Source organism: Wandonia haliotis, assembly GCF_039523435.1.
Taxonomy (GTDB): Bacteria; Bacteroidota; Bacteroidia; order Flavobacteriales_D; family Crocinitomicaceae; genus Wandonia; species Wandonia haliotis.
In genome coordinates, this window is sequence record NZ_BAAAFH010000011.1 from 60,201 (window position 1) to 109,497 (window position 49,297).

49 protein-coding genes and 1 tRNA gene (1 of these 50 running past the window's edge) are annotated in these 49,297 nt (G+C 39.6%); 30 read left to right on the forward strand and 20 right to left on the reverse strand.

Features of this window, described 5'->3' with window-relative positions; translation table 11 throughout:
- Positions 1-2,312, reverse strand: the 5' portion of a protein-coding gene (locus ABDZ97_RS08415; protein WP_343786499.1) for a putative LPS assembly protein LptD. 313 nt of this gene lie to the left of the window's left edge; 2,312 of the gene's 2,625 nt are visible here — the first part of the coding sequence; its start codon is at positions 2,310-2,312; its stop codon lies beyond the left edge, outside the window.
- Positions 2,313-2,348: 36 nt separating this feature from the next.
- On the opposite strand from ABDZ97_RS08415, the gene ABDZ97_RS08420 reads away from it, so the two are divergent.
- The 7 genes from ABDZ97_RS08420 (at position 2,349) to ABDZ97_RS08450 (ending at position 8,353) form a co-directional block, all read left to right on the forward strand.
- Entirely contained in the window at positions 2,349-3,518 is a 1,170-nt protein-coding gene (locus ABDZ97_RS08420) for an N-acetylmuramoyl-L-alanine amidase family protein (protein ID WP_343786501.1), read from the forward strand.
- Between the two features lie 7 nt (positions 3,519-3,525).
- The gene (locus ABDZ97_RS08425) at positions 3,526-4,560 is read left to right on the forward strand and encodes an MlaD family protein (protein ID WP_343786503.1); all 1,035 of its coding nucleotides are present in this window, start codon (positions 3,526-3,528) and stop codon (positions 4,558-4,560) included.
- Between the two features lie 3 nt (positions 4,561-4,563).
- A complete protein-coding gene (locus tag ABDZ97_RS08430; protein WP_343786505.1) occupies positions 4,564-5,904 on the forward strand; it encodes a 4Fe-4S dicluster domain-containing protein in 1,341 nt (446 codons plus the stop codon).
- Positions 5,905-5,916: 12 nt separating this feature from the next.
- Positions 5,917-6,333 (forward strand): LNS2 domain-containing protein, encoded by a 417-nt coding sequence (locus ABDZ97_RS08435; protein WP_343786507.1) that lies wholly within the window; start codon positions 5,917-5,919, stop codon positions 6,331-6,333.
- Position 6,334: 1 nt separating this feature from the next.
- Positions 6,335-7,129 carry a (Fe-S)-binding protein gene (locus ABDZ97_RS08440; protein ID WP_343786509.1) on the forward strand — a complete coding sequence of 265 codons (795 nt, stop codon included), beginning with the start codon at positions 6,335-6,337 and terminating at the stop codon, positions 7,127-7,129.
- Between the two features lie 2 nt (positions 7,130-7,131).
- Positions 7,132-7,608 (forward strand): hypothetical protein, encoded by a 477-nt coding sequence (locus ABDZ97_RS08445; RefSeq protein WP_343786511.1) that lies wholly within the window; start codon positions 7,132-7,134, stop codon positions 7,606-7,608.
- Positions 7,609-7,753: 145 nt separating this feature from the next.
- The gene (locus ABDZ97_RS08450) at positions 7,754-8,353 is read left to right on the forward strand and encodes a hypothetical protein (protein WP_343786513.1); all 600 of its coding nucleotides are present in this window, start codon (positions 7,754-7,756) and stop codon (positions 8,351-8,353) included.
- Positions 8,354-8,402: 49 nt separating this feature from the next.
- Here the strand turns inward: ABDZ97_RS08450 and ABDZ97_RS08455 are convergent, their stop codons facing one another.
- Together ABDZ97_RS08455 and ABDZ97_RS08460 are read right to left on the reverse strand one after the other, a co-directional pair.
- Positions 8,403-9,305 (reverse strand): polymorphic toxin type 23 domain-containing protein, encoded by a 903-nt coding sequence (locus ABDZ97_RS08455; RefSeq protein WP_343786515.1) that lies wholly within the window; start codon positions 9,303-9,305, stop codon positions 8,403-8,405.
- A gap of 30 nt (positions 9,306-9,335) precedes the next feature.
- Positions 9,336-10,709: a right-handed parallel beta-helix repeat-containing protein gene (locus ABDZ97_RS08460; RefSeq protein WP_343786517.1), complete on the reverse strand. Its 1,374-nt coding sequence runs from the start codon at positions 10,707-10,709 to the stop codon at positions 9,336-9,338.
- 239 nt (positions 10,710-10,948) lie between these two features.
- Here ABDZ97_RS08460 and ABDZ97_RS08465 point away from each other — a divergent pair, with 239 nt between their 5' ends.
- On the forward strand, positions 10,949-12,286 hold the full coding sequence (locus tag ABDZ97_RS08465) for an esterase/lipase family protein (protein WP_343786519.1): 1,338 nt from the start codon (positions 10,949-10,951) through the stop codon (positions 12,284-12,286).
- 176 nt (positions 12,287-12,462) lie between these two features.
- On the opposite strand, the gene ABDZ97_RS08470 is transcribed toward ABDZ97_RS08465, so the two are convergent.
- Positions 12,463-14,109 carry a bifunctional metallophosphatase/5'-nucleotidase gene (locus ABDZ97_RS08470; protein WP_343786521.1) on the reverse strand — a complete coding sequence of 549 codons (1,647 nt, stop codon included), beginning with the start codon at positions 14,107-14,109 and terminating at the stop codon, positions 12,463-12,465.
- 194 nt (positions 14,110-14,303) lie between these two features.
- Here ABDZ97_RS08470 and ABDZ97_RS08475 point away from each other — a divergent pair, with 194 nt between their 5' ends.
- On the forward strand, positions 14,304-14,642 hold the full coding sequence (locus ABDZ97_RS08475) for a DUF202 domain-containing protein (RefSeq protein ID WP_343786523.1): 339 nt from the start codon (positions 14,304-14,306) through the stop codon (positions 14,640-14,642).
- A gap of 4 nt (positions 14,643-14,646) precedes the next feature.
- Here the strand turns inward: ABDZ97_RS08475 and aroB are convergent, their stop codons facing one another.
- A complete protein-coding gene (gene aroB / locus ABDZ97_RS08480) occupies positions 14,647-15,720 on the reverse strand; it encodes a 3-dehydroquinate synthase (protein WP_343786525.1) in 1,074 nt (357 codons plus the stop codon).
- Between the two features lie 90 nt (positions 15,721-15,810).
- Between aroB and ABDZ97_RS08485 the strand changes: the two genes are divergently transcribed.
- The 4 genes from ABDZ97_RS08485 (at position 15,811) to ABDZ97_RS08500 (ending at position 18,556) form a co-directional block, all read left to right on the forward strand.
- Positions 15,811-16,983, forward strand: coding sequence for a proline dehydrogenase family protein (locus ABDZ97_RS08485; protein WP_343786527.1), 1,173 nt, complete (start codon positions 15,811-15,813; stop codon positions 16,981-16,983).
- Positions 16,984-17,074: 91 nt separating this feature from the next.
- A complete protein-coding gene (locus tag ABDZ97_RS08490; RefSeq protein ID WP_343786529.1) occupies positions 17,075-17,518 on the forward strand; it encodes a DUF1573 domain-containing protein in 444 nt (147 codons plus the stop codon).
- A gap of 9 nt (positions 17,519-17,527) precedes the next feature.
- Positions 17,528-17,896: a DUF1573 domain-containing protein gene (locus tag ABDZ97_RS08495; RefSeq protein ID WP_343786532.1), complete on the forward strand. Its 369-nt coding sequence runs from the start codon at positions 17,528-17,530 to the stop codon at positions 17,894-17,896.
- Positions 17,897-18,556 carry a transglutaminase-like domain-containing protein gene (locus ABDZ97_RS08500; RefSeq protein ID WP_343786534.1) on the forward strand — a complete coding sequence of 220 codons (660 nt, stop codon included), beginning with the start codon at positions 17,897-17,899 and terminating at the stop codon, positions 18,554-18,556.
- 15 nt (positions 18,557-18,571) lie between these two features.
- On the opposite strand, the gene ABDZ97_RS08505 is transcribed toward ABDZ97_RS08500, so the two are convergent.
- On the reverse strand, positions 18,572-18,772 hold the full coding sequence (locus ABDZ97_RS08505; RefSeq protein WP_343786536.1) for a heavy-metal-associated domain-containing protein: 201 nt from the start codon (positions 18,770-18,772) through the stop codon (positions 18,572-18,574).
- Between the two features lie 18 nt (positions 18,773-18,790).
- Entirely contained in the window at positions 18,791-19,651 is an 861-nt protein-coding gene (locus ABDZ97_RS08510) for a Cbp1 family collagen-binding glycoprotein adhesin (protein WP_343786538.1), read from the reverse strand.
- Between the two features lie 112 nt (positions 19,652-19,763).
- Here ABDZ97_RS08510 and ABDZ97_RS08515 point away from each other — a divergent pair, with 112 nt between their 5' ends.
- Complete coding sequence (locus tag ABDZ97_RS08515; protein ID WP_343786540.1) at positions 19,764-21,548, forward strand: M61 family metallopeptidase; 1,785 nt, start codon at positions 19,764-19,766, stop codon at positions 21,546-21,548.
- A gap of 3 nt (positions 21,549-21,551) precedes the next feature.
- Positions 21,552-22,010, forward strand: a complete 459-nt coding sequence (locus tag ABDZ97_RS08520; protein ID WP_343786542.1) for a DUF1801 domain-containing protein — start codon at positions 21,552-21,554, stop codon at positions 22,008-22,010.
- A gap of 224 nt (positions 22,011-22,234) precedes the next feature.
- On the opposite strand, the gene ABDZ97_RS08525 is transcribed toward ABDZ97_RS08520, so the two are convergent.
- The 4 genes from ABDZ97_RS08525 to mscL form a co-directional block, all read right to left on the reverse strand.
- Positions 22,235-22,732 carry a VOC family protein gene (locus ABDZ97_RS08525; protein WP_343786544.1) on the reverse strand — a complete coding sequence of 166 codons (498 nt, stop codon included), beginning with the start codon at positions 22,730-22,732 and terminating at the stop codon, positions 22,235-22,237.
- A 78-nt stretch (positions 22,733-22,810) separates the two neighbouring features.
- Positions 22,811-23,698 carry a helix-turn-helix domain-containing protein gene (locus ABDZ97_RS08530; protein WP_343786546.1) on the reverse strand — a complete coding sequence of 296 codons (888 nt, stop codon included), beginning with the start codon at positions 23,696-23,698 and terminating at the stop codon, positions 22,811-22,813.
- Positions 23,699-23,955: 257 nt separating this feature from the next.
- The gene (recR, locus tag ABDZ97_RS08535; RefSeq protein WP_343786548.1) at positions 23,956-24,570 is read right to left on the reverse strand and encodes a recombination mediator RecR; all 615 of its coding nucleotides are present in this window, start codon (positions 24,568-24,570) and stop codon (positions 23,956-23,958) included.
- A gap of 101 nt (positions 24,571-24,671) precedes the next feature.
- Positions 24,672-25,088 (reverse strand): large-conductance mechanosensitive channel protein MscL, encoded by a 417-nt coding sequence (gene mscL / locus ABDZ97_RS08540; RefSeq protein WP_343786550.1) that lies wholly within the window; start codon positions 25,086-25,088, stop codon positions 24,672-24,674.
- Between the two features lie 139 nt (positions 25,089-25,227).
- On the opposite strand from mscL, the gene ABDZ97_RS08545 reads away from it, so the two are divergent.
- The 9 genes from ABDZ97_RS08545 to ABDZ97_RS08585 all read left to right on the forward strand — a co-directional run bounded on the left by ABDZ97_RS08545 (position 25,228) and on the right by ABDZ97_RS08585 (position 34,710).
- Positions 25,228-26,142: a DUF1295 domain-containing protein gene (locus ABDZ97_RS08545; protein WP_343786553.1), complete on the forward strand. Its 915-nt coding sequence runs from the start codon at positions 25,228-25,230 to the stop codon at positions 26,140-26,142.
- Positions 26,143-26,151: 9 nt separating this feature from the next.
- Complete coding sequence (locus ABDZ97_RS08550; protein WP_343786555.1) at positions 26,152-26,943, forward strand: SDR family NAD(P)-dependent oxidoreductase; 792 nt, start codon at positions 26,152-26,154, stop codon at positions 26,941-26,943.
- 83 nt (positions 26,944-27,026) lie between these two features.
- The gene (locus tag ABDZ97_RS08555) at positions 27,027-28,799 is read left to right on the forward strand and encodes a DEAD/DEAH box helicase (RefSeq protein WP_343786557.1); all 1,773 of its coding nucleotides are present in this window, start codon (positions 27,027-27,029) and stop codon (positions 28,797-28,799) included.
- Between the two features lie 8 nt (positions 28,800-28,807).
- Positions 28,808-30,607: a translational GTPase TypA gene (typA, locus tag ABDZ97_RS08560; RefSeq protein ID WP_343786559.1), complete on the forward strand. Its 1,800-nt coding sequence runs from the start codon at positions 28,808-28,810 to the stop codon at positions 30,605-30,607.
- 141 nt (positions 30,608-30,748) lie between these two features.
- Positions 30,749-32,161, forward strand: a complete 1,413-nt coding sequence (locus ABDZ97_RS08565) for a tetratricopeptide repeat protein (protein ID WP_343786561.1) — start codon at positions 30,749-30,751, stop codon at positions 32,159-32,161.
- 4 nt (positions 32,162-32,165) lie between these two features.
- Positions 32,166-32,996 (forward strand): phosphosulfolactate synthase, encoded by an 831-nt coding sequence (locus ABDZ97_RS08570; protein ID WP_343786564.1) that lies wholly within the window; start codon positions 32,166-32,168, stop codon positions 32,994-32,996.
- 57 nt (positions 32,997-33,053) lie between these two features.
- Positions 33,054-33,647: a Tll0287-like domain-containing protein gene (locus ABDZ97_RS08575; protein ID WP_343786566.1), complete on the forward strand. Its 594-nt coding sequence runs from the start codon at positions 33,054-33,056 to the stop codon at positions 33,645-33,647.
- A gap of 5 nt (positions 33,648-33,652) precedes the next feature.
- A complete protein-coding gene (locus tag ABDZ97_RS08580) occupies positions 33,653-34,297 on the forward strand; it encodes a protein-L-isoaspartate(D-aspartate) O-methyltransferase (RefSeq protein WP_343786568.1) in 645 nt (214 codons plus the stop codon).
- Positions 34,297-34,710 (forward strand): putative signal transducing protein, encoded by a 414-nt coding sequence (locus ABDZ97_RS08585; RefSeq protein WP_343786570.1) that lies wholly within the window; start codon positions 34,297-34,299, stop codon positions 34,708-34,710. The genes ABDZ97_RS08580 and ABDZ97_RS08585 overlap by 1 nt, the downstream gene beginning before the upstream one ends.
- A gap of 2 nt (positions 34,711-34,712) precedes the next feature.
- Here ABDZ97_RS08585 and ABDZ97_RS08590 read toward each other — a convergent pair whose 3' ends face one another.
- Positions 34,713-36,533: an ABC transporter ATP-binding protein gene (locus ABDZ97_RS08590; protein ID WP_343786572.1), complete on the reverse strand. Its 1,821-nt coding sequence runs from the start codon at positions 36,531-36,533 to the stop codon at positions 34,713-34,715.
- Between the two features lie 145 nt (positions 36,534-36,678).
- Between ABDZ97_RS08590 and rpmH the strand changes: the two genes are divergently transcribed.
- Positions 36,679-36,837: a 50S ribosomal protein L34 gene (rpmH, locus tag ABDZ97_RS08595; protein ID WP_343786574.1), complete on the forward strand. Its 159-nt coding sequence runs from the start codon at positions 36,679-36,681 to the stop codon at positions 36,835-36,837.
- A gap of 153 nt (positions 36,838-36,990) precedes the next feature.
- Here the strand turns inward: rpmH and rsmG are convergent, their stop codons facing one another.
- The 3 genes from rsmG to ABDZ97_RS08610 form a co-directional block, all read right to left on the reverse strand.
- Positions 36,991-37,617, reverse strand: coding sequence for a 16S rRNA (guanine(527)-N(7))-methyltransferase RsmG (gene rsmG / locus ABDZ97_RS08600; RefSeq protein WP_343786576.1), 627 nt, complete (start codon positions 37,615-37,617; stop codon positions 36,991-36,993).
- An 83-nt stretch (positions 37,618-37,700) separates the two neighbouring features.
- Complete coding sequence (locus ABDZ97_RS08605; protein ID WP_343786578.1) at positions 37,701-38,462, reverse strand: TIGR02757 family protein; 762 nt, start codon at positions 38,460-38,462, stop codon at positions 37,701-37,703.
- Positions 38,459-39,121: an ABC transporter ATP-binding protein gene (locus ABDZ97_RS08610; protein ID WP_343786580.1), complete on the reverse strand. Its 663-nt coding sequence runs from the start codon at positions 39,119-39,121 to the stop codon at positions 38,459-38,461. Before ABDZ97_RS08610 ends, ABDZ97_RS08605 begins: the two co-directional genes overlap by 4 nt.
- Positions 39,122-39,241: 120 nt before the next feature.
- Between ABDZ97_RS08610 and rpsF the strand changes: the two genes are divergently transcribed.
- Genes rpsF through rplI form a run of 3 tightly spaced genes read left to right on the forward strand, consistent with a single transcriptional unit; the run spans position 39,242 to position 40,351 of the window.
- Positions 39,242-39,586 carry a 30S ribosomal protein S6 gene (rpsF, locus tag ABDZ97_RS08615; RefSeq protein ID WP_343786582.1) on the forward strand — a complete coding sequence of 115 codons (345 nt, stop codon included), beginning with the start codon at positions 39,242-39,244 and terminating at the stop codon, positions 39,584-39,586.
- A 28-nt stretch (positions 39,587-39,614) separates the two neighbouring features.
- A complete protein-coding gene (gene rpsR, locus ABDZ97_RS08620; protein WP_343786584.1) occupies positions 39,615-39,875 on the forward strand; it encodes a 30S ribosomal protein S18 in 261 nt (86 codons plus the stop codon).
- A gap of 29 nt (positions 39,876-39,904) precedes the next feature.
- Entirely contained in the window at positions 39,905-40,351 is a 447-nt protein-coding gene (rplI, locus tag ABDZ97_RS08625; RefSeq protein ID WP_343786586.1) for a 50S ribosomal protein L9, read from the forward strand.
- Positions 40,352-40,417: 66 nt separating this feature from the next.
- On the opposite strand, the gene ABDZ97_RS08630 is transcribed toward rplI, so the two are convergent.
- Together ABDZ97_RS08630 and fabV are read right to left on the reverse strand one after the other, a co-directional pair.
- On the reverse strand, positions 40,418-41,626 hold the full coding sequence (locus ABDZ97_RS08630) for an MFS transporter (RefSeq protein ID WP_343786588.1): 1,209 nt from the start codon (positions 41,624-41,626) through the stop codon (positions 40,418-40,420).
- A 163-nt stretch (positions 41,627-41,789) separates the two neighbouring features.
- A complete protein-coding gene (fabV, locus tag ABDZ97_RS08635) occupies positions 41,790-42,980 on the reverse strand; it encodes an enoyl-ACP reductase FabV (RefSeq protein ID WP_343786590.1) in 1,191 nt (396 codons plus the stop codon).
- Between the two features lie 225 nt (positions 42,981-43,205).
- Between fabV and ABDZ97_RS08640 the strand changes: the two genes are divergently transcribed.
- Both ABDZ97_RS08640 and ABDZ97_RS08645 read left to right on the forward strand, forming a co-directional pair.
- Positions 43,206-45,077, forward strand: coding sequence for a CocE/NonD family hydrolase (locus ABDZ97_RS08640; protein ID WP_343786592.1), 1,872 nt, complete (start codon positions 43,206-43,208; stop codon positions 45,075-45,077).
- A 69-nt stretch (positions 45,078-45,146) separates the two neighbouring features.
- Entirely contained in the window at positions 45,147-46,628 is a 1,482-nt protein-coding gene (locus tag ABDZ97_RS08645) for a sodium:solute symporter (protein ID WP_343786594.1), read from the forward strand.
- A gap of 8 nt (positions 46,629-46,636) precedes the next feature.
- On the opposite strand, the gene ABDZ97_RS08650 is transcribed toward ABDZ97_RS08645, so the two are convergent.
- From ABDZ97_RS08650 to ABDZ97_RS08660, 3 genes are all read right to left on the reverse strand, one after another.
- A complete protein-coding gene (locus ABDZ97_RS08650) occupies positions 46,637-47,569 on the reverse strand; it encodes a tetratricopeptide repeat protein (protein ID WP_343786596.1) in 933 nt (310 codons plus the stop codon).
- A gap of 144 nt (positions 47,570-47,713) precedes the next feature.
- Positions 47,714-47,796, reverse strand: a tRNA-Leu gene (locus ABDZ97_RS08655).
- A gap of 101 nt (positions 47,797-47,897) precedes the next feature.
- A partial coding sequence (locus tag ABDZ97_RS08660; RefSeq protein ID WP_343786598.1) for a tail fiber domain-containing protein occupies positions 47,898-49,297 on the reverse strand: 1,400 nt, incomplete at its 5' end.

Consider the following 49,297-nt stretch of genomic DNA (forward strand, 5'->3'; position numbering starts at 1 on the left):
GTAAGATTGATCTGCCAGGGAATCCGGTAATCAATTACCTGATGCGGGAACATTGCATATTGATTAAAGTCCTGATTCCAGTTCTCTTTGAGTAGCTTTTCGTTTTCGTTTTTAATCTTCTGCCCCTCACGACTGGTAAGTGTAAATGTTGTATTAATATTCCAATTGATAAACCTTCCGAGTTTATTGCGCTCCGAGATAGCAAATTCTTTTCTGGAGATTCCCGTTGAGTCGTCCCAGTCATACAAACTGAATATTCCTCCGGCGACAATGCTTATTTGTTGGATAGGTTTGATTCGTAATTGCAGGTTCAGGTCAGAAAGCTGCATGCTATCTTTTAACAGGTCATAAGAACCGGTGACAGATAATCCTTCAATTAAACCAAGACTTTTGGTTCCGGTAGAATCCCGTTTACTCGGGAATTTCATGTCCAGTACGCTGTTTAACCCGAAAGTAATTAATCCCTGATCGCGGTTAGAGCCCTCTTTGTAAAGTGAGTTTTCATAAGGCGAATAGGTGACTGCATTTCCGTTTGGACCTACAAAAGCGGATCTGTGATTCGTTAAGCTGGGTACATAACGGAACCCAATAGTAGGGCGGGTTACATTTCTAAAACGAACATTCTTCAAACCAACAATTCGGTACAAACTATAGATGGAATTGGTCATATTCAACTGAACACTCAAATTTTGCCCCATGAAAAAACCGGAAAGAGAATCTATTTCAGTCTGGTTCGTTCCCGGATTGTAACGTCGTTCTGTTGCCTGAAAGTTCCAGAAATTTGTGTAGTTAACCGTAGGAGTGAAGTTCAGTGTACCGTTAAACGCTTTCAGGGTGGTTGTTAGATTCATCTGATGATTTACTCCATTCAGAAACCTGCTTCCGATCAGGTTGGCATATTGAGAAGTAAAAAGAGAATCATTAATATTTGCCTGATTTTTTACTTCGGCATTATAGGTGAAACCAATTTTTTCAAACCATTTTTCGCTTCCGACAGCTTTTTTACTTCGAAAGATCTTAAAAGGGAAAATCCGACTCATCGTAAAGTTAAGAGTAGGAGCATCTATGAAAATATTTCCGGTTTGTGAGTTTTGATTGGCACCTACTTTTAAACCTAGATTATACGGTTTTCCGGGAAACAAACGATTAACCGTAATACTTGATTGAAGCGCGTTGTTAAATACGTTTTCACTAAGTGGATCAAGTGTGTTCTGCGTATTGTTATCGGATACGAAATTTACACTGGCTCCAAAGCGCCAGTAGGGGTTCGCTTTTGTGTCCTGCGTATGGGTCCAGTTCAGTGTAAACTTATTGAGTTTATTTTCGCTTGGAAAAGGTTGTTTTAACTGTAAAAAGTCAATGCGGGCACTACCCTGTGATTTGTAACGAATATTATAGTTGGTCTGGTTGGCAAGCCCCCACGATCCTCTTGAAAAAATAGTACCGAAAAAAATAGTTTCAAAATTTTGACCGATTGGAGTGTAAAAACCAAGATCCTGAAGACCAAATCCATTCTGTGATACCGGGATGATTTGTGGAAAAACCAATCCTCGTTTTTTTCCTGATGAGGTAGGGAAAAAACCAAAAGGAAGAGCCAGTGGAGTAGGAACTCCATTAATCCACAGGTTGGCGGGACCGGTTACGATTCTTTTTTCAGGAACCAGTACGGCACGCGACAACTGAAAATGAAAATGCGGATAATCAAGATCGCAAGTGCTGAAACGTCCTTTCTCAAAATGAATTTCTTCATTCTCTTGTCGCTTGGCGCGCTCCATATACAGAAAACTTTCATCCTGTTGAATGCGTGTTTCTTCAATAAAGGCCTTTTTTGTGTCGAAATTGAAGCGCATTTTGGCGGCTTTCACCTCTTGTCCCGAATCGACAAACAAAGGTTCTCCCACCCGATTACTATCAGCATCAAGTGTATAAGTTGCTGTTACCTCATTCTTTTCAAGGTCAACAACCATGTAGTCCGCTGTTAAAACCGTTGTTCCGAATGTGATTTTTGCTTCTGTAAATAAGTGTACTTTTTTCTCCCTGAGATCCGAGTAAATACTGTCTTTGGCAGAGTAGAATATAGGTTCATCCATCGAATCATCTACCCTGTAAATTCTTGGTTTTACAGTTAGTGAATCAATCCCGGAGGTAGACAATGAATCTCCCGGGTTGACCATTGTACTGTCACTTTGCCCCAACGTGTAACCATTGAAAAATAGCAATGTTATAATTATCAACAGGTAAACGAGGATAATTTGCGCTATGGAACAGTTTTTGGTCAATACTATCTTGTAATTTTGTCTTATGACAAGCATTTTAACGATTGCAAAACTAAAAAATTACCTTGCTTGATGAGTAAAAGAGTTCTTAACATATCAATTTTATTTTTTGCGGCACTTCTTTTTTGTCCTGTCCTGTTGGGACAATCTTCTTTTGGAGATGATTCTGAGCGGGGAATACGAACGGTTGTGATTGATGCAGGACACGGAGGAAAAGATCCTGGAGCGATTGGGAAAATCATGAAAGAAAAAGATCTCGTTCTGAGTGTTTCCCTGAAATTAGGGGAGATGATCAAGAAGAATTTTCCCGATGTAAAAGTGATTTATACGCGCGACAAAGACGTTTTTGTGGAATTGTACCAACGTGCAAAAATCGCGAATACAAATAATGCGGATCTTTTTATCTCGATTCATGCAAATGCTGTAGAATCAACAGCGCCCTACGGAACGGAAACATTTGTTCTTGGTTTACATAAAACAGAAGCACAAAGAAAAGTTGCGGAACGGGAGAATGCGACAATTTATCTGGAATCAGATGGTGGAGATAAATACAAAGATTTTGATATGTCACCGGACGCCATTATAGCTCGTCAGCTAATGCTTGGAGTATATTTGAATCAAAGTATCAATTTCGCTTCTATGATTCAGGGAGAGTTTAAGTCACTGGGACGAAATGACAGGGGAGTAAAACAAGCGGGGCTTCTTGTGTTGTACAATACGACCATGCCGGCCGTTTTGGTTGAGTTAGGCTTTCTCTCAAATGTAAATGAAGAGAAATACATGAACACGAAAGCAGGACAGGAGAAATTGACGAAATCTGTTTTCAATGCTTTTGTAAAATACAAAAGTCATATTGATGGTGTTGAGTATATGATTTCACATACGGGGGATGAAGAGGATTCGGAGGCAGTAACAATTCCCAAGCAGGAGAATAAACAAGAGCCTGTAATCGTTAAAGAAGATTCATATTCAAATGACGATGTGGTATTTCGGGTTCAGATTGAAACATCTCGTTCAAAACTGGCAAAAGATAGTCCTAGATTTAAAGGACATCATGTATTTGAATATTTTCAGGACGGATTGTATAAATACACAGTCGGTGCTTTCGCAAATGATTTTGATTCAGCGAATAATCTGAAAAAAGAAATGAGAAAGAAGGGATACGAATTTGCTTTTGTCGTAGCTTTTCAGGGGAATGAGCGTATTAATTTAGAAAAAGCTATTAAATTAGCAACAAAATAGTAGAGGTTTGAAAATATCAAAGGAGTTTAAAACCGGTCTTATTGTAATTTTGGCAATCGCTATTCTGATAGCCGGAGTCAACTTTTTAAAAGGGGATAATTTTTTCGGGGGGAGTCCTGAGTATTATGCTGTTTTTGAAGAATCCGGTTATTTGGAGCCCTCCAGCGCGGTAACGCTAAACGGAGTAGCTGTCGGAACAGTTAAAGCAATTTATAATGACCCGGAAGATCTTAGGAGAGTAATTATCCGCTTTTCGATTACCAAGGAAGGACTGGAGCTGCCCAAAGGATCAATCGCAGAGATTACTTCTACAAGCTTATTATCGAAAGGATTGATTCTGAAACTGGATTATGAAGCCCAGGATGGTTTTCATACGGTGGGAGATACTTTGATTGGTAGTGTGGCTCCTGAATTAACGGATGCCGTAACAGCAGAAGTTTTACCCATTAAGGAAAAACTTGAACGTCTGATGTCTTCTGTTGAGAATATGGTTGTTTCGGTCAATGCCTTTTGGGATACGACAGCCGCTCAGTCTCTGGATGGTAGTCTTCTGGAAGTTAAAATTGCCATTGCACGATTCGGAAATCTGGCGAAAAACCTCGATGAAATGGTGATTCGTGAGAGCTCGCGTCTAACAGATATTTTTCAGAATGTGGAAAGTATTTCAGCGAACCTGAAAGCGAGTAATGAGAAAATCAGTAATATTATAGGAAATGTATCCAACCTGACAGATACACTGGTTACAGCTGATTTTGCCGGAGTGATTAAAAAAGCTACCACAACGCTTGAAACCATGAATACAGCGTTGAAAAATGCGGCCGAAGGAAACGGAACATTAGGTAAATTATTATACGACGAACAGCTTTACAACGAGTTGGTTAACACCAATAAATCGCTTCAGGAATTGGTTGAAGATATTGAGCTCCATCCTGAAAAGTATATTCACTTCTCCGTATTTGGTAAGAGTGAAAAAGGTGTTAAATTAACGAAATCTGACGAAGAGAAACTTCGTGAATTACTGAAAGAACAAAACAATAAATAAGACATGACGATAGTTTTATTTGCAGTACTACTTCTTGTAGGAGGAGGCTTTTTTGCGGTGAATGTGTTGAAGATCAGAAGTAATATTCTGTTGGGTAGAGATGTCGACCGTACGGATAAGTCTTCCGAAAGATGGAAAACCATGCTTTTGGTTGCTTTCGGACAGAAAAAGATGTTTCAGCGACCTCTTCCGGCGTTGTTACACCTCGCAGTGTATTCGGCATTTGTTATTACACAAATTGAACTGATAGAAATTGTAGCTGACGGATTAACGGGGAATCATCGTCTATTCATGTCCTCTTTGGGCGGGTTTTATACGTTTATAATTTCATTCATTGAAATTTTGTCTGTTTTGGCTTTTGTAGCCACGTTTGCGTTTTTAGCAAGACGAAATTTACTGAAGGTTCCGCGTTTTGTGAAAAGTGAAATGAACGGGTGGCCAAAGTTAGATGCGAACTTGATTCTTATTTTCGAAATCATTCTGGTAACGTTCATTTTTATGATGAATGGAGCGGATGAAGTGCTATACAACAGAGGGTTGACACACGCAAATGGAGTAGAGGGAGTTTCCGGAAGTTTTGGGTTTGCGGTTTCACAATTTGTTGGTCCTGCTTTCTTCGGAGGAATGTCAGAAGGAGCTTTACACGTTATTGAACGCATCGGATGGTGGGGACACATTGCAATGGTATTTGTTTTCCTGAACTATCTGCCTTTCTCAAAGCATTTCCATATTTTGTTGGCATTTCCGAATACATATTTTTCCAATCTGGAGAAAAAAGGAAAGTTTACCAATATGGAAGCAGTTACAAAGGAAGTAAAGCTAATGTTGGATCCGAACGCCGATCCTTTTGCTGCTCCTGCTCCTGAAGAAGGAGAAGTTCCTCAACGTTTTGGTGCCAGAGATGTTACTGATCTGACCTGGAAAAACTTGTTGGATGCCTATACCTGTACTGAATGTGGAAGGTGTACAGCTGCGTGTCCGGCTAATCAGACAGGCAAAAAACTTTCTCCCCGTAAAATTGTCATGGATACCCGAGACCGTTTGGAGGAAGTAGGAAATAACATCAGGAAACACGGAAAAGAGTACGACGACGGAAAAAGCCTTATTCACGATTATATTACCGAAGAAGAGATTTGGGCATGTACATCCTGTAATGCGTGTGTTCAGGAATGTCCGGTAAACATTGATCCGTTGAATATAATTATGGAATTACGTCGTTATTCGGTGATGGAAGAGTCAAAAATGCCTGCTGAATTAACGGGAATGTTGACTAATATTGAAAATAACGGAGCTCCCTGGCAGTTTAGTCCGTCTGATCGTCTGAACTGGAAGGACGAAGCATAAAAAGGATCGTGTATGAAGCTGGAGGAAAAAGTCGAAAACGGAGTACATGTCAGTCCGGTATTACCGGAAAGCGTAAAGAATTACCTGATAGATATTGACGGTACCATTTGCGATGACATACCGAATGAAGAGCCGGAAAGAATGGCTACAGCAAATGTATATCCTGATGCACTTCAAACGTTAAATAAATGGTTTGCGGAAGGTCATTACATTACCTTTTTTACATCCCGGACGGAAGAACACAGAGAAGTTACAGAAGAATGGCTGAAACGTCATGGATTTAAATACCACGGACTTTTGATGGGGAAACCTCGCGGTGGAAATTACCACTGGGTAGATAATCACATTGTCCGTGCAACCCGATTCGAAGGTAAGTTTACGGATCTGGTGGAAAAGAAAGTTACGATACAGGTTTTTGAAAACGAATGATATGAGTGAAAGTTTAGTAGTGCCTACTATGGCAGAAATGATGGCAAAGGGAGAAGCTCCTGAAATCCTTTTTTGGGTAGGGTGTTCAGGAAGTTTCGATGACCGTGCGAAAAAAATCACTCGGGCAGTTGTGAAGATACTTAATCACTGTAAAGTGAATTTTGCTGTTCTAGGTACGGAGGAAAATTGTACCGGAGATCCGGCGAAAAGAGCAGGGAATGAGTTTTTATTCCAGATGCAGGCCTTCATGAATATTGAAGTACTCAATGCGTACGAAGTTAAACGCATTGTAACGGCATGTCCTCACTGTTTTAACACATTAAAAAATGAATATCCTGAGTTAGGTGGAAACTACGAAGTAGTGCACCATACACAATTGATTCAACAATTGATTAACGAAGGAAAACTAACCTTGAAAGACGGAGGAACCTTCCGCGGAAAACGAATTACGTTTCATGACCCATGTTACCTTGGACGTGCAAATGACGTTTATGAGGCACCTCGCGAACTGATCGAAAAATTGGATGCTGAGTTGGTCGAAATGAAACGTTGTCGTACGAAAGGATTATGCTGTGGAGCAGGTGGTGCACAAATGTTCAAAGAGGCTGAAAAGGGGAATAAGGAAGTGAATATTGAACGTACAGAAGATGCATTGGAAGTGCAACCTAATGTCATTGCAACCGGATGTCCTTTCTGTAATACAATGATGACAGACGGTGTGAAGAATTTTAACAAAGAGCAGGAAATTCAGGTTCTGGATGTTGCTGAGTTGATTGCTCAGGCCGGAGAATTATAAGTATGCAGCAATTAGAAGTTCATTTTACCAGAGATTTGTCACCTGAGAGTAGAGTCTGGGTGTACCAGTCCGACAGACGATTAGAAGAAAACGAGCAGGAACAATTGTCTCAGGAAATAGATGCGTTTGTCCAAAATTGGGCAGCGCACGGTAATGGTTTATTTGCTGATTTTACGTTTGTTTCCCCCTATAATTTAATTGTTGCGGTTGATGACTCCAAAGTTCCGCCAAGTGGTTGTTCCATTGATGCCTTTGTTCGATTTTTAACGGGTTTAGGCGCAAAACATTCCATTGATTTCTTTGTGAGAATGAAAGTTGTGGCTTTTGATGGTAATGACTGGAGTCAATTAAGCTTTGAAGATGTCTCTGAAAAGGCAGCAAATATACGTATTATAGACCCGACAATTGATCGATTGAATCAACTGGTTAAGAGCGGGCTGACAGAGCCTCAGCATTCCGGACTGAAAACACTTTTCTAAGATTTTTACAATCCAATTTTTTTGATGCTACGAGGGAGTATTTCTTGTTAGTAGCAAGTGAAATACCTGTTTTTTATCTGTGAAAAACGGAGAAGAATTCAAATAAAGTGCTAAATTCACTGACTATAAACAAGTTGTATTTATAATGAAAAAGAATATTTTAACCACTTTACTATTGGGATGTATGATTTCTCTGGTGACCCGGGCACAAGAAGAACAGGCAATGCATCCGGTTCTCGATCAACCTGCCGCGGTTGGTATTTTTACCACGTTTGAACAGTTGAAGACCAATAGTCCGGACTCGGAGTATAAGCTGAATATTGATCCGGCTTTTAACATGGAAAGAGCTAACTTAATGGAGAGGGCAAAAGGAGTGCCTGTAATCACTTCATCCGGAGAAGAAACAGGAATTCGTCCGACAAAAATGTTCGCATATTGTGATGGAGAGGATGTATATATCGCATACGGAACTGCATTCTATAAAATTGAAGACCCCGGGGTTTATTCAGTTTTTACGTATGTTTCCGGTGCATCTAACGGAAGCTACGGATCAGCATCAACGAGTTCGCAAGACTATATTCTTGATATGAATTCAGGAAAAATTTACCGTTTGAATAACGGAATTATGAAAAAGTTGATTTTGAGTAATTATCCTGATTTATTGGAGAAATTCAATAGCGATAAAATGAAGTCTACGATGATTCGTTGGTACGTAACAGAAGCAAATAAAAAATCCAAAAAGTAATAGTCTTATAGATTAATCATCCGAAAGAGCTTCCTTTGAGAAGCTCTTTTTAGTTTCCTCCGAGAGTAAATAGGCCTACAAATCGGGCTTTTCTTGGTTTTGTTCCCTCGACAAATAAATAAGGACTGCCATCTTCCTGAAGCATTGGATAATGCGGGTTGTGTTTGCGGGTATTCTTTTTCGAGAAGGTAAAATCATGTACGAGTTTGTTCTGGAAGAAATGACGTATTTGTTCGGTATCAATCCCGATTTCTGCTCCTAATTGCTGCGAAAAGGGGAGTAGTCTGGAGTAACTGATACTTGTAATACCGCTACTGTACTTTCCATATAGCGTTTGACTGAGATCCTTATAGCCGTATTTCGAAGGATAGTTAGCGTCAGTATGACGTATTCCTCCTCTTGTTTCTCCTGTCCATAGACGAATATGAGCACCAATACTATTTAACGAATCCATATAAAAAGCATGAAGCCCCGCACTCCGGAAACGATCTCTTCCCTGACCTCCGAACAGGTCATTTTCAAATTGAAGCGCAACACGTTGAAACTGTAAACCGAATCTACCCGAAAGTTGCGCTGTTTTTCGATTATCCCAATACCAGAGGAAACTATAGCCAAAAGCTACAGAGCGTTGTGATTGGTGAAACAGAGGATTTACAAACGTTCTGATTTCACCGTTTCTTTTCCCGGCAAGACCAATAAGACTAATATGAGTTCTGTTCTCTATGAAATTTCCTTTGGGACCGATTCCGGTCAGATAAAATGAACTTTGTGTCCCAATGTTAACCTGAGAAAAGGACGTTAACCAGAATCCGTTTAAATTGATCCCTATGCGATTAATCGGAGTACCTACACTAAGTACCAGTTGAGCCTGTATCCCGAATACATGGCGCTGAGCAATAGTTACCGACGATAGCAGGCATAGGAAAAATAGTATACGTAAACGTTTGGTCATATTGTATTCCAAACAAAAAATATTCCGAAGTTAATTCACTTCATACGCTCCTATATCCGGTCCTGTTCGTGGAGTACCTTCTATATCACTTCCTGTCGCGTATGTAGAAGAACCATTATTATTTAACGGTGAGGGAAGATTGAATTTGAAATCGTTTTCTTCAATGGAGACAAAATTCGGATTCTGATTCCACAAACAGTTCAGGAACTGTGGATCGGTATAAACATCACTATTCTTTATCAGGCAATGGTCAAAGGTATAACTCATTTGAGGATGATCTTCCAGATCAATACTTAGCTCATTGGTTTGACCTCCATAGATTACACAGTTGGCAAAGAGAGCTTCTTCAATGGCTCTTACGTAAATCGTATTTCCGTTTTTAAAATAATTCTGAAGAACAAATAAAGGAGTGGTTCTTCCGGGAGCATTATAATTAGCAAATGTACAATTGACAAAGTTGTATCCTCCTCCTGCAAAGAGATAGGCCGAAGCTATTCCTGCATTATTGATTACACAATTTTCCATCTTTAACCGTGCTCCGGCTACCGGATAAACACCAAAATAACTCTTATTGAAGATCTTTGTGTTTTTGACTTCAACTGTATAGTTAGGGGCAGAGGTGGCAGTAGAGTCAATCTGTACACCCACTTGTCCGTTTTTAATAATAGCATAGTCGATATCCGAAGGTCTTGCCTCTACAAAACGAAGTCCGTACCATTGTCCGGGTACTTCATCATAAAAACTTTCAAGACGGTCTCCCTGAAATACGACTTCGTTTCCGGGGGCTCCCTGAACAGATAAACTTCCTTTATAGACAAGAAAAGTGGCATTTTTATGGAAATGTATTTTTGTTCCGGGAAGTAATGTAAGGGATTTTGCCGAGTCCACAGCGGTATATCCGTATACAAGGTGGGGTTTGTCAGTGGGCCATACACCTTCGGTTATATCCCGGTTATGGATATATACGTCCTGTCCCCAAACAGCGAGGTATAAGTACTTGATTTTATTTCCGCGGGTAAATCGAATCGAATCCAGATACACCATCGGATAATTTCCTCCGTTTACATCCAACGTTACATCAACAAATCCGAAAAGACTGTCTTTCCCGTACATTTCAATATCCTCATGCACTACACCGGGAGCTCCGTCAAAATTCAGGCGAAAAGCAGAATTATCTCCTCCCATCAGCCGGATTTCATCAAACTTTATTGATCCGTTATTCCCATTATACACCTTAAAATGCTTTGTTGCAGATCCGATAGTAGTGAAAACCGTGTCAAAAAGTAGGGTATCTGTTGAAAAGGAAAAGTCACCATTTACAAAAATAGAGTCCTTTTTACAGGAGGTAACCAATACTCCGGATAAGACCATAAAGAAAACCAGAAATCCGAAAAATCTATTCATATTCCAAAGCTATGTAATTTTTGTCGAATACATTACTAACGTAAAGTTTCTGTGAATATGATTTTTCAATGAAAAAAAACAGTATTCTCGAATATACAGACATGTAAAAACTTTCGTTGAAGTTTCTAAAATATGAATATATCTATAACACACTAACGTGAAAATGTGATATAAAAGATAATTGTTTATATTTACTCAGCTTACTTTTAATAACTGAAAACCAATAAAATCTGATTACTATGTCTGCAAAAGTATTTTTTATCCATGGGTGGTCTGTCAGAACTACTCAAACCTATCAGGCGCTACATTTGAAATTAGCTGAACAGGGATTTGAACTGAAAAATATTTATCTGGGGCGATACGTTTCTCTTGAGAATGAAGTGGAAATCCGTGATATTTCAAAGGCGATGCACAGAGCGCTATCTGAGGAGTTAGGAGGGGACTGGTCTCAGCCGTTCCACATGATAACGCATAGTACAGGAGCGTTGGTGGTGAAACACTGGATCTTGAATTATTACAGAGGAACTTTAGCCCAACATCAACCATTAAAAAATGTAGTATTTCTGGCAGCACCTCATTTTGGCTCGCGGTTAGCGCATCACGGGAGAACCATGTTGGCAGAAATTATGGAGTTAGGGGAGACGGGTAAGAAGATTCTGGGAGCATTGGAGTTGGGTAGTACTTTTTCATGGGAAGTAAACGAAGGCTTTTTCGATCCGGAGAATTGGGAAGATAAAGGAATCCGTTTGTATAACCTGATCGGAGACCGGGTAAAACAGGATCGGTTTAAATCAAAAATATTTCCGGCCGCATATGAACCGGGTTCGGATATGGTGGTTCGTGTTGCTTCAGGAAATCTGAACTTCAGGAGGTATGTGTTCGATAGTAGAGATTTGAGTTTTGCCAAACTGAACGAAATAAAGGGAATTCCGTTTGGTGCTCTGTATCGTTATACACACTCCAATGAAGATTTTGGTATCATGAATAGTATCAAAAGGAGAACAACACTGAATGACCATCAGGCTTTACAGTATATTGTGAAATGTCTGAAAGTTGATAATGATGCGGCATATACAGCGGTCTACAATGAACTGATTGAGGCAACCCGGGAAACAAGAACCAAACGACAGGGATTTGCTCAACTTGATTTCCGTTTCAGAGATGATGATGGAAAACCGGTTACGGATTATCTGGTTGAAATAGGAGCTATAGTTAACGGAGTAGAAAAACCTTCAAAAACAGTCGCACAATTACACAAAAACAAGTTGAATCCAAACCATCTGACAATATTTATAAACCTGAAAGAACTTGAGCCCGAATTGAAGTATTTCATCAATATAAAAGCAGTTTCTGAGTCAGACCTATATGCTTATCAACCCAATCCGTTGACAATTGAGATGGTTTCCAATACCATTACAGAATTGATTGCTGAAGATCATACAACACAAATAGATGTGATATTGGCGCGCGTTCCATCGGAAAATTTGTTTGTATTTCACAAAGGAAATGATCCTGATTTACATGTTACCTGGGACCGCTCCGGAAAAGTGAAAAAGACGAAAGGAAAAATAGCGTAAATGAAAAGTGACTAAAAAAACAAAGGAGAGTCAACGGGCGTCAACTCTCCAATGAAAACTTATATTTTACAACTAAACCTGTCTCAAATTTACAATAAAAATTAAAATCACAAAAAAAAATCGGTTTTTTTTTAGTGGTCATAAAATTCAGGTGCTTAGTTGTTTACTATTCTGTCTTAGTGGAATTCATAATCTGTTCCGGGAACCGTAGAGAAAGAGTTCGGACCTAAATCTTCGGCATAAGCCCGCTTGTCCAGTTTTGGGGAAACGGGAGAATGTTTTTGAAGGTATTCTTCGATTACCTCATGAATTGTATATTCTTTGTATTCGATGTCTTTTAGATTCGGCATACGACATAAATTGTCTTCTGCATCACCCGGACGTTCGCAGGCAGATACCGTATAATAGTTGTCATCTTCGAGTGGTTTTCCGTTAACAGTAATACGTTGGATGCGCTCTCCTTTCGGATTCGTACTGATAAAGTTTACTTCCATCCCGGAGAAGCGAACCAGCCATCCGCCAAAACGCTCTGTAGGGTTTTGAGCGAATGCATTATGCATTTCTTTTTCCAGCCATTCCCGTATTTGTTTACCGGTTGCTTTACCAGTCTTTACCCGTTCATTAACCGGGAGTAAATTCCATAAATTTAATCGTGTGATGGGAGCAGGTTTACCATCTTTGGGAACAATCGGATTACCAAACCGGAAACCATTGGAAACGGAAATGTCAGCTCCTGTTTTCCATCTTGCTGCATCAGTAATCAAATTATCCAAAGGATTTTCTACCGTTAAGTATCTGTAAAGAGGGACATTTGTATAACCAATGACTGTTTCAAGGTTTTCTTTATACGGAGCTTTTGCTTTTTCAATTAATGCGGCCAGCTCAGTATCCGCAGGATAAATTTCCGGATCGACATCCATTAGTTCGTAAGTGTCACCAACCAGTTTTCCATTTACAAAATGTAAATCCAGTTTTCCAACAAATGAACCAAAAGCTCCGGGTTCCGTTACTTTTGCATACTTTCCTTCTATTAACTCCCGGACACGTTCGTGTGTATCATTACCTAAAATGTAATCTACATCTTTCGCCAGTTCGTTATTGGCCAATTCAACTTGTTTAAAAATTCCCAGATGGGTAACAAGGAACACAAGATCCGCTTTTTCCTCATATTTTACTTTTTGGATCAGTGCATGCGTTTTTTCATCAATAGGTGCAAACTCCATCCCTTTACTGAAACTTGGATTTTGCCGAACGGGTACATCCGGATCATTGATTCCTATAAATCCTAAACGGATTCCTTCAATTTCTTTTATGTAATAAGAAGGGAATAGATTCTCTCCGTCCGCTTCGTGGAACATATTTTGAGCAATAACGGGCGTGTTGTATGCATTCAGTACGTCCAGCATTTTTTCTTTTCCATACACGACCTCCCAGTTACCCGGAATCAGAAGATCAAAATTCATCATACGTACCAGATCCGGGAAAATAGAACCTTCCGATAAGGTCGCATAACCACTTCCCTGGATAAAATCTCCTCCGTCTACCACAAATGTACGTCCCGGATTTTTCTTGCGTTCCTGATCGAATAATGTTTTGATGTGTGCCAAACCGCCACGTTCCCTAAAAATAATACTATCATTCTCCCAAAACAATTCCATGTGGGGAGAAAGTTGTCCGTGAATATCTGCAGTTTGCAGAATAGTGATGGTTAATGTATCGTTTTGCTGCTCTTTGGATTTGTCTAAAGAAACAGTTGGTTCCAGACTACATGATGTGAAAAGCCCGGAGAGAATAACTCCCGAAATTAAAAATGGTTTAAACATAACGAATTGATTTTTAGTTTGTCTACTTGTTTCGAATGAAATAAGAAATAGATAATCACGTCTGATCGTTTGCAAAATTAGTGGAAAGAAAACCAAAATAGTGTGACAATTGTCACGTAACGCAGTTGTTTGGGAAATAGCTGTATTTTTTCATACTGGTTTTGTAATTTTGGCACAGAATCAAATTCACTGATATGCAGGAGAGGTTGAAAAAAATACTAAAGCCCAAAAACAAGGTGCTGAATCCCACGTACAATTTTAAACTAAAGGAAGAAATTATTCTACGGGATTACCTGGCTTTGGAACGGACACGCCTGGCAAATGAAAGAACACTATTGTCATACATACGGTCCTCCATATATTTGTTGCTGGGAGCGGTAACTTTCCTGCAGTTAGATAGCTTTGATACCATTCACTGGTTTGGATACCTCACATTAGTATTGAGCGGTGTATTTGCAATTATTGGTTTTGTAAGATACTACCGCTTAAAATTAAGATTGGAACGGGAATACTTCAGTAAGTCAAAAGAATAAGGAATTAGTACAAGTCTGAACTTTTGAAAAAGAGACTCTCCAAAACGGGGGCGTCAACATCAAAAGAGTAGTTAACATCCGCTTGTCCAATTTCAGAAGGAAAAACAAAACTTACTTTACCGGATTTATTCTTTTTATCATTGGTCATAAGAGAAAGAAGTTCCTGCTTTACGGGAGTGAAATCCGGAAGAGGAGGGAAGTGACTGGCTAACACCGATTGTATCCATGCCCTGTCAACTTCATTTAATACGCCCGTTTTAAATGCCAGTTCAGCCTCCATAGACATTCCCCAGGCAACGGCAATACCATGCGGAACAGGAGATTCTGTACCGAGCAGATATCCTTCAATTGCATGACCGGCAGTATGCCCAAAGTTGAGTAGTTTTCGAATTCCGTTTTCTTTAGGGTCAGCAAGAACGATCTGATTTTTTATGGCAATACTCTCAATAATATCTTCTTCTGTAATTTGTGAAGGTGTTTTTGCGTGTATTGTCTTCCAGTGTGTTTTGGAAAATACAATCGCATGTTTAAGCATTTCTGCATACCCGTTTAGCCACTCTGATTCAGGCAATGAAGATAAAAATCTTTTGTCGATGTATACGGCATCCGGTGTGTTGAATACACCGAGTTGATTTTTATAAGGACCAAGATCAATACCTGTTTTTCCGCCAACGGAGGCATCTACCATCGCTAATAAAGTGGTCGGAATATTGATAAAGTGGACTCCTCGTTTAAACACAGAGGCGATAAAACCTCCCATATCCGTAATAACACCACCGCCCAGATTAATAATAAGATCCGATCGTCCCACTCTGTATTCGGATAAAGCCTCCCAAACCTGAAAAGAAACTTCCAGTACTTTATTTTCTTCGCCTGCCGGGAGTAGCATGACTTCGGCATCGGTTAGTTCTTCAAACTGAGTGATTAGAAACTCCAGACAGTATTCGTGTGTGTTTTCGTCTACAATAATAACTTTTTTTGAATCGCTGAACCGGTTAAGTAATTGACTAAAAGAACTTTCTTCAATGTTTCCGGCTTCAATTGTATAGTTATCCGATTGTAAAGTGTGAATTGGCATACCTGTTTCTTTGTGAAATTTGATAAAAATCAGTTCAAAAATCGTGAATCTTTTATGAATTGTATCGGTTTTTCGAATTAATTTTGGCCCATGATTTCATTCGAAAATACAAAGATCGCATTTGCTGCTAAAACGAACAAAGATTTACAGCAGGCATATAACTTATTCAAGTTGGTAGGAAATCCCACTTTGGTTAAGTTTGGTAAGTGGTCCACAGATATTGCCCTGAAATTGCATCTGCCGATAAATGGTTTGGTTAAAAAGACCATTTTCCGTCAGTTTTGCGGAGGAGAAACGATCGAAGAGTGCCGGGGAACAATTAAGCAATTGGGTGAGTTTGGAATTGGTACGATACTGGATTATTCGGTAGAAGGTAAAACAAGCCTTGCGGATTTTGAGGCGACAACAAATGAAATCATAGCGACTATTCACGAAGGAAAAAACAACCCGCATATTCCTTTCTCCGTATTTAAGGTAACCGGGATTTCCAGATTCGGCATTCTGGAAAAATGTAACAATCCGGAGAATGAGCTGACTCTTGAAGAGAAAAAAGAGTTTCATGGTGTTTTGACACGTGTGGAACGCATCTGTCAGGCGGCTTATGAAGCCAGGATTCCGGTCTTTATTGATGCAGAGGAAACCTGGATTCAGGATACGATAGATCGTCTTGCAACTTCCATGATGACCAAGTTTAACAAGGAAGAGGTAATTGTTTACAATACCGTTCAGATGTACAGACATGATCGTCTTGAACATATCAGGCAAGCAGTTGTCGAAGCCCGGCAGAACGGATACTTTTATGGGGTAAAGCTTGTAAGAGGGGCTTATATGGAAAAAGAGCGTGAGAGAGCTAAAGAAATGGGGTACCCGTCACCGATTCAGAAAGACAAGGCTGCATCAGATAACGACTACAACCGGGCGCTTGAATTACTGATGGATGCAATTGATATATGTGCTTTGGTGGCAGGTTCGCATAACGAAGAAAGTGCACTTGTATTGACACGATTGATTACGGATAAAGGAATTGATAAGTCAGATAAGCGGGTGTATTTTGCACAGCTTTTGGGGATGAGTGATCATATTTCGTATAATCTGGCACATCACGGATTCAATGTAGCAAAGTATGTTCCCTACGGTCCCGTAAGGGAAGTAATGCCGTATCTGATCCGAAGAGCTGAGGAAAATACTTCTGTTGCAGGACAGACCAGCCGTGAATTGACATTAATAACTAAAGAGCGGACACGAAGAAAATCAGGTAAATAGCCCTGTTAACATTTTGTTAAAAACGAAACCACTCTTTTTTCAGTTCGTATATTCGTCAATACATAAGCTTGTAAAACTTAAAAAAATTAACATGAAAAAGTTATTATTTTCTTTAGCAATTGCCGGAATCGGTTTCTTTATGAATGATGCTACAGCTCAGGAAGTAGCTGCAGGTGCAAAAATTGAATTCTCGAAAGAAGTTCACGATTACGGAACAATCACTCAGGGTGGTGACGGTACGTGTGAGTTTGAGTTCAAAAACACTGGAAATGCACCATTGATTATCCAAACGGCGAAAGGATCTTGTGGTTGTACGGTTCCTAGTTATCCAAAAGAGCCTATCGCTCCGGGAGCAACAGCTACAATTAAAGTTAAATATGATACCAATCGTGTAGGACCAATCAATAAAAGTGTAACAATTACTTCGAATGCTACGAATGAGCCTACGAAAGTAATTCGAATCAAAGGTACTGTAAATGCTGCACCACAAGGAGGTGCTCCTGTAAACAAAGCAGGTGCTCCGAGTGCAAACTAAATAATACGAATGAAGCTATTTTTTGCGATCATACTAATAGCAACGAGTTCCGCCCTTGGCTTTGGCCAGGAGGCGGAACTTCGTTTTGATAAGAAGGTACATAAGTTTCCGGATACAGAAGAGGGAATCACGTTGATACATGAATTTTCTTTTCAGAATAACGGGGACGCTCCTCTGGTATTTAAAGACTATAAGGTAACCTGTCCCTGTACAAAAGTTAAATTCCCTTCGAAACCCGTACTACCGGGAGAAAAGGGCACGCTTGAAGTTACCTTCGATACCAAGGGGAAATCGTACTATCAGGATAGAATAATAGAGATTTTTTCCAACTCAAAAAAAGGAACTGAAAAACTCAGGATTAAAGTTTTTGTCAAGTAAATGGAAGAATATCTCAGACCAACCTTTATCCTCGACTTTACTTCACCGGAAGTTCAGGAGTATGTTAGTGAATTCAGAGAGTTAAACTCACTGGAAGAACAAGCCAAGGCATTATACCTGAAAGTGCGTGACGGATTTCTGTACGATCCATACCGTCTTGATTTACGACCTGAGGCTTTGAAGGCATCTGTAATTCTGAAAAAAAGCAGAGCATGGTGTGTGGAAAAGGCAATCGTATTTGCGGCGGGTTTGAGAGCTTTATCTATTCCTTGTCGTTTAGGGTATGCAATCGTACAAAATCATATTGGTGTTGAGCGACTGACGACGATTCTACGCTCAGAGAAAATAGTATTTCATGGATATGTGGATGTATTGTTAAACGACAATTGGACAAAAGCGACTCCGGCTTTTGATCACAGAACCTGTTCCCTTTGTGAAGTACAACCGTTGGAATGGGATGCTGATGAGGATTCTTTGTTTCAGGAATACAGCGGGAAAGGCAAGTTTATGGAGTATCACTATGATTATGGTACTTTCCCTGATGTTCCCGTAGAACTGATGAATGAGGAAATGAAAAAGTACTACCCCCATCTTTTTGATGGCACACATACCAACTCAAGACAGTTTTCTTTTTACCATCTGTGGTCTCCGAAAGACTGAAAAAAACGCTTATTCTTATTGATGTACGGAGTAACCTAACCGTTCAATTGTATTTACAACTTCTGTATCATTGAATTCACCCGAAACCGCAACGTTGCCGTTTTCAAGTTCAACTTTTACTTCATGGACACCTGAAAGTTTACCAACAAATTTTTCGACTTTTTCGACACAATGACCACATGTCATTCCTGACACTTTATATGTTTTTGAGGGCATACTATTCGTTTTTTACAATTAGTCTACTACAACAACAAGGTACTTGGAAATTTTCCAGAAAGTTCCCGGATCTTTGATAGAAATAACCTTTGTTCCACCTTTGTCTTCAATACTGTAAGATGAAGAAGGGTGATCACTTACTATCCGGATTTTCTTGCCCACTATAGTAATAGACTTGTTTTTATTTTTGTCAATCGCTGTAAAATAGTCTTCGTTGAATCCATCTTTAATAGAAGTTTTCTTCCCGATTCCGATAAAACCACCTTCCTGTACAACAACATTATTTTCTTTTAGTTCTTTTAATGAACCATATACATAGAATACCTGATTCAATTCTTTCATAGTTTCCAGCGCAAGTTCTGACTGCTCCATGTAAGCATCAAACAATTTTGAATACTCACGATCAAGATCAGCAAGCTCAGACTGTAAAGAAGCGATCATTTCTTCCTGTGAACGCACCTGCTCGGCAAGTCGGGCAACCATTGACTGCAGATCTTCAATCTGAAGATTTTTATCTTCCAGTTGTTTGTTCAGTGAATTTACTTTTCGGATATTTTCTTCACGTAGAAAATTAATATTCTGGATTTCCTGAATAATCCACTGTTTATCCTCCTCAGTCATATTGATATCACCGCTTCTCAAACGGATTTCATGCTCTTTATGACTGATTTTGGCAACATTCTCCTGAATTTCATTAAATGTAGAGATCGACTCATTAAGCATAGAGTCTTTTTCCTGCATTTCCATCTCAAGCAGACGAATTTCATTTTTTAGTTTGGCAACTTCTTCACCATTTCCCTGAGGAACATCCGGAGTTTTGTCTGTTTTACAGGAAACAAGGAATACAACTCCTGCTAAAATTATGTTTGTTAACTTCATATTGGTCTGTTTGTCTTCCAACAAAACTAACTATTTATCGCCTGAAAAATTTTATCTTTAGCCAAAATATTGATTTTTATTCGTTAAATAACTCTAAAATAAACCTGTTTTCATGAAGTACCTTAGTTTATTAGTTGCAATTCTTACAGGAGTTGTTGTTTCGGCACAGTCTGTATTGTATAAGTTGGGAATGTCAAAACCCCAGACACATTACTTTGAAGTTGAGATGATACTAACAGACTTTAAAACAGAAACGCTCGATTTGAAAATGCCGGTTTGGGCTCCGGGATCATATCTGGTACGGGAATTTCCGTCAAATGTCAATTTGGTGAAGGCGTATGATGAAAAAGGAAACGCACTTCAGATAAATAAGACGGATAAGAATACATGGAAAGTAGAGGCGGGAAAAGCTAAGAAAGTAAGAGTGAATTATGAGGTATACGCATTTGATCTGACTGTTCGTACCAGTTTTTTGGATCTGACGCACGGATACATCAATGGTACAAGTGTTTTTATGTATGTCGATGGGTTTAAAGAGCTTCCCGGAGATTTGATTATTACACCTCACTATTCATTCAAAAAGGTAACAACGGCATTACCAAAAAGAAGTGAACAAGTAGCAGCTGACGGTACTTTCCTGTATCGTTTTGATACTTTTGATCAGTTAGTGGATTGTCCTATCGAGATTGGGAATCAGATCGAGTTTTCTTTTACTGCGGCAGGAATTCCTCATCACGTTGCTATTTACGGGGAAGGAAATTATAACATCGAGCGATTGAAACATGATATGGCTAAAATAGTGGAATCCACTACAAATATTTTTGGGTTTAATCCAAATGATGAGTACTGGTTTATTATTCACAACACGACCAATGGTGGGGGAGGACTTGAGCACACAAACTCAACAACGTTAAATGTGCGTCGTTGGTCGTATGAAGGTTCCTCATACCTGGGATTCCTTAGTTTGGTCGCTCATGAATATTTTCACTTGTGGAATGTAAAACGTTTACGTCCGATTGAACTGGGACCGTTTGATTATGACAAAGAAAATTATACATCATTGCTTTGGGTGATGGAAGGATTTACATCATACTATGACGAGTTAATTCTTCGAAGAGCGGGATTTTATTCAGAAGATGAATATCTGAATAAACTTTTTGCTACGTTGAATGCTGTGGAAAACCAACCTGGAAATAAAATACAGCCCGTGGCACATGCGAGTTTTGATGCATGGATCAAAGCTTATCGTCCTAATGAGAATAGCTATAATACAACGATCTCTTATTACAGTAAAGGGCAATTGATCGGGTTGGTATGTGATGCCATGATTATTGATGCGACCAATGGTAAAAAATCACTGGATGATTTTATGCAGGTGATGTATGATAAGTACTACGTCAAAGCAAAACGAGGATTTACCGAAGATGAATTTAAGAAGGAAATGGAAGCAATTGTCGGTAAAAAACTCGATCAATTCTTTGAAGACTATATTCATGGAACGAAAACGATTGATTACAACAAGTATTTGTCCATGGTAGGTTTACGTGTAACGAATAACGGAACACCGGAACCTTTCTTCGGGACTTCTCTTTCGGAAGATAACGGAAAGTTAATGGTAAAGCGAGTGCAGTCCGGAAGCGCAGCAGAAGCGGCAGGAGTCAGTGCAAATGATGAAATTTTGGCCGTAAACGGATTCCGAGCCAGTCAAAAAGGTTTCAGTGATTACCTGGGGTCTTTAATGATGGGAGATGCATTCAAGTTACTGGTTTCCCGTGATGATGTTTTGATGGAGTTGGATGCTTATATGGGAGAAATTATCAGAGCTCAGTACAGACCCGCTTTGATTGATGAGGCAAAAAAGGAAAAATTATTACGTTACTGGTTAAGAGAAAAATAGAGAATGCAATCAAAAGCACAGACGGTTGAGGCCTATTTTCAGGAACTACCTGAAGATAGAAAAGAAGCCATGTCAAGACTTCGGACTACAATTCTTGAGAATCTTCCAAAGGGTTTTGCTGAAATTATGAGTTATGGTATGGTAGGATATGTTGTTCCGCATGAACTATATCCTGCCGGCTACCATTGTAACCCTGAACAACCACTTCCGTTTCTGGGAATGGCATCTCAGAAAAATGCGATTTCATTTTACCACATGGGAATGTACGCAAATCCGGAATTACTGGATTGGTTTGTGCAGGAGTATCCCAAATATTGCTCGCTGAAACTCGATATGGGGAAAAGCTGTGTTCGGTTTAAAAAACCGGACAAAATTCCGTTTGATTTAATTGGTGAACTGGTACGTAAAATGTCTCCTGAACAATGGATTGAAATCTACGAGAAAGAAGTAAAGAGAAAATAGTTTCGTACTGATTTGATGCTACTTTTATACGGCATGTGGATTATGATCGATTTAGTATCAATTCATGAGTATAGTGAAGTTTCAATCCGATCGTATTCCCTTGGAAAATTGGTAGAAACTACATCCATAATTAAAAGCCTTTGTTGGTATTTATCCCGAGACATATCTGACTGAAAAGCCCCGAAAAAACGGGGCTATATTCTTTAGGTTCCAAACTAAAAACGTTACGGATTATAAACACCGTTAAATAAAATAACTCTCCAACCGTCCGGATCTTCATACGTTTCGCTTTTGCCTTTCCAATAAGGGTTTTCAGGCTCTACAGGTAGTATTCCCGTTCTTTGAATACGTTCATTGGCTTTTTTGTATTCATCCGGATTGTCGTAATAAAACACCAGTAAGTTTTCTTTTGTAGGCTTGGGTAAAGGAGTTTTATCTACGTGTTGGGTAAACTCCAAATGATAGGTTTTATCGGGCATTCCCAACATCACACCATCATATCCCAAATGATCCTCGAATTTTCCCAACACCTCTAACCCTAAGGTCTCCTGATAAAATTTTACAACTTCAGTAAGGTTATTGGTTGGTCTTGCTATTCTAAATTGTACAGCTTTCATTTCGTTTTTGTTAGTAGAAGTTTTTAAATTCGTTTCATTGTTACAGGAAGTAAACAAGGTTGATGAAATAGCCATTGCTATAACACCTAAATATTTCCGTTTCATAAAATTTGTTTTACTGTTACGGAACAAAATTCCTGATAAAAACCAGAGCAAACAATTACAGAAATTCGGTTTGTGTTGTCAATTTTCCTGTTTGTTTTGATAATGAACAGGGGATATGCCTTTTATGCCTTTGAAAAAACGGGAAAAAGCAGAAGTAGAAGCAAAGCCTAATGTGTCGGAAATAGATTTTATAGAAAGCTGGGAATACTTTAATAGTAATTCGGCCTCCAGCATAATTCGGTTTTGGATGAGGGTAAGCGCAGATACACCGGTCTGATTTTTTACACATTCGCTAACGTATTTTGACGACAGAAACAGCAAGTCTGCATATTCCTTTACTGTTTTATATCGGTGGAAATTCTTGTCTACCAATTTCCGGAATTCGTACATTACCTGATATTGCCGGTTAATGAGTTTATCGGAATTTAAAAGGCATATTTCACAAACTCTGTTATACTCATATAATATTTGCAAGACATACAGGCGTGAAACTTCAAGACAGAATGGCGATTGATGTTCTAATTCTTCCTTGATCTTTTTGAATTTGTATACTATATCGTTGAAGTTGCTCTCTTCCAAATCGAAAATTGGCGGATAATCGGGATTGATGAACAATAATTCTTCCATAATCTCACTTTTTACAACCCCTTTCTTCACGAAATCAGATTTAAAAAGTAAGAAATACGCGTCAAAACCTTTGGGAAAATGTTTAACAGAAAAAACAGTGTGCGGTGGAACAATAGAAAGCGCAGATGATTGTATTGAAAAGTCGTGATGACCAACCGTAAGATCACATTTACCTTTTGTGCATAAAATAACCAAATGAAAATTGAGCTTAACTGCATCAATCGGTTTCAGACATTCGTTCACACGAAAGACTGAACAGGAAGTATCTTCCGCATCGCCGGGTTGCAAGCACAAGTGTTTTTTTATGAAATCTTCTATTTCTAAAAATTGTACAGTCATTGGTTTAAAATATTCCCGAAAAATTAAATGTAGATCCCAAATAAATAGATCAACGTTTATTCAAAAATACCATAATTATAGAGTAATATATGGATATTGACCGCTATTTAGTTTTTGGTAATCGTACTACTTATAAAGTATTTGATAATCACAACAAATGATGCCTGCGACAGTTGTCCTTTTGGAAGTTCACAGCGAAAAAATTTACCTCAGATTAGCCGTGGAATACTGTGAAAGTTGTTGAAAAAGCTAAAACTTTATTTTAAATTACTTTCATACGGCATGCGGTTCATGATCGACCGGCTTAGTGTTAATTCATCAGCATAATGCAGCTCCGACCCAACAGCAACTCCTCTGGAAAGTGTGGAAATAATTACAGGAAATTCTTTTAGTTTTTTGTAGAGATAAAAGTTGGTGGTATCTCCTTCCATTGTAGCATTGAGTGCCAGTATAATTTCATGTACTTCGCCGGTTCTTGCTTTTTCAAGTAATGAAGGAATGTTTAGATCCGAAGGTCCTATCCCTTCCATTGGAGAGATAATACCTCCCAATACGTGATAGATTCCTTTGAAAGAAGAAGTCGCTTCTATAGCCATGATGTCACGCAAATCTTCAACAACACAAATCACCGAATGATCCCGTCTCGGGTTGAGACAAATTTCACAGATTTCACCGTCAGAAATATTTCCACAGGAAGAGCAGGTTTTTACTTCTTTTTTCATGCGGGTAAACGCATCAGAAAATCGTTTTACATCTGATTCTTCTTGTTTTAAAAGGTGCAACACAAGACGAAGAGCAGTCTTTTTTCCTACTCCTGGAAGAGAGGCCATCTGTTCAACTGCCTCTTCAATATATCTGGATGGGATATTCACAGCACGAAGGTACGCAAGAATAAAAAAATAGCGGCTGAAAGAAAATAAAAAATGCACGGACTATACAGAAATCCGTGCACTTAACTACGTATATAAATCAATTACTTGTTTTTCAGAAGATCGCGAATTTCACCGAGCAACACTTCTTCTTTGGAAGGTGCTGGAGGCGCAGCAGGAGCTTCTTCTTTTTTCTTTTTCATTCTGTTAATTCCTTTCACCAAAAGGAACATAAAGAAAGCTACGATAATGAATTCAAGTGTTACACCAATAAAATCACCGTACAGCACACTCACTTCGGGGGTGGTTATCTCTCCGGCATCATTTGTGACAGCTTCCCGTACGACCCATTTCCACTGGCTCATATCTTTTCCTTGAATCAATCCTACTAATGGCATAACCATTCCCTTTATAAAAGCTCCCGTTACTTTCGTAAAGGCTGCTCCCATAACAAAACCGACTGCCAGATCAACCAGATTGCCTTTCATGGCAAAGTCCTTAAATTCCTTAATAAATCCCATGCGAATAAATAATTGTGTTAAGCCGAAAGTAGTGATATTTAGTATGAAAATCCAAATGTCCGGGCGAAAAAATATAAAACTGACAACCATTTTGTACCACGCTTGTTTGTCTTTTGTATCTTTCGAAAAAAATAATGAGATGATCAGAACAGCTTTATTATTACTCTTTACACTTGTTGTTATTCCTGTTTTTACCTATTATTTTGATGATCCGTTACAACCGGAAATTCAATCGGTTTTAACCGGGTTGTTTTATATTGCAGGAGCAATTGCAGTGTATTGTTTTGTTGTAGGAGAATTGACAAAGAATTATTCACAGGTAGATAAATTATGGAGTATCTCACCGTTGATTTATGCCTGGTATATCGCACATTCTGTTGGTTACACCGAACGCTCCGTATTAATGGCTGTAGTGGTGTCTCTATGGGGAGCACGTCTTACATATAATTTTGCACGTAGGGGAGGGTATTCCTGGAAATTCTGGACAGGTGAAGAAGATTACAGGTGGCCTGTACTCAGAGAAATGGCACCGTTAAATCGTCCGTGGGTATTTTCACTTTTTAATCTGTTATTTATTTCGGGGTATCAGAATGCTCTGATTCTGTTATTTACACTTCCTGCGCTATATGCCGTACAAACCAATACACCGTTAAACTGGTTGGATTATACGGCTGCATTTTTTGTGCTCTTCTTTGTTGTAATTGAGTTTATTGCAGATCAACAACAATATGACTTTCAGACAGAAAAACATCGTCGGATAAAAGCAGGAATTCCTTTGGAGGGAAAATATGAGAAAGGCTTTGTAGCCGAAGGACTTTGGTCGGTTGTCCGGCATCCGAATTATATGGCAGAACAATCCGTTTGGATTTCTTTTTATTTCTTTAGTGTGGCTGCTTCGGGAAATTGGTTAAACTGGTCTGTTTCGGGAGCTTTATTGTTGGTTATTCTGTTTAAAGGAAGTTCTGATTTCAGTGAGAATATATCTGCCGGAAAATATCCGGATTACAAAGAATATCAGCAAAAAGTACCTCGTTTTATTCCTTTTACAAAGTAATCCGAAAGGATGAGTAGTACAGGTGTCAGAAAAACAGCACTCGTAACCGGAGCTTCTTCCGGGATAGGTTTAGAGATTGCCGAATTGCTGGCTTTGAGAGGATATGACTTGTTTTTGGTTAGTAATGACGAACAGGGATTGAAGCACGCAACCAGTCGGATACAGAAAACAGGAATAACTGTCTTTAGTCACTGTATGAATCTGGCGGAAGAGAATGCAGCAACAAATCTTTATTCGTTTATAAAAGAACTGGATGTTGACATTGAAATACTGGTAAACAATGCGGGCTTTTTCTTTTTTAAAGAATCTGTACAGGTTGATCCGGAACAAGCTGGGCGAATAATAAATTTGCATATCAGAACGGTTTCTGAACTGTGCATTCTTCTGGGGAAAGAAATGAAAGAAAAACGAAGAGGGTATATATTGAATACTTCGTCAATTGCTGCTTACAAGGCATTTCCCGGGATTGCGTTCTACGGAGCGACAAAAGCCTATATCAAAAGTTTTTCGCGCAGTCTTCGTTCAGAGTTAAAAGTGTATGGGGTTCATGTAACAACGCTTAGTCCCGGGGCAACAGCTACCAATCTATACGATGGTAAAGGTGTAAATGTGGAGTTAGGAAGGAAACTGGGGGTAATGATGTCTGCTCGTTCTGTTGCTAAAGCCGGAGTCAGAGGGTTATTCAGAAATCGATCTAACGTAGTGCCGGGTGTTTTGACAAAAGTTATGCTGGGGGTAGCTGTTCTCATTCCGCACGGGCTTATTTATCGGGTTGTGAAAAGAGGAGGATGGTTGAAATAACGTAACTTAACAACATAATAATCAACGAAACACTACAAAGTGAAAACAATGTCGTATCTTTGCACCCAATTTTAAATAAATTTATGACTTTTAACGAATTAGGGTTACGGCCGGAAGTTCTTCAAGCTCTTGAAAATATGAACTTTACAACACCAACACCTATACAGGAGAAAGCCATACCCCACCTTTTGTCCGGAGAGAGTGATTTTGTGGGATTGGCGCAGACAGGAACGGGGAAAACAGCAGCATTTGGATTACCACTTTTAAGTATTATCGACTGGTCGAACAAATTTCCTCAGGGAATTATTATATGTCCGACCCGAGAGCTATGTCTTCAGATTGCAAAAGATTTAGCTGCTTTCGGAAAATATCTTCAGCCGGATACCGTAGTTGCTGTATACGGAGGAGCTGACATCAGGAGGCAGATCACGCAAATCAAAAAGGGAGCAAACATTATTGTAGCTACTCCAGGTCGTTTGGTTGACTTGATCAACCGTAAGGCTATTGATCTGAACCGTATAGAAACGGTTGTACTGGATGAGGCAGACGAAATGCTGAATATGGGATTCAAAGAAGATATCGACATGATTCTTAACCAGACTCCCGATTACAAAAATGTATGGCTTTTTTCAGCGACAATGCCGAAGGAAGTTGCACAGATTGCAAAGAATTATATGTTAGATCCGTTGGAAGTTTCCATCGGGCATAAAAATCAGAGTAACGAAAATATCGATCACATATATTATGTGGTGAAAGAACGTGATCGTTACCTGGCATTGAAACGATTGATTGATGTTAACCCTGAAATTTTCGGACTGGTGTTTTGTCGTACGCGAAGAGAAACACAGGATGTCGCTGAAAAATTAGGAAAAGAAGGGTATAGCGCGGAACCATTGCATGGAGATTTGTCTCAGGCACAGCGTGACCGTGTTATGGATCGTTTCAGAAGAAGAGATTTACAATTATTGGTTGCTACTGACGTTGCAGCTCGTGGTATTGACGTAGATAATATTTCGCACGTGATCAATTATAACCTGCCGGATGATATTGAAAATTATACGCACCGGAGTGGTAGAACAGCACGTGCAGGACGTAAAGGAGAATCTCTTGTTTTGATCAACCCAAAGGAAAAGTTCAAAATTAAGGCTATTGAAAAGCAGATGAGAACTACGTTTACGTTAGGTGAGATTCCTAGTACAGAACAAGTGTTCCAGACGCAGTTAAATTCAATTGTTCAGAAAGTAGTGGCAGCACCATTACGCCATGAAGAATTGGATGAATTCATGCCTCAGATTATTGAAATGTTTGAAGGACATTCCAAAGAGGAAGTGATTCAGCAATTTGTAAGTGCTGAGTTTGCAAGATTTCTTGAGTTCTATAGAAATGCATCAGATCTTAATGCTAAAGCCTCGAGAGATGATAACGGAGGAGAGCGAAGAGAAAGAGGAAGAAGAAGAGAAAGCGATGGGAATGCACAGCGTTACTTTGTAAACCTCGGACGCAAGGACGGACTGAATCCAGGAGGATTATTGCGGGTAATTTGTGACGAAACAGGTTTGAATTCAAGTGATATTGGTCGTATTGATATTAAAGAAGCATTTTCATTCTTTGAAACAAAACCTGAATTAGCGAACCTTATTCTGGATGCATCGCGCAGAGCAGAGTTTGAAGGGAAATCACTCAATGTCGAGTTGACCAAGGATTCCGGAGGCGGAAGATCAGGAGGTCGTTCCAGAGGTGGTTCATCATCATCTTCGGGAGGAAGACGTTCAGGAGGATCAAAGTTTGGTTCTAAAGGATCATCATCAAAGTCCGGAGGATTTAAAGGTAAAAGAAGTTCAAAAAAGTCATATTAATTTAGTGCATGGAAATCAGAAACATCGCAATTATTGCACACGTTGACCACGGTAAGACAACCCTGGTTGACCGAATGATCGAAGCAGGTGAAAGTTCTCTCGAAAAGAAAGAATCGGGAGGAGACCTGATAATGGATAACAATGACCTTGAAAGAGAAAGAGGAATTACAATTGTTTCCAAAAATGTATCCGTTCAGTATAAAGACACTAAAGTCAATATTATTGATACTCCGGGTCACGCCGACTTTGGTGGTGAGGTAGAACGTGTATTGAATATGGCTGACGGTGTTTGTTTGTTGGTGGATGCCTTTGAAGGACCTATGCCACAGACGCGTTTTGTACTTCAGAAAGCACTTCAGATTGGTTTGAAACCATTGGTTGTGATCAATAAAGTGGATAAGGACAATTGTACTCCGGAAGAAGTACATGAAAAAGTCTTTGATCTGATGTTTGAACTGGATGCTAATGAAGAGCAGTTGGAGTTTGCAACGATCTACGGTTCTGCGAAGAACGGTTGGATGTCAGAAGACTACAAGCAGCCTACTGATAGCATTACACCCTTGTTGGATAAAATTCTGGAGTATTTCCCACCTCGTAAAATTGAGGAAGGGAATACGCAAATGCTGATTACTTCTCTGGATTTCTCTTCCTATGTTGGACGTATTGCAATCGGACGATTGAATCGCGGAGAATTGAAAGAAAATATGCCGGTTATTCTGTCAAAAAGAGATGGAAAGCAGGAAAAGCACCGTATTAAAGAGGTATTTGTTTTCGACGGAATAGAGCGTAAAAAAGTATCTGAAGTACAGGCGGGAGATGTTTGTGCGGTTACAGGGATTGAAGGTTTTGAAATCGGAGATACAATCTGTGATGCTGAAAATCCGCAACCCTTGCCAAGTATCGCTATTGATGAACCAACAATGAGTATGTTGTTTAGTATCAATGACTCACCTTTCTTTGGTAAAGAAGGTAAGTTCGTTACATCACGTCATATTCAGGAGCGTCTTGAAAAAGAATTGGAAAAGAACCTTGCAATGCGTGTTGAACAAGGTGCAACAGCTGATAAATGGGTTGTATTCGGTCGTGGAGTAATGCACTTGTCGGTATTGATTGAGACAATGCGACGCGAAGGATATGAGCTTCAGGTAGGACAGCCTCAGGTAATCATTAAAGAAATTGACGGAGTAAAATGCGAGCCTGTTGAGGAGTTAACAATCGATTTACCGGAAGAGCATTCGGGAACGGCTGTTGAAGCAGTGTCGAAGCGTAAAGGAGAAATGACGGATATGGAACCGAAAGGAAATCGAATGATTATTCGTTTCCTTATTCCTTCGCGCGGAATTATCGGTTTGCGTAACTTCCTGTTGACACAAACAGCGGGTGAAGCGATCATGACACACCGTTTCCTTGAATTCCAGCCTTACAAAGGAGAAATTCCGGGACGTATGAACGGATCATTGATATCGATGGAGCAGGGATCGGCAATTCCTTATTCATTGAACAACCTTCAGGAAAGAGGACGTTTCTTTGTAGAGCCAAACCAGGAAATCTATGAAGGACAGGTGATCGGAGAAAATTCACGTCAGGGAGATCTTGTTGTGAATGTCACAAAAACGAAAAAGCTGACAAATATGCGGTCTTCCGGGGCAGACGATAAGGTCAAATTGGCACCCCCGAAACGATTCAGTCTGGAAGAAGCATTGGAATATATTCAATCAGATGAGTACGTGGAAGTTACTCCGCAAACAATTCGTTTGAGAAAGATTTTATTGAAAGAGCACGATAGAAAACGTGCCGGAGGAAAATAGGTACAAGGAAAAATGAGTGGGATTTCCCGCTCATTTTTCGTTTTGGGAATCAAATTTGTTAATCAATTGTTGATAACAAATCCAAAGGCGGAGGAAAACACCTTTTTCCTTTCGTATCTTTAGAAAAGCAAATGTAGGCGTATGTTTGACAGCGAAGAGGAAGAGTACAGAGATAGCGCTTTTTACGATGATTTAGAGCGGTTTGAGACCATGATAAAGAATGGTTCTTCGGAGTTTTTTGATTCGGATCGTCTTGAAATGATGCTTGATCATTTTATCATGAATAACCAGTATCGGAAAGCATTGGCATGTGTAGATCATGCGCTCTATCATTTTCCGATGAATACAACCTTTAAAATCCGTAAGGCTCAGGTGTTGTCCGGAGGAGGTAAGTTGAATGAGGCACTGAACTTACTGCTTGAAGTAGAACGCTTTGTTCAGGAAGATCAGGAGTACTTATTGACCCGTGCATCTGTTCACAGTCAGCTCAGAGATTCTAAAAGTGCTGTTAGGTATTTTGAAAAAGCATTGGCGCAAAGTTCCGGAGAGGAACGGGATGAAATCTATGTTGATTTATCGTTTGAATACCAGGCACTGGATGATTATGATTCGGCGATCCGGATATTGACGGAGGCGGTTTCAGAGAATCCGGAGAATGAAAGTGCTGTCTATGAACTGGCATATTGTTATGATCAGAAAGGAGATATAGAAGAAGCGGTTAAATGCTACGAGGTTTATCTGGATTTTAACCCGTATTCATTTACTACCTGGTATAATCTGGGGAACGCCTATTCGAAAGCTGAAAACTACGAAAAAGCGGCTTGGGCATACGATTACAGTATCCTGATCAATGATAACTTTACTTCGGCTTATTTTAATCTGGCGAATGCCTATGTTTCTTTGAATAAGTTCCGAATGGCGATTGAGTGCTTTGAAAAATGCATGGAGCTGGATGGAGAAGATGCTGTAATTGTAAATTATATTGCAGAAGCATACGAACAATTGGAAGAGTATGATCTGGCTTTACATTATTACAGACTCAGTCGTGAATTAAGTCCGGAACTTCCCGAACCCTGGTTGGGAACCGGAATCGTTCTTGATTTGCAGGGAAAAGAAAATGAGGCTATTCATTTTATCCGAAAAGCAGTTGAACTGGAACCGAACAATCCGGATTATTTCCATGTGTTGGGAGGATGTGAGCTGAAAGTAGGGGATTTGGAAGCTGCAGAGGTAGCCTACAGCAAAGGACTTGCTCTTGATCCGTCAAATGAAGACCTGCTGATTGACTATATCAAACTTGTCGCTGTTAACGATTTGGAAACAGGCGTCGAACGGCTTGAGCAGTTTATAACAGAAAATCAACTGGAAGGAGTATCTAAGTTACTGTTAGTCAAATTGTACTGGATGGTTGGTAAACAATCAGATGCATTATTACTGTTTAAAGATCTTGTCTTTTTGCGTCCTAATGTGGCGAAAAAACTATTTTTACACTTTGAAGAGGCTGAGATGATACCTCAGTTTATTCAATTGTATGAACTAATTGAAGAAAAATAATAAGATGAATTTTGAATTGCCTTTTATTCCGAGCAGAAGTAGTAGACCCCGAAAAAAAGGGGTTACCATGATGATGGATAAAGGATTGGGATTGAAAGAGACCGAATTGTTTATTGAAGGGAATGCCCCTTATACAGATATCGTGAAGTTTGGATTTGGGACTGCTATGGTAACTCCAAATCTGGAAGAGAAGTTGAAACTCTACAAGCAGGCAGGGATCCGTCCGTATTTTGGAGGAACCTTGTTTGAAGTATTTTATGCGCGTGGAATGCATGAGGACTTTTTCCGACTTTTGGATAAATACGATCTTGATCTGGCTGAGATATCTGATGGTTCCATTATCATTCCACATGAGGAAAAATGTGAATTGATTGCAAAAATGTCTAAGGACAGAACAATCCTTTCCGAAGTGGGGTCTAAAGATTCAGGGATTCTGATTAGCCCGGGAAAATGGATTAAGAGCATGAAAATGGAGCTGGAAGCAGGTTCATGGAAAGTAATTGCTGAAGGACGAGAAGCAGGAAATGTTGGTGTTTTCCGTGCTAACGGAACAGCACACACCCTGTTGATTAATCGTATTATTAAAGCGGTTAATCCGGATGATATTTTGTGGGAGGCACCTCAGAAAAACCAGCAGGTTTGGTTTATAAAGCTCTTCGGAGCCGATGTGAACCTGGGGAATATTGCTCCTAATGAGGTAATTCCCTTGGAATGTCTGCGTCTTGGTCTTAGAGGGGATACATTCTTTGAAAGTTTACCAAAAGATGTAGAAGAGCGACTTCGTCAGCGAAATGATGAAGATGCAGTTGAAGAGGAGGAAGAAGAACAGGAATAATTTCGTATTTTTAAAGAAGAATAGAAAACTATTCTGAAATACGGTAATTATTGCGTTATGAAAAAGGTTTCAACAGGTGGGATTGTACTACTGCTGCTTTTGTTCGCAGCTTGTCAGACGGAAACGGATACAATAGTTTCTTCCGATCAGTTAATTTCAGATGTTCCTGATACGGATCGGTTGGATAGCTTAATAGGGGAGGTACAAAGTGTGCTTATTGGCAACCTTACTTCTGCCATTGAGAAAGAGGGATTTGAATCTGCCGTATTATTTTGTAGTAGTAAAGCCCAGAACCTGACAGATTCGATGTCTGAAGTGGTCGGTGCACGAATCAGTCGTGTGTCGGCTCAGAATAGAAACGAAAAAAATGCTCCTGACGCATACGAGAAAGAAGTTTTACTTGCTTTTCAAAAAGGAAAAGAAAGTGGTAATATGCCGCTATCCCAGATTAATCAAACACAACATACGTATTATAAACCTATTTTAATAGGAATGCCTGTTTGTTTGAAATGCCACGGGAATGAAGAAGATAGAGATCCTGCAGCGTATGCAGTGATAAAAGAATATTATCCGCATGACAAGGCTATTGAGTATTCACTTGGTGATTTCCGTGGAATGTGGGTGTTGGACTACGAAGGATTACTGGATTAAGAAAAATGGAAGATAGTTTTAAGCATAAGGGGATGAGAAAAAAACTCATCGAGGAATTACGTTATTTTGGTATAACAGAAGAGCGTGTTCTGGACGCGATGATGAAAATCCCCCGCCATTTTTTCTTAGACCTTGCTTTTGTAGAGCAGGCATATTCTAATGTCGCTTTTCAGATCGGGGTAGGACAGACGATCAGTCACCCGCGAACGGTTGCCTACCAAACTCAGTTACTGAATCCGCAAAGAGGACAAAAAATTCTTGAGATTGGTACAGGGTCAGGATACCAGACAAGTGTCCTGTGTGAAATGGGGGCACGTGTATACAGTATGGAACGTCAGAAAGAACTCTTTATAAAATCGAGAAAAATTATTAGTCAGTTGGGGTATACTCCGAAACTGTTTTTTGGCGATGGCTATAAAGGAATGCCCTCGTATGCTCCGTATGATGGGATAATCGTTACTTGTGGAGCTCCGTTTATTCCCGAAGCTTTGGTGGAACAGCTGAAGCCCGGAGGAAAGATGATCATTCCGGTAGGAGAGGGGGCTAAACAGATTATGCACCAGGTAACAAAGAATCCGGACGGAACGTTACAAGTAGATCAGTTTGGTGAATTCTCTTTTGTTCCTATGTTAGAAAAAGTGGCAAAGTAATGATAAATTGGGTCACACTTACTGAATATTACGATCCGATAAAAGCTCATTTCGCACGCATACAGCTGGAGGCTAACGAAATTCCCTGTCAGTTGAAGGATGAACAAATCGTTTCTGTAAATCCACTTTATGCTAATGCTGTTGGGGGTATTAAACTGCAGGTTCCCGATTCTTATATTGAAAAAGCGTTGCAAGTTATTCGGGAAATGAATGAGCTTCCGTATATCGATAAGGAAGGGAAAGCGATTCAATGCCCAAAATGTGGGGGAACTAATGTTACCAATGATTTTAATGATATTTCCGGGTTCAGGAGCTTTATAGCAATGCTGATCTCGTTTGCTTTTTCTGTCTGGCCTTTGTACAAAAAGGAAGTGTACTACTGCAAAAGCTGCAAAAGAACTTTCGGAGGGTAAAATTAGTTTCCGCCTTGCAATTGCATTAGGTTAGAATAAATACCATTTTCGATTTCCATAAGGACTTCGTGTTTTCCGGATTCAACTACTTTTCCATTGTCAATTACGATGATTTTGTCGGCTTTTCGAATCGTTGACAGACGGTGCGCAATGACAATACTGGTTCGACCAACCATTAGTTTATCCAGAGCTTCCTGAACCAGTTTTTCCGATTCGGAGTCTAAGGCACTGGTAGCTTCATCCAGAATTAGTATAGCCGGATCTTTTAGAACAGCTCTGGCAATGGCAATGCGTTGCTTTTGTCCTCCGGATAACTGGATTCCGCGATCACCAACTTCTGTATTAAATTTATCAGGGAAACTTTCGATGAAGTCAAATGCATTCGCCTGACGTGCTGCTTCCCGAATTTCTTCTTCTGTAGCATCGGGGTTACCGTATGCTATATTTTCCCGGATAGTTCCTGAGAATAAAATGACTTCCTGAGGAACAATTGCCATTTGACTTCTCAGGTTTTTTACCTCAATAGTATCAATGGAGTTATTATCAAACAGAATTGCGCCGTCCCGGATAGTGTAATAATTCAATAACAGGGAAGATATAGTTGACTTCCCGGCACCACTCGAACCAACAAGAGCGATCGTTTCTCCAGGCTGCGCTTCAAAAGAAAGTCCTTTTAAGACTTCCACATCAGGTCGTTGCGGGTAAGCAAAACGGACATCTTTAAACTCGATTTTTCCGTGCAACTGAATTTCCTGTTTCCCTTTTAGCAATTCCTGCTCCGAAGCTTCTTCAATAATATTCATTAAATGTTCGGTTGATCCCACTGCTTTTTGAATGGAGGCGAATAAATCGGGAAGAGAACCGACAGAAGCACCTAACATCACAGTAAACATGATAAAGGAGAAAAAGTCAGCCAAACTCATAGCTTGCTCAACCTGAACCATGTGAACACCTTTCCAGATGATGAAGATAATGGCTCCGAAAAGACATAGAAAAATGAAAGAGACAAAAATTCCCCGCCAGTTTCCACTTTTTATATTCAACTGACGGATCTCTTCGATGGCCTTTTTGAATTTAAGTAGTTCAAGGGCTTCGTTGGTAAATGATTTTACATTAGAGATTCCTATCAGACTTTCTTCTATAATCCCGTTGGACGCAGCAGCGGAGTCTTGCGCTTTTTTAGATAGTCCCCGAATGAAACGCCCGAAGAAAACAGCAACAATAGCCATTACCGGAACCGTAGCAAGCATAATTAATGCTAATTCCCAGGATAGAAAGAACAGCCAGATAACGACTCCTAAAACAATGACAACCTGGCGAAAAAATTCAGCAATGGTTGTACGCATAGTTTCCTGAATGAGGTTCAGGTCTCCGGAAATCCTGCTGGTGAGTTCGCCCACTTTGTTTTTATTGAAAAAATCCATGGGCATATGGATAAGTCTGTTAAAGGCAACATATCTGAGATCCCGAAGTGTGTTTTCAGTTACCCGGGTGAAAAGAATAATCCGGAAGTAGGAAAAAACAGATTGTAATAGAAACAAAATAAAGAGTGCAAATGCAATTGAGTTAATACTATCCAACTGCAGGAGAGAAGAACTCTGTTCAGGAGAGCTAAGGTCTGCCATATTAGCAGGAGAACCTAGCAATTGCCCCATTAGATAAGGGAATAATAATCCGACAGAGCTGGAAAAAACGAGAAATATCCAGCCAATAATGAAAGTCCCCTTGTAAGGTCCGATGTAGGAGAAAATTCGTCTGGCTTTAGCGTATGAATCCTTAGATAGTTTTATTTTTTCCTTTTTATCCTTATTCGGTCTGAGCATGCTGAGATTCTTTTCCACAAAAGTAGTTGACAAAGCCTTATTGACGACTTTTTTCTACTTTTTTTAATAATTTTGTTGCTGTGTCCAAATTTATACTATCTTTGCAGTCCGAATTTGAAATACGAATTGATAATAATAAAAGGTCATGAAAAGGACGTTTCAACCATCAGTAAGAAAAAGAAAGAATAAGCACGGTTTCCGTAGTAGAATGGCAACAAAGAATGGTCGTAAAGTACTTGCTGCGCGTCGTCGCAAAGGTAGAAAGAAGATTTCTGTTTCTGACGAAGGTAATCACAAGAGATAAATAAACTCATTATAGGTGTGAAAAGGGGTTTCCTGTTAGGGAACTCCTTTTTGTGTTGTGTATCATTTTTTGATTCCTGATTGACCTGTGTTTGGATGTGGGAAAAAGAGATTCTGTATAAGAAGTAGAGTAGTAAGAAAAAAAGGGTGCGTCTTATCGCACCATTCTTACATAAACGACTTTTTTGGTTTCGAAAAACGCTTCATCGAAGAACTTGGTCAAATCGACGATTTCCATATCCTGTCGGATTCCTTTTAATTCTTCCGTCAGGTCTCCTCCTTTCAGATAAAAGATCCCGTTAGGATAAGAGTTGTTTTGCTCTTTCAGAAATTTATTATTGGTCCAGGGTAAAAAACGGGGCATTGCTGTAACGGCTCTGCTCACGACAAAATCAAATTTTTCTTTGATATTTTCAGCGCGCTCATGAGCTGCGCGTACGTTTTTTAATTCCAATTCGGCGGCTACTTCTTTTACGACTTTTATTTTCTTTCCTATAGAATCCACCAGAAAAAAGTGGCATTCGGGGAATAAAATAGCGAGGGGAATTCCGGGAAAACCTCCACCGGTTCCAATGTCCAGTATTTTTGTTCCGGGTCTGAAGTTAATGACTTTGGCAATTGCCAGTGAGTGTAAAACATGACGCTCATAGAAATCATCCATATCCTTACGGCTGATTACATTAATTTGATTGTTCCAGTGTTCGTAGACCGCTTTTAATTGGGCAAGCTTTTCGTGTTGCTCGTCGCTGAGATCGGGAAAATATTTATCAATCAACTCCATGCGGCAAATGTAAGCATAAGCAGGAAATGAATCGATAAAACGATCTGTATATCTGGCGAGGGAAAAATGAAATTATTCGTTCGTCAGTAGTTTTCAAACGCACCCAGTCCGAATAAAGCGAAGTCATAGCGTGAAGGATCTTTGGGGTCAAAAGAATCCAGAGTGGCGTGAATTTCGTCCAAAGCTTTCCAATCATTCTGTTTTCTACTCAGAATTCCTAGTTTTCGGGCAACATTTCCGGTATGTACATCCAAAGGAATTCGAAGTGAACTTTGCGGAATGGAGTTCCATATTCCAAAATCAATCCCCCGGTCATCTTTTCGTACCATCCATCTCAAAAACATATTAAGTCGTTTGGCTGCACTTCCTGACATCGGATTACTGATGTGTTTTTCTGTTCGTTGTAAATGAGGGTAGGAGAGTAATGTGGTTCTAAAGTGAAAAATATGTTCCTTTATGGATGGTGTATTGGTTACTGAAAGAAACATGGTCTCCAGAGAGGATTCTTTCGAATAGTGTTGTTTTAGTGCGGAAAAGAAAAAAAGTAAATCTTCCCGGTTAAAAGTCCGGTGTACAAATTCAATCTTCTGCCAATCCTCTTCCGTTGTGTTTAATAAAAAATCATGTGGCGAGTTTTCCATGATTTGAACCAGTCTCTCGCCATTATTAATTATACTTCTCCGATTTCCCCAGGCAATTGTAGCCATTAACAATCCAATGATTTCGATATCCTGCTGTTTTGAAAACCGATGGACAATCTGAATGGGGTCTGTTTGAATAAAATCAGGACGATTGTACAAATCCGCTTTTTCGTCCAGTAATACTTTTAATTCTTTTCTATTCATTTTGCAGAAATCAATTGTCCGTCCGTCATCGTTAATGAGCGGTCAGCAAGTGCTGCCAATTCGGGATTATGTGTAACAATGATAAAGGTTTGGTTAAAGTCTGAACGAAGCTTACCGAATAGATTGTGTAGTTCAGTAGCATTTCCACTGTCCAGATTTCCGGAAGGTTCGTCCGCAAAAATGATGGAAGGATGATTTATTAAAGCCCGGGCAACTGCTACACGTTGTTGTTCTCCTCCGGAAAGTTGTGAGGGTTTGTGTTGAGCGCGATCTGAGAGGCCTAAATAATCCAGAAGTTCCATTGCTCGTTTATCTACTTCTTTTTTTGATTGACCGCCATTGATATAAGCTGGAATGGCGGCATTTTCCAAAGCTGTAAACTCAGGAAGTAATTGGTGAAACTGAAAGATGAAACCCAGTTTTTCATTTCTGAATTTAGCCAATTCATTAGAAGATAACGCAAAAGGGGAGATGCCGTCGATTGATAAAGTCCCCTGATCAGGTTTTTCCAGTGTTCCGAGAATTTGCAGGAGAGTTGTCTTTCCTGCACCGGATCTACCTACGATAGAAATAATTTCTCCCTGTTCAACTGTCAGGTTCAGGTCTCTTAGAACGGAAAGCGAACCAAAACTTTTTTGTATATCAGAAGCTATAAGCATAACAGCGAAATTACTACTTTTGTGGTAATCACGGATGGCAGGTAAAAAATTAAATACTCAAATTTGTTTTTATCAGTAAATTAGCTATCTTTGCGCCCTTAAATTTTAATTAGTTGTATTATGAATAGTTACGAAACTGTTTTCATTTTAACTCCCGTTTTGTCTGAAGATCAGGCAAAGGAAACAGTAAAGAAGTTCGAAGACTTGATTGCCGCTAATGGTGGTAAATTAGTTTCAAGTGAGGATTGGGGACTAAAGAAATTAGCATACCCTATCCAGAAAAAAACTACAGGATTCTATTTCTTGCTTGAGTTCCAGGTGGAAGGTACTGCGATCGGTAAGATCGAGACAGAATTTAAACGTGATGAGCGTGTAATGCGTTTCCTTACTGTTAGAATGGAAAAAGACCACTTGGCATGGGCTGAGAAGAGAAGAGTGAAAATGGGTAAAACCGTAGAAGCTTAATTTATTCACCTTAAAAAAACATTGAATCATGGCAGATGATATCAGATATTTGACACCGATTAACATCGACATCAAAAAAGAAAAGTACTGTCGCTTTAAGAAAAGCGGAATTAAGTTTGTAGACTACAAGGATTCTAACTTCTTGTTGAAGTTTGTTAATGAGCAGGGAAAAATTCTTCCTCGTCGTGTAACAGGAACTTCGGCTAAGTACCAGAAGAAAGTGAACAAAGCTATCAAAAGAGCTCGTCACCTGGCGATTCTTCCTTACGTAGGAGATATGCTTAAGTAATTTTTGTTGAATCCGAAAAATTTGAAAAGATGGAATTGATACTTAAGAAAAACGTAGATAAACTTGGATACAAGGATGATGTCGTAACGGTAAAGCCAGGTTATGGACGTAACTTCCTTATTCCACAGGGATATGCAATTTTGGCTACTCCTTCAACGCTTCGTGCGCATGAAGAAATGCTAAAGCAACGTTCCCACAAGGAAACAAAAGTTAAAGAAGAAGCTCAGGCGCTTGCTGCTAAATTGGACGGATTGACTGTTACAATTGGAGCAAAAGTTGGTGAGAATGGAAAAATATTTGGTTCTGTTAACACAATCCAATTGGCTGACGCTTTGAAGAAGATGGATATCGATATCGATAGAAAATCTTTGAAAATCAAAGATGAGCCGATTAAGGATGCAGGTACTTATGAAGCAGAAGCAAACCTTCACAAAGAAGTGAAGCAGGTTTTCCACTTCGAAGTAGTTGGAGAATAAGTAATAGAATATTACAAAATATAAAAAATCCCGGAAGTTTTCTTCCGGGATTTTTTTGTGCTCTATTTATTCTTTTCTGAAACTTACTTTATGCATATCAGGAAGAAAGTAGGCTATACTACCGATCAGTGGAAGATAGGAACAGATGTGATAGATATATGTTACAGAAGTACTATCAGCCAACCAGCCGAGTACAGCAGAACCCAGTCCCCCCATTCCGAAAGCGAAACCGTAAAATAAGCCGGATACCATACCTATCTTTTTAGGGAGTAATTCCTGAGCATATACCAGTATAGCGGGAAAAGCCGAGGAAATGATCAACCCGATAATCACAACCAGAATAGCTGTCCATTCAAGGTTGGCATAAGGAAGAAGTAAAGTGAAGGGAGCTGCTCCCAGAACTGAAATCCAGATAACGAGCCTACGACCAAATTTGTCTCCGAAAATTCCGCCCAGTAAGGTTCCGACAGCAACAGCGATCAGAAAATAGAATAAATACACCTGTGCCTGCACTTCTGTTAAACCGAACCGATCCATTGTATAGAATTGGAAGTAACTGGTAATACTGGCTACGTAGAAATACTTTGAGAAAATAAGTACAAGTAAAACGATAATTGACCCGGTAACCCGAAGTCGGGAAAGTTCCGGTATCAAGATGTCTTTTTTCGGACGACGACGGGCAATTCTCAAACTTTTATCATACCAGTTTCCTATAAAACCAAGAGTGATCTGCGCTAAAATGGCAAAAATGACAAACCAGAGAAGATAGATTTGTCCTTTTGGAATAACAATCCAGGCAACCAATAGTGGTGCTAATGCTGTTCCTGCATTACCTCCAATCTGAAATACGGATTGTGCAAAACTTCTTCGTCCTCCGGAAGCAAGAAAAGCTACGCGGGAAGATTCCGGATGGAAAATGGACGACCCTATTCCGACCAGAACAACAGAAATTAATATCCAGTAATAACTGGGGGCATAAGCCAGAAGCACAATTCCTGTCATAGTAAACAGCATTCCGATAACCTGAGAGAAAGGTTTGGGATGTTTGTCTGTATAAGCCCCTACAACAGGCTGAAATATTGAAGCAGCTACCTGATAACAAAGTGTAATTATCCCGATCTGTGTCATGGATAAATCGAATTTTTGTTCCAGTCTGGGGTAAATTGCAGGAATTACGGCTTGTAATAAATCATTTAGTAAGTGTGCAAAACTAATTGCGATAAGTATAGCGTAAACCGGTTTTTGTTTTGTTGGATTTGCTTGTGAAACCGACATATCTTTTTGTTGCAAAAATACCGGAAATCTCTATGCCAAGGACCAGATTACATCGTTTCATTACGAACTGTTTGAGGTATTCTCTTGCAGTAGAATGAGTACCAACAGATTAGTGTAAACAATCATTTTAGTCTATCTACACGAATCTGTTGGTCGTTTTCGCTTATACTAATCCGTTTATGTCTATATTTTCATTGACATCTTCATTGTAATCAACTCCATCAAATCCAAAACCGAACAGGTTTAAAAAATCAGATTTGTAGCCGTTCAGATCACCTATTTCAGGAAGCGTTGATGTGTCAGCTAATTTCCAAAGCTTAGTAATTTCATTTTGCACATCTTCTCTCATTTCCCAGTCATCTATTCTGATTCTTCCTTTAGTATCCAAAGGAATTTCATCTTTTATATACAAACGTTCCCTGAACAAACGATTTATCTGTTCAATACAACCTTCGTGAAGATCTTTTTCCTTCATGGTTTTATATAAAAGGGAAATGTATAAAGGAATTACTGGTATGGCAGAGCTTGCCTGTGTTACCAATGCTTTGTTAACTGATATAAACGCACTGCCCTCTAAAGGTTTTAGTAAATCCTGTATTTCGAATGCAGTAGCTTCCAGATGGTCTTTCGCTTTTCCGATAGTTCCTTCGCGATAGATGGCTTTCGTAACTTGTGGACCGATGTAGGAATAGGCTAGTGTCATTGCCTGATCCGCCAGAACATCAGCATCAATAAGGGCTTGAATCCAGAGTTTCCAGTCGTCACCTCCCATTACTTCTACTGTATTGGCAATATCTTCTTCAGAACAAGGTTCAATAGTCACATCCGAAACTATTCCGGTATGGAAATCTACTGTTTTATTGGAAAAAGTCTGACCGATAGGCTTGAGAACAGATCGGTGCGTAATTCCTGTTTTAGGGTTTGTTTTTACCGGAGAAGCTAAACTGTAAATCACCAAATCTATTTTTCCCAGGTCTTGCTTTATGAGGTCAATCGTCTTCTTTTTGATTGCATCGGAAAAAGCATCTCCATTGATACTTTTTGCATAAATTCCGGCATTGGCAGCCTCTTTTTGAAAGGCAGCACTGTTGTACCATCCCGGAGAGGCAGTTTTTCCCGAAGAAGGTGGTTTTTCAAAGAAAACACCAATTGTAGCTGCATTAGCCCCAAAAGCACTGGTGATTCGGGATGAAAGTCCAAAACCTGTTGATGCTCCGATAACCAGAACCTTTTTGGGACCGTCGATGATTCCTTTCTTGCGGGTATATTCAATCTGGTTCAGAACATTTTTTTCGCAACCAACAGGGTGTGAGGTTAAACAAATAAAACCTCTCATTCTCGGTTCTATAATCATTTCGTCAAATTTTATTTATTAATCAGGTGTTTGTATAAATATGAGCCACTTATCTAAGCTAAAGGTACATTTTTATTTTTCATTACTACAGAATCCCTTTTTGGACTCACCTTTTTAATGCGCCGTAATTTTAACAGTTTATTAATGTTTTGTGTTGATAGTGTGGTGTTTAAACGATTTCACTATCTTCACTGAATAAGAAATAGAGGTTGCAAAAATATAAGAATGGTACGATTTTTAATTCTGATTGTCATTTGTTTTTTTAGTATTGAACTGGTTTCAGGTCAATTAACTCCTACACAAACGGTTTCTATTCCCATGAGGGATGGACAATTTTTAGCTGGGGATGTGTATATTCCGGATCATTGTTCAACCTGCCCGGTTGTATTGATTCAAACACCGTATGACAAGAGCAGTTTTGAAAATGGGTTACCTCTCGGGTATTTACAGAATGTTAATACGAGCCCTTATATATGGGTAATTGTTGACTGGCGTGGATTTTATGCTTCCTCATCAGCTGCAGTTGCTCAACCTGATAGGGGGGAAGACGGGTACGATGTAATAGAATGGATTACGCAGCAAAGTTGGTCCAACGGAAAAGTTGGGACCTGGGGACCTTCGGCTTTAGGAGTAATTCAATATCAAACAGCGCGGGAACAGCACCCTGCACATATTTGTGCTGTTCCTCTCGTTGCGGATCCACAGACGTGTTATCAGTGCTATTTTTATGGAGGAGCTTTAGAGGAATCACGTCTTGCAACAATGGATATATTAGGCTATGGTTTGTCGCCAATGGTACTGTCAAATCCTTATTATAGCATTGCCTGGCAATATGTAGAAAACAATGGTTGGTATCCTCAGGAAATTTCTATTCCGACGTTGCAGATAGGAGGTTGGTATGACCATAATATTGACCAAATGATGAGCTGGTACGAAGCAACGCGCAATGAAGCAGCTGTATCTGTAAGAGATAAGCAATGGTTATTGGTGGGTCCGTGGGTTCATGGAGGAACAGGAGCCGCATATGTAGGGTCTTCTGTACAGGGCGAACTAACGTATCCGGATGCAGCATTTCGGAGTGATATTATGGCACGACAGTTTTTTGAGTACCATTTGCTGAATGATGCGAATGGTTGGGAAAACACTCCTTTAATTACGTATTATGAAACAGGTCTTGGTAGTTGGGGAGGAACAAATGCTGTTTCGATAGAAAATGAGTCGAATGGAATCCTTTATTTGAGTGATAATAATCGATTACAACACGAATTAGGAATCGGGGCTACGGGTTTTGTTTCAGATCCGGGAAATCCTTCACCTACTATTGGTGGACAGACCTTGACGCCTTTGTTGGATCAGGGACCGTATGATCAGACATCACTTGAATCGCGAAATGATGTAGTGACTTTTTCTTCTCCTGTACTGCAAAATAATTACACAGTTTCCGGTCGAGTGGTTGTAAAGCTATATGTTGCATCAGATCGTCCGGATGCTGATTTAGTTGTTCGTTTAGTTGATCAGTATCCGGATGGAAGAAATATGCTGATTAATGATGGGATAAGAAGAATTCGCTTCAGAAATGGGTATAGCGAGTCGGATGAAGCATTTATGCAACCCGGAGAGATTTATGAAGTGGAAGTAGAATTACCTTTTGTGAATTATACATGGAATAATGGACACCAAATAAAAATTCTGGTCAGCGGGAATAGCTCGCCACGCTGGGATGTGAATTTACAGGACGGCGGGGAGATGTACACCGGGAATCCGGGAGTTTCCGGAACATTGATTATTCATCATGACGAAGGTTCGCCTTCTCGGGTCATGTTACCCGGAGAAGCTTCTCCATTACTTCTTCCTGAAAATAATGCAGAACATTTGCTGCGTGTTTATCCGAATCCGGTAGAGGACAAACTTTATTGGGTATCTAATGAGCAGACAGTGGAAGAGATTGCTGTTTTTGCTGTAAGCGGGAGAATGCTTCGGAGAATAGCTCCTGAGCAGTCAAATACCATTAGTTTTACAGAGTTTCCCTCTGGGATTTATTTGGTACAATTTAGAACGGCAGAAGGTATCTATACACATAAAGTTACCAGGAAATAATAGAAAACAGCTCTTACAGGGTTTGTAGGGAGAGCGAATATTATTTGTATTTTCGGAGCAAAAAACGGCATGTCCCAATTCGTCATACTATCTGTAATTTTAATCTATTTTGCTGCATTGGTTCTCCTTGCTAGATTGACAAGTGGTAAAGGAGATAACGAAACTTTTTTTACCGGAAACAGAAATTCAAAATGGTATGTCGTTGCTTTTGGAATGATAGGGGCTTCATTATCCGGAGTGACATTTATTTCCGTTCCGGGATGGGTTGAATCATCGGGATTTTCCTATATGCAGATGATCCTGGGGTATATGATTGGTTATATCGTCGTAGCTTTTATTTTACTTCCGCTGTATTATAGAAAAAATCTGTCATCCATCTATTCGTATCTGGGAGAGCGATTTGGTAAACGAACTCATATAACCGGAGCATCCTTTTTTTTAACCTCCAGAGTGTTAGGTGCCTCCCTGCGATTATTTTTAGTAGCAGACGTATTACACTATTTCGTTTTTAGTGATTGGGGGGTACCTTTCTGGCTGACAGTAGCTGTGACACTTGTCTTGATCTGGGTGTATACCAACCGGGGAGGAATTAAAACAATTATCTGGACAGATACTTTACAAACATTCTTTATGCTTCTGTCTTTATTTCTGGGAATCTATTTTATTTCAGATGCGATAGATGTAAAAGAGGCCGGAATCTGGGAGCAGGCAAGCCCGGTAAACTGGTTTGTTACAAATGATCCGAATGCTGCTAATTATTGGTGGAAACATGTTCTAGGAGGGATGTTTGTAACCATAGCCATGACAGGAATGGATCAGGATATGATGCAGAAAAATCTGACTTGCCGAAATACAAGAGATGCTCAGAAGAACATGATCACATTGGGACTGGTATTAATTGTTGTAAATCTGGTATTTCTGATTCTGGGGGCTTATTTATACGCGTATGTGGATGCCAATCCTGCTCTAATGGCTGAATTTTCTTCCATTGATAAATCATTACAGGGTGACCGGTTGTTTCCAATGGTAGCACTAAAGGGAGATTTGGGAAGTACATTTGGCATTTTGTTTATTCTCGGATTGATAGCAGCAGCTTATTCGAGTGCAGATTCTGCGTTAACCTCTCTAACAACTTCGGCAAGTGTTGACCTTTTCAGGGTAGACAAGCTGGAAGATAAAAAGAAAGCATTGAAAATCCGAAAAATTATTCATGTTGTAATGACAGTAATTTTATTCGTGACAATTTTACTGGCAGCGCGTTTTAAGGAGCAAAATGTGATTGCTTCTGTTTTTTCAGCAGCCAATTATACGTATGGCCCGTTGTTGGGGTTATTTTTCTTTGGAATTTTCACGAAAAGAAAACTGAACGACAAATGGGCCTGGCTGGTTTGTCTTAGTATTCCTATTGCTATATTCATCTTCAAAGAAAACTATGAAAAAGTTGTTTTTGAAGAATACCGTTTCGGTTTTGAGTTGTTGGGAATTAATGGTTTGCTTTGCTTTATCGGTTTGTTTTTTCTTTCAAAACCGGGTGTGAAAACGGTTGGATAGTGGTATTTTTATTTACAATGTAAATCAATTAACTGATTGACTTCATCTCCATACATTATAGTAAAGTCATTCGCATTTGCTCGATAAAGATCTTCACAGGCCTCATTAATTTTTCCCAGTTGTAAATAAACTAAAGCTCGGTTTCGATATGCATAAGAGTTTATAGGGTCGATTTGTAGGGATTGATCAATATCCTGAAGAGCACCTGTATTGTCTCCAAGTTTATGTTTTGCATACCCCCTGTTATTTAAGGTAAAGGAGTTATTTCCAAATTTTGTTAAAACTATGTCAAAGTAATTCAATGCCTGAGAGTATTCTTCAAGTTCCAAATAAATAAATCCTAAGTTAGAAATTGATGGATAGAAGTCTGGATCTAGCTGAATAGCTCTTTCCAGATATTTTATAGCATCTCTTTTCTTCCCAAGATCTGAATATGCGCTAGCCAGGTTGATGAGTATTCCAGTATCAGAAGAGTCTATTTTATAGGCTTTCTCTAAAGTTACAGCAGCATTTTCATAATCTCTCACAGATAATTGAACCGCTGAGATATTTAGGAGAGCAGATTTTCTACTTTGATCATCCTGCGCCAGCTTAAGTTCAATATTGTAATCATCGTATGCTGCTTGAAACTCTCGGACCTCTAGTAGTAAACGCCCCCTGTTGTTATATAAAATACCGCTATCAGGGTACATTAAAATTGTTCTGGTGAATTGGTCATATGCTTCCTGATAATAGCCTTGTTCATAGAAGCTATGTGCTGAGTAGAATAAGAAAGTATAATTGGTCGAATCTTTCTGAAGTTCTTGTTCTGTTAACTTTTGAAGTTTTTCAAATTGTCCGGAATCGAATAGTGAATCAAGTGTCTCAATTATCGGATTGTCTTGAGCAAGAATAAGCGGAGTAGAAAATAATAAAACTACAATAATTAGAATTTGTTTCATTTGTTTATCCTGTAGGGGTCAATATTATAATCGTTCTAGCAATGCTGTATTACTTCTGGTTCTAACGACTGTTGGCTTCGGTAGATGTTAGATTAAACCTCCGTATTTTCGAATGCAACTTTCCCTAATACCAGGAAAAAAATGTGCCCAGGACTGGACTCGAACCAGCATGCACTTAGTGCACTACCCCCTCAAGATAGCGTGTCTACCAATTTCACCACCTGGGCAGGGCTGCAAAAATAGAAAAATCTTTTCATATTCATTCGTAGAAATAAAAAAATCGGAAGAGTTCTCTTCCGATTTTTCATGTTTTCAGTACAACAGGATATTACTCCTGATTTCTCAGTTGTTCAATTTCCTCTTTTAAGGCATCGACTTCTTGTTTTAGCTCTTTAACAGCCTCAATAAGAACCGGAACCAGGGCATCATAATTTACTGATTTATATACTGTATCGTCTCCTTGATTTTTAAAAATTGCTTTTTCATAGATCATTTCAGGGAAAACAGCTTCGACTTCCTGAGCGATAACACCATATTGAACCCTTGTTTTGGTCTCAGATTGCATTTTACTATCGTTTAACCCAATTTTTGAACTGGAAGGGGTAGTCAATACATATTTTGTTCCTCTCAGTAACATGAGTTTATCCAAAGCAGATTCTATAGGTACAATATTACTTTTTAAGCGAATATCAGAAACTGTATTCCAACCACCTGTTGATAAACCGGTTCCTTCAACACCTACATCAAATGTAAAATAACCCGCCCATCCGTTTGTTACATCGGTTGTTTGGCCATAAATACCATTAAAACCAATTCCATAAGTTCCGATAGCCAGACCACTAACAGATGCATTAGCACCATAAACACCAAAACCACCTCCGTTAGTAGCCTCACCGACTACCCCGTTAAATCCGTTTCCAAGAATTCCATGGCCGGCCGTTGTTCTCAGGTTATTCCCATAAACAGCTGCTGTTCCTGTAGCTGTAGAGGGTATTTGACCTGAAATCCCGTATCCTGCACCGGAGTTAGATCCCAGAATAGCTGAGTTATTGGCTGTTGAGCTATTCGTTTCAGCTTGTAATGCAGCAAATGTATTCGCTGCATTGGTACTTTGTGCCCGTATAGCTACACCTGTGCCACTATTAGTAGCGTCAATACCAAACGATCCATTTTGCGTTGTCGTTACTGTTAGCGCACGGTTTCCGGATGCGGTTGAAGTATGGTTAATTTCTACAGCACCGGAATTGGCAGTTATCACGCGTCCTGCTCCCGGACCACCCTCGTTGTAAGCTTCGTCTAATGTGTTTGCTCCTGTACCACCTGTTCCGTCTTGTGCTACAATATTCCAGCTACTACCGTTCCAAACATAAGATATTCCATCGGTGCTGTTGTAGTAAGCATCATTTAAGCCAGGGGAGGAGGGAGCACTAGTTAATGTTCCCAGCCAATTTAAAGATATACCGTCATTTCCGGCAGTTCCCTGAGGTCCTTGTGGTCCTGCCGGACCCTGCGCTCCTGCCGGTCCTTGTGCTCCAGGATCTCCCTGTGGTCCCTGTGCCCCGGTGGCTCCTACAGGTCCTTGTGGTCCCTGTGCTCCTGCCGGACCTGTTAGATCGGAAGTTATTACGGTAGCGCCACTTCCATAGGTAATGGTAAGTGTTCCGTCACCATTATCAGTAATATTAGTAATTCCATCTCCAGCGGTTCCCTGAGGTCCTTGTGGTCCTG

What these genes read in the sequence shown, in the direction of transcription:
- ABDZ97_RS08420 (WP_343786501.1), top strand. Translation starts at nt 2,349, where the DNA reads ATGAGTAAAAGAGTTCTTAACATATCAATTTTATTTTTTGCGGCACTT.
- ABDZ97_RS08430 (WP_343786505.1), top strand. Translation starts at nt 4,564, where the DNA reads ATGACGATAGTTTTATTTGCAGTACTACTTCTTGTAGGAGGAGGCTTT.
- ABDZ97_RS08435 (WP_343786507.1), top strand. Translation starts at nt 5,917, where the DNA reads ATGAAGCTGGAGGAAAAAGTCGAAAACGGAGTACATGTCAGTCCGGTA.
- ABDZ97_RS08440 (WP_343786509.1), top strand. Translation starts at nt 6,335, where the DNA reads ATGAGTGAAAGTTTAGTAGTGCCTACTATGGCAGAAATGATGGCAAAG.
- ABDZ97_RS08445 (WP_343786511.1), top strand. Translation starts at nt 7,132, where the DNA reads ATGCAGCAATTAGAAGTTCATTTTACCAGAGATTTGTCACCTGAGAGT.
- ABDZ97_RS08450 (WP_343786513.1), top strand. Translation starts at nt 7,754, where the DNA reads ATGAAAAAGAATATTTTAACCACTTTACTATTGGGATGTATGATTTCT.
- ABDZ97_RS08455 (WP_343786515.1), bottom strand. Translation starts at nt 9,305, where the DNA reads ATGACCAAACGTTTACGTATACTATTTTTCCTATGCCTGCTATCGTCG.
- ABDZ97_RS08460 (WP_343786517.1), bottom strand. Translation starts at nt 10,709, where the DNA reads ATGAATAGATTTTTCGGATTTCTGGTTTTCTTTATGGTCTTATCCGGA.
- ABDZ97_RS08465 (WP_343786519.1), top strand. Translation starts at nt 10,949, where the DNA reads ATGTCTGCAAAAGTATTTTTTATCCATGGGTGGTCTGTCAGAACTACT.
- ABDZ97_RS08470 (WP_343786521.1), bottom strand. Translation starts at nt 14,109, where the DNA reads ATGTTTAAACCATTTTTAATTTCGGGAGTTATTCTCTCCGGGCTTTTC.
- ABDZ97_RS08475 (WP_343786523.1), top strand. Translation starts at nt 14,304, where the DNA reads ATGCAGGAGAGGTTGAAAAAAATACTAAAGCCCAAAAACAAGGTGCTG.
- aroB (WP_343786525.1), bottom strand. Translation starts at nt 15,720, where the DNA reads ATGCCAATTCACACTTTACAATCGGATAACTATACAATTGAAGCCGGA.
- ABDZ97_RS08485 (WP_343786527.1), top strand. Translation starts at nt 15,811, where the DNA reads ATGATTTCATTCGAAAATACAAAGATCGCATTTGCTGCTAAAACGAAC.
- ABDZ97_RS08490 (WP_343786529.1), top strand. Translation starts at nt 17,075, where the DNA reads ATGAAAAAGTTATTATTTTCTTTAGCAATTGCCGGAATCGGTTTCTTT.
- ABDZ97_RS08495 (WP_343786532.1), top strand. Translation starts at nt 17,528, where the DNA reads ATGAAGCTATTTTTTGCGATCATACTAATAGCAACGAGTTCCGCCCTT.
- ABDZ97_RS08500 (WP_343786534.1), top strand. Translation starts at nt 17,897, where the DNA reads ATGGAAGAATATCTCAGACCAACCTTTATCCTCGACTTTACTTCACCG.
- ABDZ97_RS08505 (WP_343786536.1), bottom strand. Translation starts at nt 18,772, where the DNA reads ATGCCCTCAAAAACATATAAAGTGTCAGGAATGACATGTGGTCATTGT.
- ABDZ97_RS08510 (WP_343786538.1), bottom strand. Translation starts at nt 19,651, where the DNA reads ATGAAGTTAACAAACATAATTTTAGCAGGAGTTGTATTCCTTGTTTCC.
- ABDZ97_RS08515 (WP_343786540.1), top strand. Translation starts at nt 19,764, where the DNA reads ATGAAGTACCTTAGTTTATTAGTTGCAATTCTTACAGGAGTTGTTGTT.
- ABDZ97_RS08520 (WP_343786542.1), top strand. Translation starts at nt 21,552, where the DNA reads ATGCAATCAAAAGCACAGACGGTTGAGGCCTATTTTCAGGAACTACCT.
- ABDZ97_RS08525 (WP_343786544.1), bottom strand. Translation starts at nt 22,732, where the DNA reads ATGAAACGGAAATATTTAGGTGTTATAGCAATGGCTATTTCATCAACC.
- ABDZ97_RS08530 (WP_343786546.1), bottom strand. Translation starts at nt 23,698, where the DNA reads ATGACTGTACAATTTTTAGAAATAGAAGATTTCATAAAAAAACACTTG.
- mscL (WP_343786550.1), bottom strand. Translation starts at nt 25,088, where the DNA reads ATGGGATTTATTAAGGAATTTAAGGACTTTGCCATGAAAGGCAATCTG.
- ABDZ97_RS08545 (WP_343786553.1), top strand. Translation starts at nt 25,228, where the DNA reads ATGATCAGAACAGCTTTATTATTACTCTTTACACTTGTTGTTATTCCT.
- ABDZ97_RS08550 (WP_343786555.1), top strand. Translation starts at nt 26,152, where the DNA reads ATGAGTAGTACAGGTGTCAGAAAAACAGCACTCGTAACCGGAGCTTCT.
- ABDZ97_RS08555 (WP_343786557.1), top strand. Translation starts at nt 27,027, where the DNA reads ATGACTTTTAACGAATTAGGGTTACGGCCGGAAGTTCTTCAAGCTCTT.
- typA (WP_343786559.1), top strand. Translation starts at nt 28,808, where the DNA reads ATGGAAATCAGAAACATCGCAATTATTGCACACGTTGACCACGGTAAG.
- ABDZ97_RS08565 (WP_343786561.1), top strand. Translation starts at nt 30,749, where the DNA reads ATGTTTGACAGCGAAGAGGAAGAGTACAGAGATAGCGCTTTTTACGAT.
- ABDZ97_RS08570 (WP_343786564.1), top strand. Translation starts at nt 32,166, where the DNA reads ATGAATTTTGAATTGCCTTTTATTCCGAGCAGAAGTAGTAGACCCCGA.
- ABDZ97_RS08575 (WP_343786566.1), top strand. Translation starts at nt 33,054, where the DNA reads ATGAAAAAGGTTTCAACAGGTGGGATTGTACTACTGCTGCTTTTGTTC.
- ABDZ97_RS08580 (WP_343786568.1), top strand. Translation starts at nt 33,653, where the DNA reads ATGGAAGATAGTTTTAAGCATAAGGGGATGAGAAAAAAACTCATCGAG.
- ABDZ97_RS08585 (WP_343786570.1), top strand. Translation starts at nt 34,297, where the DNA reads ATGATAAATTGGGTCACACTTACTGAATATTACGATCCGATAAAAGCT.
- ABDZ97_RS08590 (WP_343786572.1), bottom strand. Translation starts at nt 36,533, where the DNA reads ATGCTCAGACCGAATAAGGATAAAAAGGAAAAAATAAAACTATCTAAG.
- rpmH (WP_343786574.1), top strand. Translation starts at nt 36,679, where the DNA reads ATGAAAAGGACGTTTCAACCATCAGTAAGAAAAAGAAAGAATAAGCAC.
- rsmG (WP_343786576.1), bottom strand. Translation starts at nt 37,617, where the DNA reads ATGGAGTTGATTGATAAATATTTTCCCGATCTCAGCGACGAGCAACAC.
- ABDZ97_RS08605 (WP_343786578.1), bottom strand. Translation starts at nt 38,462, where the DNA reads ATGAATAGAAAAGAATTAAAAGTATTACTGGACGAAAAAGCGGATTTG.
- ABDZ97_RS08610 (WP_343786580.1), bottom strand. Translation starts at nt 39,121, where the DNA reads ATGCTTATAGCTTCTGATATACAAAAAAGTTTTGGTTCGCTTTCCGTT.
- rpsF (WP_343786582.1), top strand. Translation starts at nt 39,242, where the DNA reads ATGAATAGTTACGAAACTGTTTTCATTTTAACTCCCGTTTTGTCTGAA.
- rpsR (WP_343786584.1), top strand. Translation starts at nt 39,615, where the DNA reads ATGGCAGATGATATCAGATATTTGACACCGATTAACATCGACATCAAA.
- rplI (WP_343786586.1), top strand. Translation starts at nt 39,905, where the DNA reads ATGGAATTGATACTTAAGAAAAACGTAGATAAACTTGGATACAAGGAT.
- ABDZ97_RS08630 (WP_343786588.1), bottom strand. Translation starts at nt 41,626, where the DNA reads ATGTCGGTTTCACAAGCAAATCCAACAAAACAAAAACCGGTTTACGCT.
- fabV (WP_343786590.1), bottom strand. Translation starts at nt 42,980, where the DNA reads ATGATTATAGAACCGAGAATGAGAGGTTTTATTTGTTTAACCTCACAC.
- ABDZ97_RS08640 (WP_343786592.1), top strand. Translation starts at nt 43,206, where the DNA reads ATGGTACGATTTTTAATTCTGATTGTCATTTGTTTTTTTAGTATTGAA.
- ABDZ97_RS08645 (WP_343786594.1), top strand. Translation starts at nt 45,147, where the DNA reads ATGTCCCAATTCGTCATACTATCTGTAATTTTAATCTATTTTGCTGCA.
- ABDZ97_RS08650 (WP_343786596.1), bottom strand. Translation starts at nt 47,569, where the DNA reads ATGAAACAAATTCTAATTATTGTAGTTTTATTATTTTCTACTCCGCTT.